At 59.7% G+C, this 49,520-nt stretch carries 54 protein-coding genes, 2 tRNA genes and 1 pseudogene; 26 read left to right on the forward strand and 31 right to left on the reverse strand.

Annotation, left to right across the window (positions count from 1 at the left end):
• Window positions 1–40 precede the first annotated feature (40 nt).
• Window positions 41–529, forward strand: coding sequence for a hypothetical protein (locus C9E81_RS22700; RefSeq protein ID WP_147457603.1), 489 nt, complete (start codon window positions 41–43; stop codon window positions 527–529).
• A gap of 763 nt (window positions 530–1,292) precedes the next feature.
• Window positions 1,293–1,793, forward strand: a complete 501-nt coding sequence (locus C9E81_RS14720) for a GFA family protein (protein WP_122113110.1) — start codon at window positions 1,293–1,295, stop codon at window positions 1,791–1,793.
• A gap of 21 nt (window positions 1,794–1,814) precedes the next feature.
• Here the strand turns inward: C9E81_RS14720 and htpX are convergent, their stop codons facing one another.
• On the reverse strand, window positions 1,815–2,738 hold the full coding sequence (htpX, locus tag C9E81_RS14725; RefSeq protein WP_122113111.1) for a zinc metalloprotease HtpX: 924 nt from the start codon (window positions 2,736–2,738) through the stop codon (window positions 1,815–1,817).
• A 296-nt stretch (window positions 2,739–3,034) separates the two neighbouring features.
• Here htpX and C9E81_RS22925 point away from each other — a divergent pair, with 296 nt between their 5' ends.
• Window positions 3,035–3,208: a hypothetical protein gene (locus tag C9E81_RS22925; protein WP_166461924.1), complete on the forward strand. Its 174-nt coding sequence runs from the start codon at window positions 3,035–3,037 to the stop codon at window positions 3,206–3,208.
• Window positions 3,209–3,534: 326 nt separating this feature from the next.
• Here the strand turns inward: C9E81_RS22925 and C9E81_RS23130 are convergent, their stop codons facing one another.
• Both C9E81_RS23130 and C9E81_RS23135 read right to left on the reverse strand, forming a co-directional pair.
• Window positions 3,535–3,756, reverse strand: coding sequence for a hypothetical protein (locus C9E81_RS23130; protein ID WP_208021180.1), 222 nt, complete (start codon window positions 3,754–3,756; stop codon window positions 3,535–3,537).
• A 33-nt stretch (window positions 3,757–3,789) separates the two neighbouring features.
• Entirely contained in the window at window positions 3,790–4,692 is a 903-nt protein-coding gene (locus C9E81_RS23135; protein ID WP_481859701.1) for a DUF7986 domain-containing protein, read from the reverse strand.
• Here C9E81_RS23135 and C9E81_RS23140 point away from each other — a divergent pair.
• The 3 genes from C9E81_RS23140 (at window position 4,645) to C9E81_RS14740 (ending at window position 5,568) form a co-directional block, all read left to right on the forward strand.
• The gene (locus C9E81_RS23140) at window positions 4,645–4,887 is read left to right on the forward strand and encodes a hypothetical protein (protein ID WP_208021182.1); all 243 of its coding nucleotides are present in this window, start codon (window positions 4,645–4,647) and stop codon (window positions 4,885–4,887) included. The genes C9E81_RS23135 and C9E81_RS23140 overlap by 48 nt on opposite strands.
• A gap of 76 nt (window positions 4,888–4,963) precedes the next feature.
• Window positions 4,964–5,191: a type II toxin-antitoxin system VapB family antitoxin gene (locus tag C9E81_RS14735; RefSeq protein ID WP_208021183.1), complete on the forward strand. Its 228-nt coding sequence runs from the start codon at window positions 4,964–4,966 to the stop codon at window positions 5,189–5,191.
• A complete protein-coding gene (locus tag C9E81_RS14740) occupies window positions 5,188–5,568 on the forward strand; it encodes a type II toxin-antitoxin system VapC family toxin (protein ID WP_122113112.1) in 381 nt (126 codons plus the stop codon). The genes C9E81_RS14735 and C9E81_RS14740 overlap by 4 nt, the downstream gene beginning before the upstream one ends.
• Before the next feature lie 375 nt (window positions 5,569–5,943).
• On the opposite strand, the gene C9E81_RS14745 is transcribed toward C9E81_RS14740, so the two are convergent.
• On the reverse strand, window positions 5,944–6,507 hold the full coding sequence (locus C9E81_RS14745) for a hypothetical protein (RefSeq protein ID WP_122113113.1): 564 nt from the start codon (window positions 6,505–6,507) through the stop codon (window positions 5,944–5,946).
• 84 nt (window positions 6,508–6,591) lie between these two features.
• Complete coding sequence (locus C9E81_RS14750) at window positions 6,592–6,861, reverse strand: hypothetical protein (RefSeq protein WP_122113114.1); 270 nt, start codon at window positions 6,859–6,861, stop codon at window positions 6,592–6,594.
• A gap of 357 nt (window positions 6,862–7,218) precedes the next feature.
• Here C9E81_RS14750 and C9E81_RS14755 point away from each other — a divergent pair, with 357 nt between their 5' ends.
• The 5 genes from C9E81_RS14755 (at window position 7,219) to C9E81_RS14775 (ending at window position 13,354) form a co-directional block, all read left to right on the forward strand.
• Entirely contained in the window at window positions 7,219–8,181 is a 963-nt protein-coding gene (locus tag C9E81_RS14755) for an iron-siderophore ABC transporter substrate-binding protein (protein ID WP_243698676.1), read from the forward strand.
• Window positions 8,178–9,212, forward strand: a complete 1,035-nt coding sequence (locus tag C9E81_RS14760) for a FecCD family ABC transporter permease (protein ID WP_122113116.1) — start codon at window positions 8,178–8,180, stop codon at window positions 9,210–9,212. The genes C9E81_RS14755 and C9E81_RS14760 overlap by 4 nt, the downstream gene beginning before the upstream one ends.
• Window positions 9,209–10,249 carry a FecCD family ABC transporter permease gene (locus C9E81_RS14765; RefSeq protein ID WP_122113117.1) on the forward strand — a complete coding sequence of 347 codons (1,041 nt, stop codon included), beginning with the start codon at window positions 9,209–9,211 and terminating at the stop codon, window positions 10,247–10,249. Before C9E81_RS14760 ends, C9E81_RS14765 begins: the two co-directional genes overlap by 4 nt.
• Entirely contained in the window at window positions 10,246–11,064 is an 819-nt protein-coding gene (locus C9E81_RS14770) for an ABC transporter ATP-binding protein (protein WP_122113118.1), read from the forward strand. The genes C9E81_RS14765 and C9E81_RS14770 overlap by 4 nt, the downstream gene beginning before the upstream one ends.
• 130 nt (window positions 11,065–11,194) lie before the next feature.
• On the forward strand, window positions 11,195–13,354 hold the full coding sequence (locus tag C9E81_RS14775; RefSeq protein WP_122113119.1) for a TonB-dependent siderophore receptor: 2,160 nt from the start codon (window positions 11,195–11,197) through the stop codon (window positions 13,352–13,354).
• Window positions 13,355–13,554: 200 nt separating this feature from the next.
• Here the strand turns inward: C9E81_RS14775 and C9E81_RS14780 are convergent, their stop codons facing one another.
• On the reverse strand, window positions 13,555–13,818 hold the full coding sequence (locus tag C9E81_RS14780) for a hypothetical protein (RefSeq protein WP_122113120.1): 264 nt from the start codon (window positions 13,816–13,818) through the stop codon (window positions 13,555–13,557).
• 280 nt (window positions 13,819–14,098) lie between these two features.
• Between C9E81_RS14780 and C9E81_RS14785 the strand changes: the two genes are divergently transcribed.
• Window positions 14,099–14,944 (forward strand): isocitrate lyase/PEP mutase family protein, encoded by an 846-nt coding sequence (locus tag C9E81_RS14785; RefSeq protein ID WP_208021184.1) that lies wholly within the window; start codon window positions 14,099–14,101, stop codon window positions 14,942–14,944.
• 219 nt (window positions 14,945–15,163) lie between these two features.
• Here C9E81_RS14785 and C9E81_RS14790 read toward each other — a convergent pair whose 3' ends face one another.
• Window positions 15,164–16,123 carry an aldo/keto reductase gene (locus C9E81_RS14790; protein ID WP_122113121.1) on the reverse strand — a complete coding sequence of 320 codons (960 nt, stop codon included), beginning with the start codon at window positions 16,121–16,123 and terminating at the stop codon, window positions 15,164–15,166.
• 447 nt (window positions 16,124–16,570) lie between these two features.
• Here C9E81_RS14790 and cynS point away from each other — a divergent pair, with 447 nt between their 5' ends.
• Entirely contained in the window at window positions 16,571–17,035 is a 465-nt protein-coding gene (gene cynS, locus C9E81_RS14795) for a cyanase (protein ID WP_122113122.1), read from the forward strand.
• 39 nt (window positions 17,036–17,074) lie between these two features.
• Window positions 17,075–17,932 carry a formate/nitrite transporter family protein gene (locus C9E81_RS14800; RefSeq protein ID WP_122113123.1) on the forward strand — a complete coding sequence of 286 codons (858 nt, stop codon included), beginning with the start codon at window positions 17,075–17,077 and terminating at the stop codon, window positions 17,930–17,932.
• Window positions 17,933–18,508: 576 nt separating this feature from the next.
• On the opposite strand, the gene C9E81_RS14805 is transcribed toward C9E81_RS14800, so the two are convergent.
• On the reverse strand, window positions 18,509–18,823 hold the full coding sequence (locus C9E81_RS14805; RefSeq protein WP_122113124.1) for an EthD family reductase: 315 nt from the start codon (window positions 18,821–18,823) through the stop codon (window positions 18,509–18,511).
• 442 nt (window positions 18,824–19,265) lie between these two features.
• Between C9E81_RS14805 and C9E81_RS23330 the strand changes: the two genes are divergently transcribed.
• A complete protein-coding gene (locus C9E81_RS23330; protein ID WP_243698677.1) occupies window positions 19,266–19,616 on the forward strand; it encodes a DUF4336 domain-containing protein in 351 nt (116 codons plus the stop codon).
• A 305-nt stretch (window positions 19,617–19,921) separates the two neighbouring features.
• On the opposite strand, the gene C9E81_RS22930 is transcribed toward C9E81_RS23330, so the two are convergent.
• On the reverse strand, window positions 19,922–20,104 hold the full coding sequence (locus C9E81_RS22930) for a hypothetical protein (protein ID WP_122113125.1): 183 nt from the start codon (window positions 20,102–20,104) through the stop codon (window positions 19,922–19,924).
• A 181-nt stretch (window positions 20,105–20,285) separates the two neighbouring features.
• Here C9E81_RS22930 and C9E81_RS14820 point away from each other — a divergent pair, with 181 nt between their 5' ends.
• Window positions 20,286–20,900, forward strand: coding sequence for a glutathione S-transferase family protein (locus C9E81_RS14820; protein WP_243698667.1), 615 nt, complete (start codon window positions 20,286–20,288; stop codon window positions 20,898–20,900).
• Window positions 20,901–21,057: 157 nt separating this feature from the next.
• Here the strand turns inward: C9E81_RS14820 and C9E81_RS14825 are convergent, their stop codons facing one another.
• Entirely contained in the window at window positions 21,058–21,606 is a 549-nt protein-coding gene (locus C9E81_RS14825) for a GNAT family N-acetyltransferase (RefSeq protein ID WP_122113127.1), read from the reverse strand.
• Between the two features lie 155 nt (window positions 21,607–21,761).
• On the opposite strand from C9E81_RS14825, the gene C9E81_RS14830 reads away from it, so the two are divergent.
• A complete protein-coding gene (locus C9E81_RS14830) occupies window positions 21,762–22,220 on the forward strand; it encodes a GNAT family N-acetyltransferase (protein WP_122113128.1) in 459 nt (152 codons plus the stop codon).
• A 380-nt stretch (window positions 22,221–22,600) separates the two neighbouring features.
• On the opposite strand, the pseudogene C9E81_RS14835 reads toward C9E81_RS14830, so the two are convergent.
• From C9E81_RS14835 to C9E81_RS14845, 3 genes and pseudogenes are all read right to left on the reverse strand, one after another.
• Window positions 22,601–24,039 (reverse strand): annotated as a pseudogene (locus C9E81_RS14835) (IS1182 family transposase).
• A gap of 715 nt (window positions 24,040–24,754) precedes the next feature.
• The gene (locus C9E81_RS14840; RefSeq protein WP_122113129.1) at window positions 24,755–25,516 is read right to left on the reverse strand and encodes a restriction endonuclease subunit S domain-containing protein; all 762 of its coding nucleotides are present in this window, start codon (window positions 25,514–25,516) and stop codon (window positions 24,755–24,757) included.
• A gap of 91 nt (window positions 25,517–25,607) precedes the next feature.
• Window positions 25,608–26,300 carry a plasmid partitioning protein RepB C-terminal domain-containing protein gene (locus C9E81_RS14845; protein ID WP_243698669.1) on the reverse strand — a complete coding sequence of 231 codons (693 nt, stop codon included), beginning with the start codon at window positions 26,298–26,300 and terminating at the stop codon, window positions 25,608–25,610.
• 42 nt (window positions 26,301–26,342) lie between these two features.
• Here C9E81_RS14845 and C9E81_RS14850 point away from each other — a divergent pair, with 42 nt between their 5' ends.
• Together C9E81_RS14850 and C9E81_RS14855 are read left to right on the forward strand one after the other, a co-directional pair.
• Complete coding sequence (locus tag C9E81_RS14850) at window positions 26,343–27,071, forward strand: hypothetical protein (protein ID WP_166461910.1); 729 nt, start codon at window positions 26,343–26,345, stop codon at window positions 27,069–27,071.
• Window positions 27,071–27,778, forward strand: coding sequence for a DUF4357 domain-containing protein (locus tag C9E81_RS14855; RefSeq protein ID WP_243698670.1), 708 nt, complete (start codon window positions 27,071–27,073; stop codon window positions 27,776–27,778). Before C9E81_RS14850 ends, C9E81_RS14855 begins: the two co-directional genes overlap by 1 nt.
• 287 nt (window positions 27,779–28,065) lie before the next feature.
• Here C9E81_RS14855 and C9E81_RS14860 read toward each other — a convergent pair.
• From C9E81_RS14860 to phaC, 4 genes are all read right to left on the reverse strand, one after another.
• A tRNA-Ser gene (locus C9E81_RS14860) sits at window positions 28,066–28,155 on the reverse strand.
• Between the two features lie 39 nt (window positions 28,156–28,194).
• A complete protein-coding gene (phaR, locus tag C9E81_RS14865) occupies window positions 28,195–28,797 on the reverse strand; it encodes a polyhydroxyalkanoate synthesis repressor PhaR (protein ID WP_122113132.1) in 603 nt (200 codons plus the stop codon).
• Window positions 28,798–28,948: 151 nt separating this feature from the next.
• On the reverse strand, window positions 28,949–29,404 hold the full coding sequence (locus C9E81_RS14870; RefSeq protein WP_122113133.1) for a Phasin: 456 nt from the start codon (window positions 29,402–29,404) through the stop codon (window positions 28,949–28,951).
• Window positions 29,405–29,601: 197 nt separating this feature from the next.
• On the reverse strand, window positions 29,602–31,362 hold the full coding sequence (gene phaC / locus C9E81_RS14875; RefSeq protein WP_243698678.1) for a class I poly(R)-hydroxyalkanoic acid synthase: 1,761 nt from the start codon (window positions 31,360–31,362) through the stop codon (window positions 29,602–29,604).
• 512 nt (window positions 31,363–31,874) lie between these two features.
• Here phaC and phaZ point away from each other — a divergent pair.
• A complete protein-coding gene (gene phaZ, locus C9E81_RS14880; protein ID WP_243698671.1) occupies window positions 31,875–33,224 on the forward strand; it encodes a polyhydroxyalkanoate depolymerase in 1,350 nt (449 codons plus the stop codon).
• Between the two features lie 147 nt (window positions 33,225–33,371).
• Here the strand turns inward: phaZ and C9E81_RS14885 are convergent, their stop codons facing one another.
• From C9E81_RS14885 to C9E81_RS14935, 11 genes are all read right to left on the reverse strand, one after another.
• Window positions 33,372–33,809 (reverse strand): hypothetical protein, encoded by a 438-nt coding sequence (locus C9E81_RS14885; RefSeq protein ID WP_122113135.1) that lies wholly within the window; start codon window positions 33,807–33,809, stop codon window positions 33,372–33,374.
• 105 nt (window positions 33,810–33,914) lie between these two features.
• A complete protein-coding gene (locus C9E81_RS14890) occupies window positions 33,915–34,172 on the reverse strand; it encodes a YjhX family toxin (protein ID WP_122113136.1) in 258 nt (85 codons plus the stop codon).
• Between the two features lie 303 nt (window positions 34,173–34,475).
• Window positions 34,476–35,657 (reverse strand): endolytic transglycosylase MltG, encoded by a 1,182-nt coding sequence (mltG, locus tag C9E81_RS14895; RefSeq protein ID WP_208021193.1) that lies wholly within the window; start codon window positions 35,655–35,657, stop codon window positions 34,476–34,478.
• Window positions 35,657–36,919 (reverse strand): beta-ketoacyl-ACP synthase II, encoded by a 1,263-nt coding sequence (fabF, locus tag C9E81_RS14900; RefSeq protein ID WP_122113138.1) that lies wholly within the window; start codon window positions 36,917–36,919, stop codon window positions 35,657–35,659. The genes mltG and fabF overlap by 1 nt, the downstream gene beginning before the upstream one ends.
• Before the next feature lie 250 nt (window positions 36,920–37,169).
• Window positions 37,170–38,408, reverse strand: coding sequence for a Hint domain-containing protein (locus tag C9E81_RS14905; protein WP_122113139.1), 1,239 nt, complete (start codon window positions 38,406–38,408; stop codon window positions 37,170–37,172).
• Between the two features lie 314 nt (window positions 38,409–38,722).
• Complete coding sequence (locus C9E81_RS14910; protein ID WP_122113140.1) at window positions 38,723–39,736, reverse strand: adenosine kinase; 1,014 nt, start codon at window positions 39,734–39,736, stop codon at window positions 38,723–38,725.
• Window positions 39,733–40,395, reverse strand: a complete 663-nt coding sequence (gene nth, locus C9E81_RS14915) for an endonuclease III (RefSeq protein ID WP_122113141.1) — start codon at window positions 40,393–40,395, stop codon at window positions 39,733–39,735. Before nth ends, C9E81_RS14910 begins: the two co-directional genes overlap by 4 nt.
• Before the next feature lie 50 nt (window positions 40,396–40,445).
• The gene (locus tag C9E81_RS14920) at window positions 40,446–40,958 is read right to left on the reverse strand and encodes a GNAT family N-acetyltransferase (RefSeq protein ID WP_166461925.1); all 513 of its coding nucleotides are present in this window, start codon (window positions 40,956–40,958) and stop codon (window positions 40,446–40,448) included.
• 44 nt (window positions 40,959–41,002) lie between these two features.
• A complete protein-coding gene (locus C9E81_RS14925) occupies window positions 41,003–41,479 on the reverse strand; it encodes a DUF2948 family protein (RefSeq protein ID WP_122113143.1) in 477 nt (158 codons plus the stop codon).
• Between the two features lie 3 nt (window positions 41,480–41,482).
• Window positions 41,483–42,754 (reverse strand): UDP-N-acetylglucosamine 1-carboxyvinyltransferase, encoded by a 1,272-nt coding sequence (murA, locus tag C9E81_RS14930; protein WP_122113144.1) that lies wholly within the window; start codon window positions 42,752–42,754, stop codon window positions 41,483–41,485.
• Between the two features lies 1 nt (window position 42,755).
• Window positions 42,756–42,995 (reverse strand): hypothetical protein, encoded by a 240-nt coding sequence (locus C9E81_RS14935; protein WP_122113145.1) that lies wholly within the window; start codon window positions 42,993–42,995, stop codon window positions 42,756–42,758.
• Between the two features lie 131 nt (window positions 42,996–43,126).
• Between C9E81_RS14935 and C9E81_RS14940 the strand changes: the two genes are divergently transcribed.
• From C9E81_RS14940 to C9E81_RS14955, 4 genes are all read left to right on the forward strand, one after another.
• A tRNA-Thr gene (locus C9E81_RS14940) sits at window positions 43,127–43,201 on the forward strand.
• A gap of 199 nt (window positions 43,202–43,400) precedes the next feature.
• The gene (locus C9E81_RS14945) at window positions 43,401–43,592 is read left to right on the forward strand and encodes a hypothetical protein (RefSeq protein ID WP_122113146.1); all 192 of its coding nucleotides are present in this window, start codon (window positions 43,401–43,403) and stop codon (window positions 43,590–43,592) included.
• Between the two features lie 340 nt (window positions 43,593–43,932).
• Window positions 43,933–45,039 (forward strand): calcium-binding protein, encoded by a 1,107-nt coding sequence (locus tag C9E81_RS14950; protein ID WP_122113147.1) that lies wholly within the window; start codon window positions 43,933–43,935, stop codon window positions 45,037–45,039.
• A 297-nt stretch (window positions 45,040–45,336) separates the two neighbouring features.
• Window positions 45,337–45,585, forward strand: a complete 249-nt coding sequence (locus C9E81_RS14955) for a hypothetical protein (RefSeq protein WP_122113148.1) — start codon at window positions 45,337–45,339, stop codon at window positions 45,583–45,585.
• 226 nt (window positions 45,586–45,811) lie between these two features.
• Here C9E81_RS14955 and C9E81_RS14960 read toward each other — a convergent pair whose 3' ends face one another.
• Window positions 45,812–46,060 (reverse strand): hypothetical protein, encoded by a 249-nt coding sequence (locus C9E81_RS14960; protein ID WP_122113149.1) that lies wholly within the window; start codon window positions 46,058–46,060, stop codon window positions 45,812–45,814.
• Between the two features lie 460 nt (window positions 46,061–46,520).
• On the opposite strand from C9E81_RS14960, the gene C9E81_RS14965 reads away from it, so the two are divergent.
• The gene (locus tag C9E81_RS14965; protein ID WP_122113150.1) at window positions 46,521–47,921 is read left to right on the forward strand and encodes an HNH endonuclease family protein; all 1,401 of its coding nucleotides are present in this window, start codon (window positions 46,521–46,523) and stop codon (window positions 47,919–47,921) included.
• The gene (locus C9E81_RS14970) at window positions 47,918–48,193 is read left to right on the forward strand and encodes a bacteriocin immunity protein (RefSeq protein WP_122113151.1); all 276 of its coding nucleotides are present in this window, start codon (window positions 47,918–47,920) and stop codon (window positions 48,191–48,193) included. Before C9E81_RS14965 ends, C9E81_RS14970 begins: the two co-directional genes overlap by 4 nt.
• A gap of 71 nt (window positions 48,194–48,264) precedes the next feature.
• Here C9E81_RS14970 and C9E81_RS14975 read toward each other — a convergent pair whose 3' ends face one another.
• Window positions 48,265–48,477 (reverse strand): hypothetical protein, encoded by a 213-nt coding sequence (locus C9E81_RS14975; protein WP_122113152.1) that lies wholly within the window; start codon window positions 48,475–48,477, stop codon window positions 48,265–48,267.
• Window positions 48,478–49,021: 544 nt separating this feature from the next.
• Window positions 49,022–49,249, reverse strand: a complete 228-nt coding sequence (locus tag C9E81_RS23690; protein WP_425010648.1) for a glycoside hydrolase family protein — start codon at window positions 49,247–49,249, stop codon at window positions 49,022–49,024.
• Between the last annotated feature and the right edge of the window lie 271 nt (window positions 49,250–49,520).

Below are 49,520 nucleotides of genomic sequence, written 5' to 3' on the forward strand. Positions count from 1 at the left end.
CTAGGCAAAGCTGTCGAGGACGAGGTAGTTCGGGTAGGATATGAAACGATTTCCTCTCATCACTACGGCAAGGTTCTTTGCAAATGCGCTTCTTGGGCTTTTAGGACTCGCTATTTTTCTGTCGGCGGCAGAGGTCATCGGTGCGCAGGTCTTCGGCTATCCGCCCTTCACACGCCTTGTTTTGCATGATCTACCGTTTAGAGGCCAACGCTTTCATCCAGAGAAATGGGGCGAGGCTGGAAGCTGTAAGGGGCTCTCTGATTGGGAATGCGCTGAAAAGGAAGCCTCATGTCTCCGAGGCCCAATGGTGCGTGACTTGCTGCATAACTATCTCCAACCTAGGATCACCACCTACGAAAAGGTAGCGCAATTGCTGGGGGCGAAAGAATACGACGTTGACATCAGCGGTGGCAATTGCCCAGCCTATAGTTTGGGCATGTGCAGCGGTCTCGGTCTCGATTACGATTCTCTATATGTCTGCTTCGGTAAAGACAAAAAAATATCCAAGGTAGGCCACATTCAGCATTAGCAATGAACCCATCCCAATGCCCGCTGCATCCGCATCATTGCCGCCCAAGCTCTGCGTCAATCGTATGGCGAGGGCAACGATCCTTCAGCCCCAAAGCGGTCAATTGGCCTTGCTGATGGGATAGTCCAGCACCGTGCCCGTCAGTCGAGCGCCGCTCCATTCGAACAAAACAAGATGACATCGGCTTGGAGCGGTTCTGGCCGTGTATATTAAGCCGTCCGCTCCGTTCCCTCTAGCAAGATCGGCTACTTTCCATGTCGGTGCGGGAATGCCGCATGCCCTCTCCGGGAGCCATGGGACAGAGGCAAGAGCTGCATCCGCCCCCATGCTGCGCATTGTTCCTGATCTCTAAGGTCCAGCACCTTTGCGGCTTTGATCTCCAGTTCACAGATGACGCGTGGAGGATCGTCGGTGCGGACATAAGGCTTGATGGCATGCTCAACCCAATCAGGCTGCGACGAAACATACAGGGCTGGCTGGCCATCGTGATGAAACCGGCCCTCTGGACTGATCGCGGGTGCGAGGGCGTATTCTGCTCTCGCCCTCGGGACGATCCCGTAGAAGCGGCCATAAACTGTTCGAAAGTCCAATGTATGTCCCCTGCGAACCGATAAATCGCCCGTTGCTATTTGTTGCAAGAGCAAGCGTCAATGGCGGCTTCGTCCGATAACTCCCATGATGTCGTTCTTTCGGCAGGAGTGGTAAACTGCTTACGTCACGGTCGGCGTGAAAAGCCCAATCCCGCCTCTTGAAGGAGGAAGAAATGAAACGCATCGAGACAGAGGTGAGCGGCGGCTGCCAATGTGGTGCCGTGCGCTATCACGCAAGCGCAATGCTCGACAATTCGCATCTCTGCCATTGCCGCATGTGCCAGAAAGCCTCGGGCAACATCTTTGCCGCGCTTGTCGCCGCGCCCGATGAGGCACTCACCTGGACACGCGGCAAGCCGAGCGTCTGGAAGAGTTCGGAACTTGTCGAGCGTGGCTTCTGCGCCAGTTGCGGCACGCCATTATTCTTCCACCAGATCGAAAGCGGCCGCACCAACCTGATGATCGGTTCGCTTGACGACCCGCACGCCTTCCCGCCGCTCGCCAATATCTGCACCGAGAACATGGTGGCATGGTTCGATACGATCACGGGCATAGAAAATACCGGTGCAACGGAAGACAACGGGGTCGACTGGGCGGCGGCGATCAAGAAGAGCAACAACCAGCATCCCGATCACGATACCACCTCGTGGACAGTGAACGGGCGGGACGGCTGACCGAACCGCACAATGACGGGTTCAGGCCCAGGGTCCGGTTCGTCCGCCCTTTCGAGTATTGGGAATACGGCTGGTGGGCATGGGCTGGTCAGCAGCAACCGGGGCTTGTCGGCGCTGCCCTGCCATCGCGCGAAGAGCGGCTACGCGGTTCTCGGTCGCAGGATGGGTCGCGAAGAGATTGTCGCGCTTATGCGCGTGCAGCGGGTTGATGATGAACATATGCGCTGTCGCCGGGTTGCGCTCAGCCGCATGATTGTCGATCCGGGCTGCGCCTATGGCGATCTTTTCCAATGCCGAGGCCAGCCAGAGTGGCTGGCCGCAGATCTCGGCCCCGGCCTTGTCGGCGGCATATTCCCGTGTCCGGCTGATCGCCATCTGCACCAGCGCGGCGGCAAGCGGGGCGAGGAACATCATCAGGAGCGTGCCCACCAGCCCGAGCCGTTCCCGCGATCCGCCGAAAAAGAGCGCGAAGTTGGCCAGCATCGAGATCGCACCGGCGAAGGTGGCTGTGACGGTCATGATCGCGGTATCGTGGTTGCGGATGTGGGCCAATTCATGGGCAATGACACCGGCCAGTTCCTCGCGGGTCAGGCTGCGCATCAGGCCCGAAGTCACGGCTACCGCGGCATTGGCTGGGCTGCGCCCGGTGGCAAAGGCATTGGGCTGTGGCGTGTCGATCAGATAGACCTTGGGCTCGGGCAGGCCCGCGTTTCGTGCAAGTTCGGCGGTCAAGGCGTGAAGACCCATCCGATCGCCAGATGTTACCGGCTGGGCGTTATGCATGCGCAGGACCATGCGGTCCGAATTCCACCAAGTAAAAACGTTCATTGCCGCCGCGACCACGAGCGCGATGATCGCGCCGCCCGATCCACCGATCAGGTAACCCACACCCATGAAGAGTGCGGTCATCGCCGCCATAAGCATTGCCGTTTTTACATAGCCCATAGCTGTCTCCGGAGCTTCACCTTGAGGTAATGATAGGAATATGGAGCGGGTTCCAGCATGTGCAAGCACGTTCGCCAAGCTTTGGCGTGGCGAGAGTTACCAGCGCGGCAGCAGGTGCCTGTGACGGCAAGTTCCGGCTTCCGAGTCCTGCAACACCACGGAGCAAGTGCTTTCGCCTGTCTGCAAGGCGCACTGCAGGACTCATGGCAGCCAATTCTGCCTACCCGGTATTCGTTGAACGAATCAGCAAATGAAACTACCCTCAATCGCGTCATGACTACCGGAAGGATGACGAGATGAAACTCACAGCAGTAATTGCCGCAGCATTGGCATTTTCCGCGACCTCTGTCCTGGCCTGTCCTTACAGCAAGACCGATGCTCAGGCTTCCATGTCCACTGGAGATCAAAAACTCATCACCATAGCGCAAGATAGCACGCCAACCGATGCGAGGACCGTTGTCGCGGACTGATTGCGGTCCTCCTATTGGCTCAGATGTGAGGGCCTGACATTCGGCAAGGATTTGCGCCGCTTCAAGGTGATGCGGGCTGCAGCTGTATATTTTTAGCGATTAGACCTGCGATCTTCCCACGCCATCAAGAGCGGCAACAAGTGCCGCAAACGGCAAGTTGTGGTCTCTGAGCCTCCAAACCACCGATCAACCGCTTCCGCCTGTCTACGGGCTTATTGCCGGTTTCAGAGGCGAATGCGAGGCTGAGCGCTTCCCGACTTACCGTCGCTCCCCGGCGAGACCCAGTTCCTCCAGCTGAAATCGTATTCCGCCATCGGCGTTCCTGCCTAGCGGGCACTGCCGTTTTCCAGTTGCTTGAGCCAGCCGATCACGCGTTTTCTTCCAGATGCCGTTCGTGATACTTCCCGTGATGTCTGGTCACCAAGAGCCGGGACGGTTTGGTCCAGCAGATCCCGGTAATGCCGGTCCAGGTATTCGGCGATGATCTGACGGGCGATCTCCGGTGGAATTTCATCCCCGGGTTCCTCATGCGCGTCACGCTCAGCCATCATCTGCTCGACCGTCTGGATCGAGGTCAGCGGCTACCGCAGGAGCTTGCCCGCTGCCTTGGTGACAAGCGCGATACCCAATTCGGCCCGGTTTGCGGAATTGACCTCCAGGATCAGACGCTTGCCTTTCAGCTCCAGGGTGCCCAACACTGTCGCTCCAGCCATGTCGGTGATGAAGGTCAGGCCCTTCTTCCTGCCGCCCGTGGAGCGCTTGCGCTGCGGTGCCAGCCAGTTCCAGAATTTCTTTCCTTCCGGCGCGAAGGCCTTCACCTTGTTCAGCTTGGCGGCAATGTCTTTCTGCAGGACTCCTGCCGCCAATGGGAAGCACATCTCGTGGAACAGGATCGGATCACCGTCGCTGTTCAACATTTCCGGCGGTTCCGGATCGAGAGCCCGGTTCAGTTCCGTGAACAGCCAGGCCGCCGTGAAGATCGGCGCGCAGCGTCGCAGTTGCTCATGGCCCAGTTTCGGTTCAGCCTCACCTTGCAAACCGAGCGCATGTCGAATGCCATCGAACAGGAATTCCGATGCTTCCATGGAGAACGGCAATACGGCCCCGGACATTACGTGATGATCTTCGACGGGCACCACCCGCACGGCGATCCGGTCCCACTGTTTGAGCGTGCGCGTTGACGACTTCTCGCGCACGGTGACCGGCTCCCCGTCCATCAGCAGATTGCGCAGCACCATGCTTTCGCCGGGTTTGACATCGCTGACCTCGTGTAGGCTGATCGCTGCGTCACGCAATCCGGCTATATAGGCCCGGCTGACAGAGTCCTTCTTCCGGGCGGGAGGTTCGAGAAAGTGATCGATGACGGTCTTCCCATCGTCACCATATCGTCGGGATATGAAATCCTCGAAGCCGCAGCCCCAGAGTGTCCCTGACCAGTGGTCGCCCAGGATATCCGCGAAATCCTCGATCTCGAACTCCTCCATCGGCGGCAGGAGGTGCTCATCCAGCACATCCGCCAAGCGCACGCGCCAGAGATCGTCCTAGGTCACGAAGCGGATCAAGGGATCGAGGTCATGGCTGGCTTTCATGGGCTGCGATTCTTCCGTGCGGTGTTGCAAGCCGTGCCTAAACGAGAATCAGGAAACGCGCCAGAAATGTCGGTGAAGCCAGCACGCTGACGGTCAGCACATTGCTTTCGTGGTCCATGACAGCAAGGGCGCTCACTTGAATTGATGCTTCAGACGGCACATATTGATGCTGAAACTGATGCAGGATTTTGCCATGCGCACAACCGTAACCATTGACGATGACCTCTTCGAACGGGCAGTCGCGCTCTCAGATGCTGGCCTGGAGAAACCGTCGGACATCTTCAAGGAAGCCATGACCACCTTTGTCCGGGTCCAATCGGCACGGCGTCTTGCCGCATTGGGTGGGGCGGCACCCGACATGGCAGATATCCCGCGGCGGTCTGCCCCTGCATGAATATCCTGGTCGATACCTCGGTTTGGGTTCAGCATTTCAGACAACGCGATGATCACCTCGTCCAGCTTCTCGAAACGGACCGGGTCCTGATCCACCCGTTGATCGTGGCGGAGCTTGCCTGCGGAACCCCGCCTGAACCGCGTGAACGGACCCTGTCGAGCCTGAGGAATCTTCGCAAGTGCAATCAGGCAACGCTGGATGAGACGATGACCTTCATCGAACGGGAAAGACTGTTCGGTCGGGGATGCGGTCTGGTCGATCTTGTGTTGCTTGCTTCAACCCTGATCACAGAGGGAACGCGGCTCTGGACCCTGGACAAGCGCCTTGCTAGCTTGGCGAACCGTTTCAATGTCGGATATCCGGCAGAGCATTCCTGACGACAGAGCAACTTGCAGGATTTTTCCACCGTCCCGACGGGGGGTGATGCAGAGATTTCGCCATCGCCGAATCGAACGGCGTGGGGTCTGCGTGGATCGGCTGGCGCGGTGCCTAATAACTGTTCAAAGTGTTACCTCCCTTGCCTCAGTTCTCCTTACACACTCTCACCTGCTTCACATCCTCCCCTATACGCTCTCATGAGTTCCAGACACACCGGAAGCCCTTCTCTCAACCACTCACCGAACCAGAAGTAGCCAACGAAACCAGCCCGCACCTCTCACGATCCCCAAGGTGCCCGAGCGCGAGCGCGACCGTCTTGTTCAACGCCCCATACGCCACGAGATCACTGGCACTTCCCTTTCCGACACATGACGTCACTTCTTCCTTCCCGGTATCTTCAGGTTCCACTTCAACACTCGTGCCCCAGCTTTCTTACCCGCCTCTCTCTCGGCTTCCATCGCCATCAATCCAACGATCCCGGTTCTGGCGAACGTCTTCACGCGCCAAATCTTACGTTCCGCTTTCACGGCATCAAGCCCGCTCTTACTCTCCTCCATATCCACCGGGAATGTCGGCAGCTTGAACTGGAAATACTTCCCCTGAAGCGTGGTGAACTTGAAGTCACGCAAATCCGGCAGTCTGTCCAAGCCGAGGCTATGCAATTCAATCCCTTTCAGCGTCACCTCGATCCTGACCCGCTTCCGGTGATCCTCCGAGACATCCGCTGTCCCTGCTTTCCGATTCTGCGTGTCAATCAGCTTGTCCATCAACCGGATCATGACGTCGTCTTTCTGCGCCCCCAGAAGCTTTGCCCGTGCCAGGTCACTCTGATCGTCAGGATAAGCATCCACGCTGATTTCAGTCCCGGTGATCCTGGGTGGCTCTGTTATCCCGAAGGTCATCCCGAGCGCATCCGGCACCTGGAACACCGTTGCCAATGATGGCTCCTGCAACTTGATCGCGAACCTGTCGGTGACATTTCTATCCCCGGCGTCGACCGGCTTGACATATGGCTTCCTTCCCTAGATCTGCTCGATGACCGGCTGAACATGCTGATACTGGGTGCCCCGATCAAATTTCACCTCAAACTCGATCCAGTCGATGACGGCGCGGAAACGATAGCCATTGAGGTCGAGCCGCGGTGCGAGACAGAACTTCCCGGTGAACCGTCTCTGCCGTTTGTCAAGGAGCCGGGCTTCGAATTCGAGATTGTAGGGATCGCAGGTGACCTTCCGGAACGGCAGCTGGGCAGTAGCGATCATATTCGCGGAGGTGCGGGGCGTTCCGGTCAATCCGATTTCCTTTCGAACTCATGTTCCTGATGCGGCACGGTATAGGATGCGGTAGGTCTGTCGGACGAAAACCATCGCCTGGTCCTTGTCCCGGTGCCTGAAGAATCGCCATGGACGATCCGATACGTGATCCGCTCTGGCAACCGGCAATAAGCGTCTCAGAGGGGCAGTCGATTGAGGTCGACCCGAAACCTTTCCAGAACGCACAACGCCGGTCTACGGGGCGTAATGCCTACGAATTGCGGCAATCACGCACTTGACAACAAATATCCTCCGTGAAATGCCGACAAAAATCATTGGTTATTCGGCAGGAACATGATTGAGATAATCCCATCGGACTTCTCGCGAATGGCGGCGATGGTCGCTGTGATATTCTTGGCCGGTTCTTCATATGCGTTGAGCGGTGAAGACGAATTTCCCGTGACCATCGATCATGCCTTCGGTCAGACCGTCATCGAAACCCGTCCGGAACGAGTGGCAACGGTTGCCTGGGCCAATCACGAGGTGCCTCTGGCACTTGGCGTGGTGCCGGTCGGCTTCGCGGCAGCAGGGTTTGGAGATGAGGACGGTGATGGCTTGTTGCCTTGGGTAAAGGCCAGGCTGGACGAGTTGGATGCGGATACCCCGGCCCTGTTCGACGAGGGCGACGGCATCGATTTCGAAGCAGTCGCGGCGACTCAGCCCGATGTAATTCTCGCAGCCTATTCCGGGCTGAGCCAAAGCGATTACGATACGCTCAGCATGATCGCGCCGGTCGTGGCTTATCCCGACTCGCCATGGGCGACGGATTGGCGCGAAATGATCCGCATGAATGCGGCCGGTCTTGGCATGGCCAAAGAGGGGGAGGCGCTGATCGGCAGGTTGGAGGATGAAATCTCCGACGCAGCGGGCGAGTATCCCGAACTGACCGGCAAATCGGCAATGTTCATCACCCATCTGGACACGACCGATCTGAGCGTGATCCGGTTTTATTCCGCCAACGACGCGCGCGTGAAGTTCTTCCAGGAGCTCGGGCTGTCGCTTCCACAAAGCGTCCGGGACGCAACGAAAGAAGGCCAGTTCTCGGGCGAGGTCAGCGCCGAGTTGATCGACCGCTTCGAAGATGTCGACATCTTTGTTTCTTACGGCACGCAGGAATTGCTGGACCGGCTGAAGGCCGATCCGCTGGTGGCGCGGATGCCAGCCGTTGCCGATGGCGCGGTGGTCCTGCTTGGCAACGACGCGGTGGGCACAGGCGCCAACCCCACACCGCTGTCGATTTCCTGGGTGCTTGACGAATATGTCGCGATGCTGGCGGATGCCGCGCGCAAGAGCGAATGACCGATACCGGCTACCCTTCTCTGCGGATCGCCGGACGATACCGGCTGCGGCGCGCCGCGATACTTCTGATCCTTGTGGCCGCTGTTGCGATCCTGTGCCTGATGTCAGTTGCAACCGGCACGCGGGAGGTGGGCTGGAGTGATCTTTTGGCGGCGTTGCAGGGGCATAACGACGATGTCGGGCAGGCGGCGGTCGCGATGCGCATTCCTCGCACCCTGCTGGCGGCGATGGCGGGGGCAGCGCTTGGTCTTGCCGGAGCGATCATGCAAGGCGTAACGCGCAATCCGCTTGCAGATCCGGGTATCCTCGGGGTGAATAACGGAGCAGCCATGGCCGTGGTCATCGGCATCGCATGGTTCCAGATGAGTTCCGCTGCCAGCTATGTCTTGGTCGCAATCCTTGGGGCGGGCCTCACTTCCGTCTTTGTATATGCCATCGGCTCGCTCGGGCGCGGCGGGGCAACGCCGTTGAAGCTGGCATTGGCCGGGGCGGCAACCTCGGTAGCGTTCTCGTCCCTGACCATCGCGGTGGTGTTGCCACGCAACGATATCGCGGGCGGCGTAAGATCGTGGCAGATCGGCGGCGTCGGGGGTGCAACCTTCGACCGGATCGAGATGATCCTGCCGGCGATGCTGGTGGGCTTCCTGGTCGCCATGCTTTCTGCCCGGAAACTGAACCTGCTTGCCCTGGGTGACGAGGTTGCTGCGGGGCTGGGTGAAAAGGTCGCTCTGGCGCGCGGCGTGGCGGCACTCTCCGCGGTCATGTTGTGCGGAGCGGCAACGGCGGTTTGCGGTCCCATCGGTTTCGTCGGGCTGGTCGTGCCGCATATCTGCCGTCTCCTGTTCGGTGTCGATCACCGCTGGCTGTTGCCATGCTCGGCGCTCGGAGGGGCGGCACTGCTGATCCTGGCCGATGTGACCGGCCGCCTGATCGCCCGACCGAGCGAGTTGGATGTCGGGATTGTCACCGCTTTCGTCGGCGCGCCTTTCTTTATCTGGATCGTTCGTCGGCAGCGGGTGCGTGAACTGTGACCGATTCCGTCTCGCCCCTTGAAGCTCTCGTGACGGGTCGGCTCCGCCGGATACGGCGGCTCAGGTCGGTAATCCTGAGCTTGTTGGCCGCTGTAACCGCATTCTTTGCGCTGACCCTCATGCTGGGGCAAAGTTTCACTCCACCGGGCGATGTCCTCCAGGTCCTTCTGGGGCAGGATGTGCCCGGCGCAAGCTTCACCGTCGGGCAATTGCGGTTGCCGCGTGCGGTCATCTCGGTATTGGCGGGGATCTCCTTTGGATTGGGGGGTGTCGCCTTCCAGATCCTGCTGCGCAATCCCCTGGCCAGCCCCGACATCATCGGCGTCAGTGCCGGGGCCAGCGCAGCGGCGGTATTCGGGATCGTGTTCCTGTCACTCGACGGAGCCGCGGTTTCCGGGCTGGCCATCATCGCGGGACTGGGAGTGGCGCTGCTGATCTATGTCCTGTCCTTCAAGGGAGGCGTGTCCGGATCGAGGCTAATCCTTATCGGCATCGGCGTGTCGGCCATGATCGACAGTTTCATCGCCTATGCACTGGCACGCGCGCCCTCGTGGGATCTGCAAGAGGCCATGCGCTGGCTGAGCGGCAGTGTGAACGGCGCAAGACTGGAACAGGCGGCACCGCTGTTGATCTCGTTGCTGGTATTCGGCGGGTTGTTGCTCGGCCGCCGCCGCGACCTGGAGGCGCTGCGGATGGGCGATGATCTGGCCGCGGCACTGGGCGTGCGGGTTGGCCTTACGCGGTTGCTGGTGATCTTCAGTGCGGTCGGAATGATCGCGGTTGCGACCGCAACCACCGGTCCTATAGCATTTGTCGCGTTTCTGTCAGGGCCGATTGCCGCACGGATCGTCGGACCGAATGGCTCGATCCTGCTCCCTTCGGCGCTGGTCGGGGCGTCGCTGGTTCTGATCGGCGATTACATGGGCCAGTTCGTCCTTTCCAGCCGTTACCCCGTTGGTGTCGTGACGGGGGCATTGGGCGCGCCGTTCCTGATCTATCTCATCATTCGTGCGAACCGGACAGGAAGCTCGCTATGACCGTCGATCACCAGTTGCTTATCCGGGAACTTTCGGCAGGCTATGGCGACAGGCCGATCCTCGAGGGGCTGGATCTGGAGCTGATATCGGGCCGGATCACCGCTATCGTGGGCGCCAATGCCTGCGGAAAATCGACCCTGCTGCGGGTCATGTCGCGGCTTCTTTCTCCTTCTCAGGGCAGTGTGACGCTGGACGGCAAATCCATTCACCGCATGCCGACCCGCGACCTGGCGCGGATCATGGGCCTGCTGCCCCAGTCACCGATCGCTCCCGAGGGGATCACCGTCGCCGATCTTGTCAGCCGTGGTCGGCATCCCCATCACGGCCTGATCTCGCGCTGGAGCCGACAGGACGACGAGGCCGTGGCAGCTGCGCTGGAAGCCACGAAAATCACCGGGCTTGCCGATCGCACCGTGGACGAGCTGTCCGGCGGTCAAAGGCAGCGCGTCTGGATCGCGATGACGCTGGCCCAGCAAACCGACCTGCTCTTGCTTGACGAGCCGACGACCTTCCTGGACGTCGCGCATCAGGTCGAGCTTCTGGACCTGCTCTGCGATCTGAACGCACAGCGTGGCACAACCATCGCGATGGTCCTGCACGATCTTAATCTTGCTGCGCGCTATGCCGATCATCTGGTCGCAATGTCCGGGGGAAAGCTGCATGCGCAGGGCAGTCCGGCGACAGTACTGACCGAGGAGAATATCCGCCAGGTTTTCGGACTTGTCAGCCGGGTCACTATCGACCCGGTATCGGGCAGACCGATGATGCTTCCCATCGGGCGGCACAGGGTCTCGGCTTCTACGGCTGCCGAATAGTCGAGCGATACTGTCGCCTTTGTGCAACTTTAATCGCGTCCAAGCGTCGCGCCCGATGGCGGAGGTTGCATCCCGGAAACGTGATCGCTACTGCGGAACAAAATCCGATTAAAATAATAAGGTTTCGCTCATGGCTCCTCACGCTGCCGCCGGCAAAATTCGGCCTCGACTCCGCACCCTCCTGACCTGTTTCACCGCGCTGTCCACGGTGCCCTTCTGTGCCGCCGCACAAGATGCTTTGGCACAGAGCAGCGGCACGCGTATTTCGCCGGTCTTCCGACTTCCCGAGATCACGCTGGAGGCAACGGGTGTCGGGGGTGATGACGACGCGAATTCCATCGTCGCGCATGAATTGTGGGTCGGCGGCAAGGTTGCGACCAGCCTTCTGGATACCCCGGCCTCCGTTTCGGTGATCACGCAAAAGGAAATCGAACGCCGTGACGCGCAGACCGTGGAAGACGTGCTGCAATATTCCGCTGGCACCATCAGCGACTTCTACGGCACCGACGACCGCAACGATTATTTTCAGATCCGCGGTTTTCAGGCATCGACCTATCGCGACGGAATTACCCTGGGCTCGATGCGCGGCATCCGTGAAGAGCCGCTGGCCTATGAGCGGGTCGAGGTCATTCGCGGCGCCAACTCTACACTGTTCGGCATCGCAGATCCGGGTGGTTCGATCAATTTCGTGACCAAGCGCCCCCGCGCCGAGCGGTTCTCGGAGGTCTTTGCCACGGCCGGTTCCCATAACCGCAAGGAGGTCGGCTTCGATTTCGGCGATACGCTTACGCCGGGCTCCACCCTGTCCTATCGCTTTACCGGCAAGCTCCAGGACAGCGAACGGGAATACGATCATTCGCAGGACGACGAGAAGTTCCTGATGGGCGGCCTGACCTGGCAGCCGAGCGACGCCACCTCACTGAGCCTTGTCGCCGATTACCTGGAGCGCGAGGCGACACCGAACAGCGGCGGCTATCCGCGCCACGGCGACTATGACCGGGACCTGTTCCTGGGCGAACCGGATTTCAACTATCTGAATGTCGAGCGCAAATCAGTCAGCCTGATCGCCGAGCATGATTTCGGCGGCGGCCTGACTTTCCGTTCCAACCTGCGCTACAGCCGGACGGCGGACGATTACGGCTATGTCTATATAAGTGGAGACGACGGTGAGTTCCCCGTTCCGCGCGATTATATCGCCTCGGACAGCGAGGCCGACGAGATCACCGGCGATGCGATCCTGCAATATGACCGTAGCTTCGGGCAGGTCGACAGCAGCACCCTGGTGGGGATCGAATACCGCGACGTGTCCTCGGAACAGTCGTCCTACTTTGCCGGGGCAGCCCCGATAGATCCGCGCAACCCGGTTCATACCGGAGCCCCGGAAAGTCTCAGCCAATATCGGAATCTTCAGCGCGACAGCACAACGAAGGCCGTTTTCCTGCAACAGAACCTGTCCTTTAACGACAGGATCATCGCGACGCTAGGTGCCCGGCATGATTGGCTGGATATCCGTGAAAACGACCGGCTCAACGAGGTGATCTCCGAGGATGAATTCTCGGAAACCTCCATCCGCGGCGCCCTGACCTACAAGGTGACGGATGAGATTTCGACTTATGTGAGCTATGCCGAATCCGTGGCTCCTCCCTTGCTTGGAGTCGAGCCCGAGCGCGGCGAGCAATACGAAATCGGCGTCAAATACGAACCCGCCGGCACCAACGCGCTGATCAGTGCAGCGATCTACGATCTCAGCAAGACCAACATCACTGTCGTTGATCTTGATACGAACGAACGTTCGCTGGTCGGCAAAGTCCGCGTCCGTGGCTTGGATATCGAGGCCAAGGCGGAAATCCGGGATAATATCAGCCTGACGGCATCCTATTCATATGCGAGTTCCAAAGTGGTGCGTTCGAATCCGGTGCGCCGCATCGATGACGCCGGAAACCCCATACAAATCGATGTCGTCGGCAACGAGATGGAGACGGTTCCCAATCACATGGCCTCGCTCTGGCTGGACTATACGCTGCTAGGCGCGGGCAATCGCGGCGACATGACATTCGGCCTGGGCGCGCGTTACGTCGGCTCCTATTATTTTGCCACGACCAACGATACCGGCAAGAGCGACGCGACCATTCTTCTGGACGCCGCTTATAGCTACGACCTGTCGCAAGACACCGAATTGTCGGTCAACATCCACAATCTGCTGGACGAACAGCATGTGGTCGGCCGTGGTTCTGCGGATTATTACAATCCCGGCAGGTCGGTTTCGGCGACACTGCGGCATCGCTGGTAAGCGGGGCCCGCTTCGGCAGACGAAGCCGTCTGCCGAAGTCACATCACGACTCCGGATGGTAGGTCAATTGATTGAGCGATGTTGTCGATGATCAGCCGCAGCGCTTCGGCTGCCCTTCAGGATAGCCGGCAATAAACCTCCCAGAGAGGCAGTTCGCTTGAAGGCTACCAACAAACCCCTCCGTAACCCACAACGCCGCTCTACGGCGCGTAATGCCGGCGAAAACGGATCGTGTGATCGCCTTCTGTGGTCGTCAGGTTTGCGAACACCTCCAACCTGGCCGGCACGAAGCATAAGGTCTCGCCGCGATAGACGTGGATGATGGTTTCCGGGTGATGACCTTCGGCAAGCAACTGGCGGCAATAGTCAAGAAGCGACGGCTCGACCAGCAAATCAATCCTGATCGTCGGCTTCCCAACGGTGGTGGCGTTGATAATGGCGGGTATGGGTCTCGGGTGATTCAATTACGAACTCCTTGGCTGTGCAAGGGAAGGATTTCCGTGTTGCCATGTCCATTTAGCTTCCAACCTGAAGTGTGACGTATGGAATGCGGATTATTTGCCACTGCCGATGCGGTGCAGTATTGCGGCTACGGCAACACCAATATTCCAAGCGCAATGCCTCGGTCTGCGGCACTTTCGAAGGAATTCGGAAATGTCGCCAAGGTCCGTAATCAGGCGAATTTATGTTTCCTTTTTGTTCTTGTTCGCTATGATCCATGCATAAGCCGTCGTGGAGGTAGTCATGGTGGATCAGTGGGAAAAGTTTGAGCGCTTTAAATCCCTTCATGCCCAGAGTCAGGCATTTGTGATTCCGAATCCCTGGGACGCCGGATCAGCACGCCTGTTGGCGAGTCTGGGATTTGAGGCTCTCGCCACGACGAGCGCCGGGTTTGCGTTCTCGAAGGGCAAGCTCGATTCCTCTGGCTGCCTTGAACGGCGTGAAATCCTGGATAATGCAGCCGAGATTGTTGCTGCCACGGATCTACCGGTTTCGGCTGATCTGGAGGATGGCTTTGGTGCAGCGCCGGATATCTGTGCAGAAACAATCCGCCAGGCGTGCGAGGTCGGGCTGGTCGGCGGCTCAATCGAGGACGCGACGGGAGACCCCTTGAAACCCATCTATGATTTCTCCCACGCGGTTGAGCGCGTTCACGCTGCCGCCGAGGCAGCTGCTGGCTTGCCTTTTCTTTTGACGGCAAGGTCAGAAAACTTCCTCTGGGACAATCCTGATCTGGATGACACCATCAGGCGGCTTCGGGCGTTCTCTGATGCCGGGGCTCATGTCCTCTATGCACCGGGATTGCCCGATATCGATACGATCCGCACTGTCTGCACTGCCCTGGACAAGCCGGTGAACGTGGTCATGGGTTTGCGCGGGCCAAATTATTCCGTTGCCGAACTGTCGGATGCCGGCGTGCGTAGGGTAAGTGTCGGCGGCTCCTTCGCACGCGCGGCTCTTGGCGCGCTGATGCGAGCGGCTGAAGAAGTGAGAAACGTCGGCACTTTTGGTTATGCTGCAGATGCGCTTCCGGCGAAGATCATCAAGAATCTGATGACTTGGAAAAGCGTGACCAACGTGAGTGAATAAACCTGGTCCCGGTTGATACCGCCGATCAGAAACTCTGCCAAATTGCAGGCGGATGCACGGCTGCCCGCTTAGCATTCTGGGCAACGCCCACAGACTCGATTTCCGGGGCGCTGAGCGGGGGCAAGCTTTCGCCGGTGCATCAGACTTAACAATTGCTTACACGGGCTGTATGAGTCGCTGCGCGCATCCACGGGCATGCATACGCATCGCCGTGCGGCTTCAGCAATAACGTTCCACGAAAGCCATCTGTTGATCGCTATACCGGTCGCCATGGGCAAACCCGGCAGGAAGGATACGCTCGATCTCCGCGATATCCGTAGCGTCAAGATCCGCAACTTGCCAATCCCGCAGATGGTCCGCCGTCCGTGTGCCGGGGATCGGGATGATGTGTTCTCCCTGCGCCAGAACCCATGCCAGCGCCGCGCCCGGAACCGTCCAGCCCCGCTCGGCGCAAAGATCGCGGAAAGGCGCAATGACGGCGAGGTTCGCGGAGAAGTTCGGCTCGATGAAACGCGGGTTGGTATCCCGAAAGTCGATACCTTCGCGGAAATCCCGTTTCAGCGGCTCGCGCCCGAACATTCCCCGTGCCAGGGGAGAAAAGGCGACGAAGGCGGCGCCGAGCTCACGACATGTCTGGATCAGGCCAAGCTGAGGTAACCGCGTCCAGAGGGAAAACTCGCTCTGAACCGCGGTTACCGGATACTCGGCATGGGCGCGGCGCAAGGTCGATGGCGCGACCTCGGACAGACCATAGCCGCCGATCTTTCCCTCCTGCACCAGCTTCGACATCGTTCCGGCCAGATCCTCGATCGGGATCTCGGGTTGGCGGCGGTGGATGTAATAAAGCTCGACATGTTCGCGCTTGAGCCTGCGAAGCGATTCTTCAAGGCATTGGCGGATATAGGGCTCGTCATTGCGCACCGCGCGTGGCGGCCCATTGATGATGCCGCATTTCGTGGCGAGGTGCAGATCCCGGCGCCCCCATTTGCCGATGATCTGTTCCGACACGCCCAAGCCGTAGACATTTGCCGTGTCGAAATGACTGATGCCGGCGTCTGCCGCAGCATCAAGGCAGGATAGCGAGATCGCCTCATCTGTCGCACCAAACATCCCGCCAAAGCTCATCGCGCCAAAGCCGATGGTGCCGACATTGCGGTTGCCGATCAGTCTTTGTTTCATTCATGCCTCTCATGCCGCGATGCGGCATCGAAGCGCGGCGTATCCAGGCAGTCAAGCGAAAGCAGCCAATTTGCCACCGGCCGGCCGGCTCTCTGTTGCCTGCCGAGACCGCAGCGCATTGCTGTCCAACACTCCCATACGACTACACGCAGGCACTTCGACAAACAGCAGCACCGCCTCGCAAACAGCCCGAATCTTGGTCATTTCCCCGAATCTGTCGCTTAGCACTTGGGCTATTCGTGTAATGCCGCGCTGCAAAGACGCGATTGGCTTCATTGGACTTGCGCAGTGACGGACGGATGTAACGCTAATGTGTGCCGCAAGCCAGTATATCGGCACAAGGGTCAACAGGAACCGCGACGAGTTTGAACTGTAGGCTGCCTTGCCGATCCTGGCAGTAGGGCTGAGCAGGCGCGACAACCAGGCCAGAGCCGAAGGGAAGCAACGATGAACAAGATGATCATTAACGAACTGACCCGCGACGACCTGACAGCACTAATCCTGCGTGCCAAGAAGCATGCGGGATTGAGCTGGGCCGAGATTGCCGAGAGGATCGGCATGTCGCCGGTCTGGACCCATTCCGCCGCGACCGGCATGAATGCCTTTCCCGAGGACAAGGCCCGCGCCTTCGCCGAATTGCTGGGCCTGCCCGACAGCACCGTAGATCTGTTGGTCGAAAGCCCGCTCAAGCATTGGGACCAGACGGTGCCGACCGATCCCTGCATCTATCGCCTTTACGAGATCGTCGGGGTCTATGGCCCCACGATCAAGGCGATGATCAACGAGGAATTCGGCAATGGCATCATGTCGGCCATCGATTTCTCGATGCAGGTCGAGCGCGAGCCGAACGCAAAAGGCGACCGCGTCAAGGTCACCATGTCCGGCAAATATCTGGAATACGCGAACTGGTAGTGCCCGGCCTTTAGGGACGCCCAACAGGAAGGAAATACCATGTCTTACGTCACCCCGCCCGATTTCGCCCGGAAGATGATCGATGCCGGCGAGTCCAAGGTCTTCATGTCCACTAGGGATACCTTGATCCGCGCCTATATGGCCGGCGCAATCCTTGCGCTCGCGGCGGCTTTCGCCGTGACGGTCACCGTCAATACCGGAGAGCCGCTGATCGGGGCGTTGCTGTTCCCGGTCGGGTTCTGCATGCTGTATCTGCTGGGCTTCGATTTGCTGACCGGCGTGTTCACGCTGGTTCCGCTGGCGCTGCTGGACAAGCGCAGCGGGGTCACCATGAAGGGACTCTGGCGGAACTGGGGGCTGGTCTTCTGCGGCAACTTCGCGGGTGCCTTCACGGTCGCGGTCTTCATGGCGATCATCGTCACCTTCGGCTTTTCCGAGGCCCCGAACGCGGTCGGCGAGAAGATCGGCCATATCGGCGAGGGGCGCACGCTTGGCTATGCCGCCCATGGTGCTGCAGGTATGCTGACGCTGTTCGTGCGGGCGGTGATGTGCAACTGGATGGTTTCGACCGGCGTAGTCGCGGCAATGATGTCAACCAGCGTCTCGGGCAAGATCATGGCCATGTGGATGCCGATCCTGGTGTTCTTTTACATGGGGTTCGAGCATTCCATAGTGAACATGTTCCTGTTTCCGGCGGGGATCCTGCTGGGCGGACAATTCACCTGGCTGGATTACCTGTTCTGGAACGAGATCCCGACAGTGCTGGGCAACCTGGTCGGCGGGCTGACCTTTGTCGGCGCGATGATCTACGCGACGCATTACAAGACCTCTTCCCCCCGGACTCGTGATGCCGGCCTGCACCATGATGACAATGCTGCTACGGTGCCTGCCGAATAAACGCATGTCAGGTTTCGCACGCTCGGCACTCGGTTCACTCCAAGGAAAACCCGCAAAGCTGGTATGATCGGGACGGGCATAGAGCCATGAGGCGGGTCTGCCGGAGGCCCATTACAACTTGTCACCTCCGCTTTCTGGTTCGGTCGCCGTTCTGTGTAACTGCATATTTTTTCTGCATGACCCGTTCGGACTTGGCTTGGCAGCGCCCTGCTAGTTCTGGCCTTGGACGTAATATTAACGCGGTCATGGCGTAACAATTCGTCAAGCTGATCATGGAAAAGAATGGCATCGGCGTAACAAAACCGCATGTTGGAGAACCGCCAGAAATCTCGCCCAGAAGAGGTGTAGTATTACCGGCAACATTCGGAAACGGATCCACAAATTACAAGGCACCTTGCCGCCCAAAAGGCCATCAAATGTCACGCAAAACTGACGAGAACCGCGCTCATGAAAATTTTCTCGCGGTCAGTGCCCGATAGCAGGACAGCGATCCTCCACCCCCCGACATTGACTGGTGCGCCAGCACCATGCCAATCTCTGAAAGTTCAGCTGCAATACCTGACGCGTCGAAGCCCCCTACCCTCCAACGATCTCGCTGATCTGCACGATGGGCGCGATATCTGTATAGTTGGCGACGTCCGCGCGGATCTCCGCGCGATGGGGCCCTAACGCCTCCTGGAATATCTCCAGGGTCGGCGAGTAGACGTGGCAAGCCGCGACGAATTCCGGCGTGCTTCCAGGTTCGCCACCCGCAACACCCTTCTCGATCTCGTAGCGCAGGCAGGCATCACCGAGCCGTTCCTGGATCATTGGCATGTGGCGGGTGCGGTAGTAGTCGTGATCGAACCTGGAGCCGCCATCGGCCGGATAGTAGACGCTCATCTTGATCATGGCCGGACTCCTGCCTGAACGCTCCAAAGAACCAGGAGAGGTCCGGAGAAATGGGAACGTTTCTTCATTCAAACCATCTGTTCTGCATATGCGTAGTGAAGGCGAAAATTTCTGTCGCTCGAGAACGCTAACCCTAACCTTCCACAAAGCAAACCTAGTGCCACGGCATATGCGAGAGGGGCGGCGAAATCCCGCAACATGGGAACAATGACAGAACCAAGATCAATGAATCGTTTCTGCATTGGAACCGAATGACGCCTTCGACGGCACACCCCAACGAATACAGGCCAGTGGTTTGGACAGACCGGGCGCGACGATGTAACACTCCAACACACACGCCCAGATTTGGAGCGAGTTAGCAGTGATATCCTTTGGCTCCGAGTTTTGGCTCATTAATGGCCCCGTGGTAACCGGCGCAACGGGGTTCACGTTTCCAACGCGTATGGCTGTGGTTCGACTGCCGGGGGAAGGCGGATTATGGATTTGGTCTCCGGTAGCTTTGACCCAGGATGTTCGAGCCGCCGTCGATGCCCTTGGTCCCGTGCGCCATCTGATTGCCCCCAATAGCCTACACCACATGTTTCTCGCCGATTGGGCCGCTGCCTACCCTGATGCAAGGGTTCATGCCACAACCGGTCTGACACAGCAGATCGCAGGGACAGCGATACATTCGACCATGAACAATGAACCGGACCCGGCCTGGGCCGGGGTGATCGATCAGGTGGTCGTATCAGGAAACCGAATCACGACGGAAGTGGTGTTCTCCACCGGGCGTCGGCCACAGTGCTGGTGACGGATCTCGTGCAGCAGATCCCGCGAGACTGGTATCGCGGCTGGAGGGCCGTAGTCGCCCGGCTCGACCTGATGACCGCCCCCATACCGTCTGTGCTCCGAAAATTCCGTTTGGCAACCACGGACAGAGTCGCAGCGCGGGGTGTCATCGGGCGCGTTCTGGAATGGCCTGCCGAGCGCCTCGTGATGGCGCACGGCAAGCCACTACAGTCAGGCGGAAAAAAGGCACTATCGCAGGCTTTCGAGTGGTTGATGCGGTAGACCATGCCATCATGTGTCATGGAAAAGTTAGCCTGTTTTCCCAGGCTATAGCCCGATGATCCGGAATCCCGCCAAGACCATGAGGATTCCAATCACAACGATTGGCCAGATGGACATCTGCACGCCCACCCCGATAGCCAGCCCACCAAGCGCAAACAAGGCATAGCCAAACCCGGCCTCGATGAGAATGCGCATGCCTGCGGCAAGCCGTTTCAAGATAGCGGTCACGATCTCTCCCTTACCGGGCCGGGTTCAGTATCCTGCGGTCAATGCTGCCCTCTCGGGAATTGCCATGCAATCTTCTTGCGTTGATCGGCGCGATGCACCCAACCTTCGCAGTGTCGGTTCCGGGCGGCAATGTGCTATTCTCGGCTCACATTGTCGAGGAGAGACCGGAATGTCCGAACAGGTGACGATCTGGACCTATGATTGGGTTCCCGAGGGACCCCGGGGTTTCGTGCGCGACATGCGGCTGAGATGGGCGTGCGAGGAAGGCGGGCTTGCCTACTCCGTGCGAACAGTCCCCTTCAAGGACCGGGGGCCTGATCATTTGGCGCGTCAACCCTTTGGCCAGGTTCCATTCCTGAGCGATGGCGAAGTTGAAATATTCGAGAGCGGCGCGGGGCTGCTGCATCTCGCCCGGAAAAGCGAAAAACTCATGCCACGCGACCCTGTAGGAGAAGCTCAGACGTTGCAATGGGCGATCGCCGCGCTCAACTCGATCGAGATGGTTTCGGTCCCCTGGTGGTTTCTGGAAGTGACTGGCGCCGAAGAGAATAATCTGGCCGGCTGGCTGGAAAGCCGCCTCAACCACATGGAGAACGTCCTGAAGGAGCGGAAATGGTTGGCCGCCGACCGCTTTACTGTCGCAGACCTGTTGATGGCCGATGTTCTGCGGGTGGCAAGGGTTCGTTCGTTCGGGGATCGGCCGGCGACGGAGTCCTATGTGGCGCGGATCACGGAACGCCCCGCGTTCAAGAAGGCTCATGCCGGCCAAATGGCGCATTTCGCAAAGGCCGATTGAGGTTACTCATCACGCACGAGAACTGAAGTGGCAGCATGCAAACGAATGCGGAAACGGACCAGCGTAGCGAAGACAGCCATTCTGAGACCTCTCTGTCCGTATCAGTGTCATCCAGGTTGGGCCCCAATCGCATATGGGCGTTGACCGATCGGAGCCCTCACCGAACCTTGGAGTAGACGATGCAATCCCGAGGTTGACCCGAGATATTCGGATGCTGAGCATAACGGCGCAGGATGCCTTCGCGCGTCATTCCCGCTTTCTCCATGACGCGGGCAGATGCAAGGTTATCCACGTCGCAGAACGCTTCCGCCCTGAATACGTTGGGGTGCGATAAGGCATGGCCTACTAACCAGCGCATAACCTCCGAAGCGCACCCCTTACCCCAAGCTGAAGCTCGCAAGACATAACCATAGTTCACGCGATGTCCATTGAGCCGAGAATGGAACATGCCCATCAGATCACCGGGTTGTTGACGTTGGAATGCGACGACTGGAAATCCTTTATCCTGATCCCATTCGGATACTGCGAGTTTAAGGAAGGCTGCCGTATCAACCACATTCGCGTGCGGCTTCCATCTGAGAAACCGGGTAACCGTCGCGTCAGTCGCGTAGCTATGGAAAATTGTTTCCGCGTCATCCATTCTCACACGCCTGAGAATATAATGACGGGTCCCGAACTCATTGGGAAGGCGATAAGGTTCATTCATATGGATACCTTACCCGGTTGGCACAGCCCCACAACAGCCTGGATGTCCGCAACGCCCCGCATTGCCATCGGCCAAGCACGTGTTGCGTGGACAATATAGGAAACGAGCCCAAAGCCGCGGTTGCCTTGCACGGACGGCTAATTTAGCATGCTGTTATGTTTCAACGCGCCAATATTCGCCCGGCACAGGATGCGGATGTTAATCAGATCAGTGACCTGGTGCAGCGCACCATCCGTATAAGTAACGGAAGGGATTATTCTGCTGCAGTCATTGAGCGTGTGGCGAACAACTTTACGACTGGGATGGTTCACGAGTTCCTCCGGCAGAGGGCCGTTTTGGTAGCCCATGATGCTGAAAAAATCGTGGGCACGGCAGGTCTTCAGGGCGACGTGGTGCGAACAGTTTTCGTGCTTCCTGAAATGCAAGGGTTGGGCATCGGGCGCCAGCTCATGGACGCCATCGAAACCTTAGCAAATCGTGAAGGCGTGCCTATACTTCGTGTTCCCGCATCATTGACGGCCAGATCGTTTTACGCTCGCCTCGGATACGTTGAGATCAACGAAGTCCTCCACGGCGAAGAACGCACCATAGTCATGGAGAAGGTCCTCGGCTAGCTTGCGGACAGCGTCTGCTGCGTTGCCGTCCAGGCAGATACGATGTTGCGAATGGAAAAAATGACAGGTTGGAGACCTTAGCGGTCTCCTCTGCCTTCTGGTTCTTCCTTGGTCGTGCAATCCATGTTACTCGAATGTCTCGTCGTCAGGCTTCGTTTCCCATTCACACTCTGAAGCTGCACCAATGTAGTGCCAACGTCGGTAGAAAAGCTAGCATCGATGGTGGAAAACTGGCCTAGGCTGTGTGGAAACTTTTGCGGCCAGACCCGCGCGCGACGTTATCGGTTCAGAGGGAGTGTTTCGCTTGATCGGTCGTCTCCCGCCCGCCTGCGGGCCACGGAGAGGGTGCTGGATGCCTTCCCGCAGCGTTTTCTGCCTGTTCAGCCGGGAATAGCCGCCATCAGCCTGCGGATGCCGATAAGGGCGACCATGCGCTTGATGTTATAGGCCAACACGTTCAACGCCATTTCGGTCCTGACGCCTCGAAGGCGGCGCGTCAGGAAATGGGTGACCCCCATCCAGGCTTTGATCGTTCCGAAGGGATGCTCGACCGTACTTCGGCGCAGGGTCATGGGATCGGCGTCGCTGCGCAGGCGGTCGCGCATCTCGTCCACCAGATGCTCGTATTCCCAGCGGGTGATGCGGCGCTCCTTGCCCGTGGTGCAGCGCGACTGCACAGGGCAGTGCTGGCATTCATTGGTCCAGTATCGCCGGACCTTGAGCCCGTCTTCCTCGCGCGTGTAGCGATAGGTCAGCTCATCCCCTGTCGGGCAGATATAGACGTCGCGCGCGGCGTCATATTTGAAGTCGGCCTTCACATACATGCCCTTGCTGAGGTTCCCGGATGTTTCCGGGCGTGGCAGGGTCGCAGTGATACCAGCATCGTGGCAGGCGACGATCTCGGCGCCGCTGAAATAGCCCTTGTCGGCGAGGGCGTGCAGATCATCACGCCCAAGCGCCTCCTTGGCTGCAATCGCCATCGGGCTGAGCTGGTCCCGGTCGAACCCTTTGTTCGTGACGTCATGGGTGACGATGATGTGGGTTTCGGTATCCAGGCACATTGCGCATTGTAGCCCACCATGCCGCTGTTGCGCGCGCTGGTGGCCATGGCGCGGGCATCCGGGTCGGTCAGGGATATCTGGCCATCAGGGGCATCGGCCAGCGCCGTGTCCATCGCCTTGAGTTTCCCGATCTCCTGCTTCAGGCGCCCGTATCGCTGCGCCAGATGCGCAACCCTCTCGGTCCGCGCTTCGCCTTCTTCCTGCCGGTCGATGCGGACCATCTCGGTGATGTAGCGTTCGACGTCCGCTTCCAGATGCGCGAGGCGGCTGGCGATCTTGCCCTTGGTGAAGTTCTTGTCGCGGTTGTTAACCGCCTTGAATTTGCTGCCATCGATGGCCACGCAATCCCCCTTCAGCGTGCCGATACGGCGGCACAGCTCGACAAATTGCGCGCAGGTCTTGCGGATGGCCGCACTGTTCTCACGTCGGAAATCCGCGATGGTCTTGTGATCCGGCACCAGCCTGCTGGTCAGCCACATCACCTCGACATTGCGCCCCGCCTCGCGCTCCAGCCTTCGACTGGAGGGGATACGGTTGAGATAGCCGTAGATGAACAGCTTGAGCAGAACCGCAGGGTGATATCCGGGCCGCCCCGTGCGTGCAGGTGCTGAACGGGCGAACCCAAGGCCGGGCAGATCGAGTTCATCCACGAAGAGATCGACGACGCGCACGAGGTTGTCCTCGTCGATCCAGTCCTCCAGGCGATCCGGAAAAAGCGTGATCTGACCGCGATCAACCCCTTCAATGAAACCTGACATAAATGCACCCCCTGTATCATAGAAAACATACCACATCTTGGGGTTTCCACACAGCCTCGGCCGACAGCGGACATTCAAGCGGTGGCAACGAAAGTCCGTTTCGTCCCGCAACGCGAACCTACCTCTTCGAGATACTACGGCTTTTCCGGCCCCTGCGTAGATTGCCATGTATCACATAAATTAGATGACCTGTTATTACGAGTTGAGCAATCTTTCCATGAGGAGCGATATCCTCCCAACCCGTTAGGATGACATAAGTCGAGCCGGCAGAAAGCAGCAGAATTTCACCCCAGGCGATCGCCCGAGATACTGGGTGCTCTGCCCGCCGAAGCCAATCGATTCCTGAACCGATGGCTCCGAGCGTTCTTACAACAATATTCTCATCAGCCATCAAGTCCGCCAGAGCCAGTTCGCTGCTGCAGTGATGGTATCAAGAAGGGGAACGTCCGCAAAGTCCGCAGATCGACACGCAGAGTCCAGACCGGCCACTCATGTGCTGCGGATATAATGAAGCGCCTTCGCTTATGCAGAAGAACACCACGATCCCCGGTGACCTTCTACCTCCCTTCGTTTTTCGCGTGGGCGCTTCCGCATTTCGGCCATTCACCAGTGTCGCGACAACCTGTGCTTCTAGCAATACACCGCTGCGGACGGTGTTGAACGACGCCTGAGGGCTGCGAGGCGGTCCTGTGTCGCGCGTTCGCTGCGGGGGCGTTCAGGCATGGGCGGCCTCCGGTTCACATGTCTCTACTACTGAAACAGGCAGGCGCACCCGGCCGGTCAGCAGCGCCTGCATCATGGCTTGCTTGATGTCTCGGGTCTTTGCGAGCCTTGCCTCAAGGGCAGCAATTTCGGCTTCCATGTCCGACAGAACGCGGGCGATGACTCTCTGCTCGTCAGGCTCGGGAAGCGCGATCTCTGCGCTCGCGATGTGCTTACGATTTGTGGCGTAGACCTTCGTGCCTGCCGCCAGCCTACGAAGATGGGCGATGAACGCTGGGACGAACTGCAGGTACCCCTTGAAGCCATCGGCGAGCACCTGCTTGTCGAAGCGGGCCGCAATCGTGTGTTGCCCGGCTACGGCCTCGATACCGCTGGCGCCCTCGATCTCCAGTGATTTCCCCACGCCAAGGAGATCTTCGGAAGCGTCGACAAACACGACATCACCATCCTCGAGACGGGTCAGACGAGCAGCGGCGGCCGCCGAGAGGCGCGGCATTATCGCTTTGTTCACATCGAGACGGATCGATGACGAAACGTGGATGTCGCCGTAGTGGAGATAGCAAACCGGATCATTGACGGTGAGCTGTGCGCGCGAATGCACGCCGTTGCGTAGGAAGGAGACATGGTCGCCTAACCGCTTTACCTGCCAGGGATCCGTGAAGCCCGGCATTCGGGTCTCGCCGATGAGCAAGCGCTGCATCGCGCCAGTCCGCAGATCACGCTTCTTGGTAATGAGTCGGCGGATCGCCGCCATCCCCACCGCCGCGCTCGATCCGCCCCACAGTGCGGCGTCTCCCACGGTCCCCGCGCTTATCGGGTCCGGGTCCCCATCGGTCGTGCCTCGGCTATGCCGTGTCCGGCGGCAGGGTCGAGGTCATCTCGGCGATCGCCTGGAACTCGTCGAGGAATTCCGGACGGTGCTGCATCAGATAACGGACGACCCGCGCGTTCCCGAGCAGCTTCCCGAGGTAGCTCTTGATGACGGTCAGTTGCAGGTGATCCTGGCCGTAGGTCTCCTGGATCGAGGTGATCGACTCCTGCAGACGCGCGAGTTCGTTCTCCATCCGGGCCATCGCCTCCGGAGTGATGCCCTTGATGTGCTTAGGCTTCGAGCCTTCCGCGAGCTGCGTCTGTGGTGTGCCAGCCAGGATCGCCGAAGCATAGGCGACCGAGTAATTGTTAGCGTTGACCAGCAACTCGGCAGCCTCGATCTGGCGCAATGGTCTCATTTTCCGAAGGATCTCGAACACGGCCATCGGACAGGGCTTGTCCTTGAGGATGGCGACCGTCTCCTCGCTGATCCCGTCGAGCATGCGGACCTTGCGCCGAACGCTCTGGGGGTTGATATCCAGCGCCTTGGCGATCTTCTCTTCCGGGACACCGCGCTCGATGGCACGCAGAATCATCTTGTGCTCCTGGACCGGCGACAACCGGCTGATCCGCTTGTTGTAGGTGAAGGCCTCGTCGTCGGTGGAGATAAGACACTCGACCTTCTCGATGCCGAGGTCCTTGTTCGAGCCTTTGCTGCCATCGCGCAAGACCTCACCGAAGCCGGATACTCTGACGCCGACGCGGCCGCCTTGCAGAAGGAAGCGGAGTTCTACGGCGAGATCCGCTCCGCCATCAAGAAGCACTCGGGCGAGGAGCTCGACATCAAGCCTTACGAAGCGGATATGCGGCATCTGCTAAATACCTATGTCCAAGCCGACCCGGCGGCCGACTTGGGGGAGCTGGACCAGCTCCCGCTGACCGAGCTCATCATCGAGACGGGAATCCACGACGCAATTGCGCGAAAGCTCAACGAGAAGGGCAAGCTCACGAAGAATGCCATTGCCGAGGGGATCATCAACAACGTCCGCAAAACAATCATCCGGGACCAGCTCACCGATCCCCGATTCTACGATCACATGTCGAAGCTTTTGGACGATCTGATCAAGCAGAGCCGGGCAGACGCAGCCGCCTATGAGGAGTTCCTCCGCAAGGCGGAAGAGCTGGTTAAGAGGCTGGCTTCGAAGCAACCCGACGCGGGCGTTCCTTCAGCGCTGCATGGCAAACGGGAAGCGACGGTCGTCTTCAACAACCTCGCGTCGATATCGGCCTCTACATTCCAGTGCCCTGCAAATGACGATGACAAGGCCGCACTGGCCCTGCGGATCGATCTGGCCGTTAGGGAACGCGCACCCGCGGGGTGGAAGGGCGACCAGGCACGCGAGGCGCAGGTACTCAATGCTCTGTTTCCCATTCCCGACCGCGATCGCGATGCCACGTTGGCGCTGTTCGAGATCATCAAGAATCAGCCGGGTTACTGATGACGGAAACGATCCAGCTCGGCGACATAACCATCGCGATGACCCGCAAGGGTTTCTGGATCGATACTGTGATCCTCATCAGCAAGGACGAGAACCTGACCAAGAGCCACGCTCGCTATGTCGAGGCTTGCCTGATCCGCGGCGTTGGGAGCAATCCTCGCTGGACTATCCCCAACTCGCGGACACCGTCCGACGACGCCGGCAAGCTGCCTCTGCCCGAGCGCGCCGCGATGGAGGAGTTCGTGGATCAGACAAAAACGCTAGTTGGTGCGCTTGGTTGGGATCTGTTCCGTGAAATTCGCGGGCGAACGCCAGATCCGATGTTGGAGCGGGATCTGCCGAAGGCTAGCGCCCATGAGAGCCCCCGGTTTTTCTTTCGTGGCGAGGGGTTCACGGCTGATATGGAGATCGGGCCATCCGGGGACTTTGTCGTTGCAGCCGGATCGAAGGCGAGAGTTCGAACGACGCGAACAATTCCGAGAGGCACAGTTACCCTCAGGAACACCCTCATAGAGAAGGGCGTCCTTCGCGAAGAAGGTGATTTCCTCATCTTCACAAGCGACTACAGCTTCACGTCCGCATCTGCCGCAGCTGCGACCGTCATCGGCGCGAGCGCAAATGGCCGAATTCTCTGGAAGCTTCCCGATGGACGCACCTACGCGGACTGGGAGACGAGCCAAGACGTATCGAACGGGACTTCCAGCTGACATTCACCAGAGAATGGTCCAGGCGTTCGATTTCTGTTCCATAGCGGCGAATGCCACTGAAATCGAAGTGATTAGCTGTGCCAGTCAAAAATTGACGCATTTTCAGCCACTTGGATAGAATTCACTAAATCCGCGCAGGCAACAGGTCCGGAGAATATCGGCCCCGAGAGACCGCTTCGGGGCCTCGCGACGGCAGGGCCAGTGCTCAGCCCCTCCCGCATAACCCTCGAAAACAACGAGAAAATCCGGCCGGAACCGGATCGGGAGAACGCTTTCGCAGGGGCAAGTGGCGGAGCGAGAGGGATTCGAACCCTCGAGACGGTTCCCCGCCTACACACTTTCCAGGCGTGCGCCTTCGACCACTCGGCCACCGCTCCGTGAGCGGTGGTCTAGCCTGCGTGGCGGCGCTGTGCAAGTCAGAGCTTTGCAATCCGCTTCTGTAATTCCGCCAGTTGCCTGCGGATTTCCTCCATATCGCCGGCATCGCCGGCGCGGGTGCCTTTCCCCGAGGATTTGGATGCACCCGTTTCCTCTGCTCCCTCATCCGCCATACCGTCGGATTCGGGTCCGGAACTGCCCGGCCAACCGCCCATCATCGCACGCAGGAACATCTGCTGCTGGCGCTGCATCGCCTCGAAACCCGGGACGTTGCTCATCGGGTTGGGAATCGTCGCCATGTTTTCCATCAGCTTCGACTGGCTCTCCCGCAATATCTCGAAGCTTGCCGCGAGAAACTGCGGCACCACCGAGTTCGTGCTGGAGGCATAGCTGCGAACCAGATCCGTCAGCACGTCGATGGGCAAAACACTCTCGCCGCGGCTTTCATGCTCGGCGATGATCTGCAGAAGATATTGCCGGGTCAGATCGTCGCCCGACTTCAGATCGACGATCTTGACCTCGCGCCCGTCGCGGATAAAGGCGGCGATATCCTCGAGCGTGACGTAATCGCTGGTTTCGGTATTGTAGAGCCGTCTGCTGGCATAACGCTTGATCAGCAGCGGGGCAGATGTCGTGGCCATTGGGGCCCCTTCTCTTGATCCGTTTTCGCAATGATGGGTCCAGCGTCGCGAAAAGGCAAAGGAAAAAGGACAATATACCAACCGGCCAATAACGTCCGGACATGAAAAAGGGGCGGAAAACCGCCCCTTCACAGGATAACATGCCAGCCGATTACTTCGCGGCGGCAGCGGTGGCCTTCTTGACGGCGGCCTGAGTTTCGCGCGTGGCTTTTTCGGCGACTTTCTGAGTTTCCGCAGCAACATCCTTGCCGGCGGTCAGCATCAGGTCGACGGTGTCCATCTGCACTTTCTTGGCCACTTCGGCGAAGGAAGCCATGTGCTCGGCGGCGACTTCGGCCGAAGCCGAGGCGAAATCGGTGACCGCCTTGGCGTAATCCGAAGGCTCTTCCTTGGTCGCGGTCAGCTCACCCATGCGGGCGATCGTGTCCTTGGCCCACTGAGCCGAGATTTCTGTCGAACGCTCGGCAGCGCCCAAGGTGATCCTGGCCAGCTTTTCGTTCAGCGCGTTTTGCGACTTCACGGCCTCCTGGAAGGACGAGGTGTCGATGGGGAAGTTGGCCAGAATGTCCTGGAAGGTTTTCGAGAAATCGGGGGTTTTGGTCGCCATGTCGTTTACTCCGTTTTCAGCGCGATGTGAGAGGGAGGGAGGAGGAGATCCGTATCACCGCGCTATCAATTTATCGTGGCGTCAATATGAATGCTGCGACGCAGCATTTCAAGATTTTTTTCTGCAGTGCAGCAAAAATTTCATTTAACCCTATGCCAAATGCCGGGATGTCAATTTAATTCAAATACTCAAATGGGTTACAAGGCACGCTCATGGACGTAACTGCCCGGAGCGGGATCGCATTCCTCATCCGGATGGCGCGCGTCGATCATCCTGCCCGCCCTCGCAGCCAGCCATTCGCCCCAGGATGGCCACCAGCTTCCTTTGTGGAGAGTCGCTGATTCGCGCCATCCCTCGGCACCGTCGGCAAAGCCGGATTCGCCGGTATAATGACCATACTTGTCCCGGCCAGGCGGGTTCACGATGCCCGCGACATGCCCGGATTCCGACAGGATGAAGGTCTTCTCTCCCGATCCCATCTGCGCGACGCCGCGCCAGCAATCGGTCCATGGCGCGATATGATCGCCCTCGCAGGCAACCGAACAAAGCGGCACCTGCACATCGGCAAGCCGCAGCTTCTGGCCAAAAAGTTCGAACCCCTCCCCCGCGAAATCATTGGCCTGGCAGAGTCCGCGCAGATACTGCATCGCCATCTTGCCCGGCAGATTGGTGCTGTCGCCGTTCCAGAACAGCAGGTCGAAGGCCGGCGGGGTCTCACCCATCATGTAGCTGCGGATGGCTGGCCCCCAGACCAGGTCATTGGCGCGCAGAAAGCTCATCGTGCGCGACATCAGCGGCGCTTTCAGCAACCCGTGACGCCTGATTTCCTCTTCGATCCCGTCGACGAAATCATTCTGCAGGAAGGCCGTGAACTCGCCGTGATTCGAGAAATCCGTCAGCGTGGTAAACAAGGTGGCGCTGTTCACCCGGTCGTCACCGCGCCTGCTCAACAACGCCAGCGTCAGCGACAGGGTCGTGCCCGCGATGCAATAGCCCACCACGTTCAGCCTGCGCTGGTCGGTCAGGTCGCGCACCTTGTCCATCGCCTCCAGGTAGGCGGCGACATATTCCTCCATCCCGAACTCGGCATAGCTGGCATCGGGGTTTTTCCAGCTGACCACGAACAGCGTATGCCCCTGCCCTACCAGCCAGCGGATCAGGCTGTTCTGAGGCTTCAGGTCGAGGATGTAGAACTTGTTGATCCAGGGTGGAAAGATCAGCAAAGGTGTCTCATGCACCCTGTCGGTGGTCGGATTATACTGGATCAGCTCGTAAAGCGGCGTGCGATGCACCACCCTGCCCGCGGCGGTGCCGATATTCTCGCCCACCATGAAAGCTTCGCGATCAGCCAGCGAGACGATCATCTCGCCGCCATGCTGCTCGACATCGCGAACAAGGTTTTCCAGCCCCCTCACAAGGCTTTCGCCCTCGGTCTCGATGGCCTTTTCCAGCGCGTCCGGATTTGTTGCCAGGAAATTGGTGGGCGACATCATGTCCACGATCTGCTCGGTCAGCCAGTTCACCCGGCGGCGCGCGGTTTCATCCGGCAGTTCCAGCCCGTCGGCGGCACGCTTCATCGCATCGGCATTGATCAGATACTGCTTCCTGACAAAGCTGAAATAGGGATGGCTCTGCCACAGGGGGTTCCTGAAGCGCTTGTCGGCCGGTGGCCCCTCCTCCGGCGCGACCGGATGCCCCTTGGCCAGCGAAAACTGCGCATTGGCGTAATTTTTCAGCGTTTCACCCCAGAAATTCACCTGCTGCTCGATGATTCGGGTGGGCTGCTCGGTCAGGGTCCTCATCCATGCGTTCGCGGCGGTCACGTAGAGATCCGGCCCCGGTCCCTCGACTCCGGGATTATGCGGCTGCCGCTCGGACAGGGCCGCCATGAGCCGGCGGCTCAGCGTTTCGATCCGTTCGACATTTTCCGCCAGTTTCTGTGCCGAGGGAGCACTCATCGCGAGACCGGGAAAATCATGTCCGGCATCGGTGGCCTTCGTGCCCTGCCCGGCGGCCTCACTGGCGCGGGCCGAGGCCGCCTGCTCCAACCGGGTCTGCTCGCCCTTGGGTCTGGCCGCCGGCTTGGCGGTGCCGGATTCCGTTCGGGAGGTGCGGCTCGCCGATGTCGCGCTGGCGGATTTGCGGGAACGGGAGGGCTTTGCGGCGGTCTTTGTGGCCGGTTCTGACGTGGTGGAGGCTCTCGCGGGTTTCGCGGCGGTGCGGCGCTTCTGTTTCGATTCACTCTCCCCGGCCGCCTCCGTTTTCAAGGGGTCAGGCTTAACAGAAGTTACCCGTTGGGCAGCATTCGAATTAATCTTATTGCTTGCGCGCCTTGCCATGCCCCGGTTCCCCCCCTAATAACACTTTAATGATACGCGCAGAATTGGCACAGCGTAAAGTTGGGTTTTGTTCTTTCGGATATCCGCTTTGGGACTGTCCCGATTGCCGCGACGCAGCAAAGGTGGACGTTATGGCGATGAAGGGTTTCAAGGAAATCGTCTCCTACGACGCGATGGAAACGATTCGGAACACCAATGAATGGCTTGGTGCGACGGCACGCGCTTTCGCCTCCAATCCGATATTCGCTCTCAACCCGCATCCGGGCTTTCGGTTGATAAGTGCATGGGGGCATGTCACCGAACGCAGTTTTGCCCGCATGGTGGTCAAGCCCGATTGGGAAATCCCGCCCATCTCCGGTGAGGATGGAGAGGATCATATCGTCTATGTCGAGCCGGTTCTGGAACGCCCCTTCGGCGACCTGATCCATTTCCGCGTCGCCCGCCGCGAGCCACGGCCGCGCAAGGTGCTGCTGGTGGCGCCGATGTCCGGCCATTACGCGACCCTGCTGCGTTCGACCGTGACCTCGCTGCTGCCCGATTGCGAGGTCTATGTGACCGACTGGCACAATGCCCGCGACATCCCGGTCAGCAAAGGCAAGTTCGACATCGAGGATTACACCAATTACCTGGTCGACTTCATTCGTCATCTGGGCCCGGACACCAATGTCATCGCCGTCTGCCAACCTGCGCCCCTGGCGCTGGCCGCCACCGCCATCCTCGCCGAAGAGGATCCCACTGCCCAGCCCCGCAGCCTGACGCTGATCGGCGGCCCGGTCGATCCCGACGCGGCCGCGACCGATGTCACAGATTTCGGCAATCGCATGACCATGGGGGAACTCGAACATCTGGTGATCCAGTCCGTCGGCTTCAAATATCGTGGCGCGGGCCGCAAGGTCTATCCGGGCCTTGCGCAACTGGCGTCATTCATCGCGATGAATGCCGAGACCCATGCCGGGGCCTTCATCAACAAGATCTTCAACGAAGCACGCGGCACCGCCAGCGAAGGCGACAAGCATAATCGTTTCTATGACGAGTATCTCGCCGTCATGGACATGACCGCGGAATTCTACCTCTCCACGGTCGAGCGTATCTTCAAGAATCTGGAAATCGCCCAGAACCGCTTCGTGGTGAACGGCAAGCAAGTCGATATCGGCAAGATCACCGATGTGGCGATCATGACGGTCGAGGGTGCGAATGACGATATTTCAGCCCCCGGGCAATGCGTCGCCGCACTGGCTCTCTGCACCGGTGTCCCCGAGGCAAAGAAGGCCCAGCATCTGGAAGATGGGGCGGGTCATTACGGTATCTTTGCCGGAAAATCATGGCGGCTGAATATTCGCCCGTTGGTCCTCGATTTCATTGATGAACATTCGACCATGCCTGCGGAAACCCGCCGCAAGCGCCGCCGCAGCCGGAACGGCAAATCCTCCGATTGCGGCATAAATGACCCGGTCAGCGACAGCCGGAAGATCGCAGTCTGATCTGGTCTCCTGTTTCCCGTAACGCCGGACCCTGACTGTCGCCGGAAGGTGTTTCGAAGCAGTGACCCGCAAGCGGGACTGACGACCACGCTGGTATTTGGACGGGGGCAAATCATGCCCCCTTCCACCTGAGAGGCAAGGCTGATTTCACCCCTTCTTCTTGCCATCCGTCTTGCCGCGCGCTTCAGTCGCGGCGGCGATTGCATTGGCGGCCTCGTCCTGCATCTTCTGCGCGAAGGACACCATCTGCGCAGCATAAGCCTCTGCCCAATCAGCGAAATTCCCGCTCTTCATGGCTGCCGAGCGCATCTCTTCACCCTTTTTCTGCATGTTCTGGAATTGCTCTTCCCAGGCAGCCTGCATGGTCTCCCACTGCGCCCGCACATTCTCGCCCGCTTCCTCGAAATAGCCCTGCATCTGCCTGTTCAGCTCTTCCTGGCGCTGCATGGCGGCTTCCTGCCATTTGCGGGCGCTGGCCATCATATCGTCGCCCTGGGCGTTCATCTGCTCCTGCCATTCGCTGACCCGCGCTTCGAAAGAGCGGGCATTCTCGGCAAGGCTAGAAAACATGTCGGACAGTTTCATTACCATTCTCCCTGCGGGGCCACGGCCCGGCGCAACAGGCGCCATGACAAAGCCCGCCCCTCGCGTTTCAGCCTGCTGCGAGAGGCGAGGTTTGTCAAATATGGATCAGCGATTGTCCTGCTGCGCCCTGACATTGCGCCGCCCGAGTTCCGAGATCCGGTAAGCGCTGCCGGATCTCGACTCGATGAAACGCTTTCGCCTCAGCTTCCGCAACACGTCCAGCGTGCAGTTTGCAAGCACGAAACCCTCGCGCGTGAAACACTGCGCTTCGACGATCCGGCCGTTTGGTCCGCGCCGATAGGTAATGCGCCCACCCTGCGCCAACGCGTGCAGCACGCGCTGTTCATTTTTCGAGATATTCATGAAAGTAGCCTGTTTTCAAAACCACATATGCATCAGCACACCACAGACTCACTGCGGTTGCGGATGCCAACTATCGCCCTTTCATCCCAAGGCGATTGTGGTTTTACACAAGCTCCAACATCGACAATTCCCTGCGCTCAAGATTCCGAGCAACAAGCGGATTAGCACGCGCCTCGCCACGGATCAAGATTCGCCGAAGGGGCGGACCCAATGCCTCGCCCTCTCAAACTGCTCAAGCCATCCGCCTGGTCCGAGGTCGCGGACCAGCGAGGATTGTCTCATCCGCGCGAGGAACGCCGGGTTTCACCCCCCGCCTTGCACCGGCGTATCCGCCGCCTCACCCCTTTGCCGCTCGATCTCGCGCCAGCGGGCGACATTGGCGTTATGCTCGTCCAGCGTCTGCGCGAAGGCATGCCCGCCAGAGCCGTCGGCCACGAAGAACAGGTAGTCCGTTTGTGCCGGGTTCAGCGCGGCCCGGATCGCGGCACGGCCCGGATTGGCGATCGGCGTTGGCGGCAGCCCGTCGATGCGATAGGTGTTGTAAGGCGTGATCTGGTTCAGTTCGGACCGGCGCAACCCGCGGTCAAGCACCCCCTGCCCATCGGTGATGCCATAGATCACCGTCGGGTCGGTCTCCAGCCGCATGCCCTGCTCCAGCCGGTTGACAAAGACACTGGCAACCTGCGGGCGCTCCTCGGGGATCCCTGTCTCTTTTTCGACGATCGAAGCCATGATCAGCGCCTCTTGCGGAGTCTCGTAAGGCAGGCCGAAGGGACGCGCCTCCCATTCCTCGGCCAGAATCGCTGCCTGCCGTTCGGCCATCCGCGTCAGGATCGCGGCACGCTCCTCGCCTTTCTCGATCTCGTAGGTATCGGGGGCAAGGCTGCCTTCCTCTGGCATCTCGCCGATCTCGCCGATCAGGAAATCGGCGGCTTTCAATCCTTCGACCACCTGCCAGCTCGTCACTCCCTCGGCCATGGTCAGGCGCAACCGGACGTCCTTCTTGTCTTCTGCCGCTGCAATCGCCTCGGGTGCTTCCTCGACAGCCGGATTGTAACGCGCGCGTTCCTCGTAGACGCCGGTCTCGGGATTGATGTCCCGCAACAGCATGGTGTTTTCGCGCACCCCGATGCGCAGGATCACCTCTGTCCCGCAGGTCGAGGGTCCGCCCCTGGTGATCGTCCCGACGATGTCCTCCATGCTGGCGCGGGGCGGCATCAGATAGCTGCCGAAACGCAGATTGCGCGCCTGTTCCATGTAATCAGCACCGGCACGGAAGATATAAGCGTTGGATATCGCCCCCTGTTCGGCCAGTTGCTTGCTGACCGCGTTCAGGCTGGCCCCCGGCGCGATCTCGACGCATTGCGCGATCTCGCTCGGCCCCGGCCCGGTGAATTGCTGCTTCGCCCAGGCCACCGCCGCCGCAGCGGCGATCAGCAACACGACCAGCAGCGTGAAGAAATTCGAGGCGATATTGCGCCAGATCATCCATCAACCTTTCCCAGCACGAGACTGGCATTGGTACCGCCGAATCCGAAAGAATTCGACAAGGCCACGTTCACTTTGCGGCGAACGGCGGCATTGGCGGCAAGATCCAGCTTCGGCTGAACGGCCGGATTATCCAGGTTGATCGTAGGAGGGCAGATCTGGTCACGGATGGCCAGCACGCAGAAGATCGCCTCGACCGCGCCCGCCGCGCCCAGCAGATGGCCGATGCTCGACTTGGTCGAGGACATCACGGCATCTTTCGCGCTCTCCCCCATCAGCCGCTCTACCGCGGCAAGCTCGATCGTATCGGCCATGGTCGAGGTGCCATGCGCATTGATGTAATCGATCTGTTCCGGCCCGATCCCGGCGCTGCGCAACGCGTTTTGCATCGCCCGGTAACCGCCATCGCCATCCTCTGCGGGCGCGGTGATGTGATAGGCGTCGCCCGACAGCCCGTAGCCGATCACCTCGGCATAGATTTTCGCGCCGCGCGCCTTGGCGTGTTCATATTCCTCCAGAACGACGACCCCGGCGCCCTCACCCATAACGAAACCGTCGCGGTCCTCGTCATAGGGGCGGCTTGCGGCCTGCGGATCATCGGCGCGCTTGGTAGAAAGCGCCTTGCAGGCGTTGAAGCCCGCAATCCCGATCTCGCTGATCGGCGCCTCGGCGCCGCCTGCGATCATCACATCGGCATCGCCCAGCATGATCAGCCGCGACGCGTCGCCGATCGCATGAGCGCCGGTCGAGCATGCCGTAACCACGGCATGATTGGGCCCCTTGAAGCCGTAACGGATCGAGACCTGGCCCGAAATCAGGTTGATCAGTGCGCCGGGGATGAAAAAGGGCGATACCCGTCTCGGCCCGCGCTCCTTGATCAGCACCGCCGTCTCGGCGATCGAGGTCAATCCGCCGATCCCCGAGCCGATCATCACGCCGGTGCGGAGCCTTTCCTCTTCATCCTCGGGTTCCCACCCGGCATCCTTCACCGCCTGCTCTGCGGCGGCCATGCCGTAAAGGATGAAATCATCCACTTTTCGGCGATCCTTGGGCGCCATCCAGTCATCGGGGTTGAAGGTTCCGTCGCTACCGTCGCCGAACGGGATCTCGCAGGCATATTGCGTCGCCACATCCTTGGGATCGAAGCGCGTGATCGGTCCGGCCCCCGACTTGCCGGCCAAAAGCCGTTCCCATGTCGCCTCTACGCCCGAGGCGAGCGGCGTGACCATCCCCAGACCGGTGACAACAACCCTGCGCATGCGCGTATCCTTCAAGCAAATCCTCGTTCCGGACCTGATACACGGGCGCACGGAATCGCGCAACGCCGCTTGATGAACCCCATAGTTCGGAGGCCCCGCACGTCGGCGCCGGCAAGATATTTGAACAAAGAAGAAGGGACAAGAGCGATACAGGCCGGCCATCGCCTCGGAAACAACAGGCCCGCGCCCCGGCATCGCCGGGGCGCGGGCCTTGCAGGATATCGCGGGCAAGGCCCGAAAAGCGCCCGCTTTAACCTGCCGTCAGCAGCGGCAGGTTATTGCGCGCATGGCGCATCCCGATCCTGCGCCCCACCCTGCCGTTACCCAATAGGCGCGCGGATACGGGTACAGCCGCAGCTTCGCCACCATTGCGCAGTTCGGGAAACAGCGTGAAAATTTCCTTCCGCGCCGCCTCGCCCAGGGCCTTCAGTGCTTCAGAGCCGGTATAGAGGCTTTCGGTTTCGGCGCCATTCGCCATGACGACCTCATGCCGGTCGAACAAGATGTGGAAATATTCAACTCCGGCGACATCCGTGGCGATCTCGATACCGTCGATGTCCAGCAGATGCGTTGCCGCGACCAGAACCTCCATTGCCCCGAACATCCGCTGCGCGATCTTCGAACGCACCAGCACGCGATGCTGCGGGCTGACCAGAAGATCATGCGCCGGCCGGTTCTCACCCAATGCATTCCGGCGGATGCGAATCGGCAGCAGCTTGGGATTGCGCTGCAACTCCAGGCTCGACAACTCGCGCGATCCGATCCAGCGGATCGGCTGCATGCCATTGTCACTGGTCAGCACCATGTCCCCGACCCGAAGTTTCTCGATGGCCACCGCGCCGCGATCCGTTTCGATCAGCGTACCCCGGGCAAAGCAGGGGAAAGCCGCGCCACTATCCGAATCCATGATGGTCGATGCGAGAAGCGCACCCCTGCCACCGTTCAGCGGAAACTCCCCATCAGAGGAGGTATATCCCGCATCCAGACCAGTAGGCTGGCCATGCTCATCCATCGCGGTGCCAAGATTGTCCATGAAGTTCTGGTCGAATTCGATCAGCAACTCTTGGGAACCGCTCTGCGCAGGCTGCAGAACCGCGAATTTCCATGTCCCGGGGATATAGACCCGCTCTCCGTCCTCGAAGGTCACGAACATGTAATTCGTCCCCCCGCCAGCGGTGTAATAGGGGGCCTGGTTGCCCGTATCCTCGTACTTGATGTTCTGGGCCAGATATTCCGTGCCATCCACATAAACGGGCACGTTGTCATATTCGTGCGGCTCCTGTTCCCCTGTATTGTTATAGGGGTTGGCGGGATCGTTGGTATAGGGCAGCCGATTTTCCGTGCCAGCGGCATCGGCGGTGACTTCGACGGTCTCGCTTTCCCAATCGGCCCTGAATTTGAACGTGGCGTATTCCGTCGGGTAGGAAGAGCTGGGCGCGAGCTCACGATCAAACTCGGTCATGGTGAGCAGGAAGTGATTTCCGGGCATATAAGGCCTCTACTGTTTAAATCGGTCTCCATGAATCACCCCCCCGGAAACGGACGAGTGAGAAAATTCGGCATATGAAATACCAATCCGACGCAAAACAGAATCACGGTTAACAGTCAAGAGAAGGCAACTTCTGGTTGTATTAAATTTTTTTTTCACCTTAAAATTGACCTAAGTTGTTCGAAGCGTCACTGCGAAACGCCTGCGTGGAATCAGGGATCAATGGCCCAGCCGCCGGCCGCCCCCATCATGCAAATGCTCGATGGCGGATCTCTGCGAGGCCCAGATCGCTTGCTAAAAGAAGTATCCCGGCCTCAGATCAGCCCTTCCGACCGGAAATCCGCCCGGATGTCCCGCTCGGGCCGGGGACCGACATGGCTGATCACTTCGGCCGCAGCGATGCAGCCCATTCGTCCGGCGATCTCCAGCGGCGCGCCGCTGGCGAGCCCATAGATCAACCCGGCGGCAAACTGGTCCCCGGCCCCGGTAGCATCGACCGGCACCACCTTGTGCACCGGTGCAAGAACCCGCTCACCCGCGCGGATCAGGATCGCATCCTCGCCCGAGCGCGTGCAGATCACCGTGCCGCAATCCGCCACGGCCTGCTTCAGCGCGGCTTCGAGATCCTCGGTCTGATAAAGCGAAGTCCATTCGTGAACATTGCCGATGACATAATCCATCGGTCCCGCCACCAACCGCCGGAAATCCTCGCGGTGACGATCCACACAGAAAGGATCGGACAGGGCGATGCCCGCCAGCCCGCCGGCCTCGTGACAGCATTTCGCAGCCTTCAGGAATGCCTCTTTCCCCTTGGGCTTGTCGAAGAGATAACCTTCCAGGAACAGCCAGCCGGCGCCCTCGAACACTTCGGGCGAAACATGTTCGGGCCCCAACTCGGTCGATATGCCCAGATAGGTGTTCATCGACCGCTCGCCATCCGGCGTCACCAGGATGATGCTGCGCGAGGTCGGCAGGACATCGCCCCTGACCGGGGGGTTGACGAAACGTGTTCCCGCATTCTCAGTCTTTTCGGCATAAGTCCGGCCCAGGCTGTCATCGGCGACCCGCCCGATAAAGGCCGTGCGCAGTCCCATCGCCCCGATCCCGGCCAGCGTGTTTGCAACGGACCCACCCGGCACCAGCCGCGCCTGCGCCCGGCCCGGCCCGTGATCGTCAGCCTGCGCGGCCATCAGGAATTCTGATCTCTCGCGCTCGATCAGCTGCATGATGCCCTTCTCGACACCCAGTTCCCGAAGCCGGGCATCATCAGTGGGCGAGATCACGTCCATGACCGCATTGCCGATGCCGATCACATAAGGGGTGGTCATTGGGTCTTCTCCTCATAAGGGCACAGGTCGGCGATGGTGCAGACGCCACAGCGCGGGCGGCGTGCCTGGCAAATATAGCGGCCATGCAGGATCAGCCAGTGATGGGCATGGTTCTGGAAACGCACCGGCACGTTATCCTCGATCGCGCGCTCTACCGCGTCGACATCGCGGCCCGGAGCCACCCGCGTGCGGTTGCCGACCCGGAAGATATGCGTGTCCACCGCCTGCGACGGATGGCCAAAGGCGCAGTTCAGCACCACATTCGCGGTCTTGCGCCCTACCCCGGGCAGGCTCATCAGGGCGGCGCGGCTATCGGGCACCTCGCCGCCATACTCATCTACCAATATCTGCGACAAGGCGATGACGTTCCTGGCCTTTTGCCGGTAAAGCCCGATCGTCCTGATATGCGCGGTCACGCCCTCAAGCCCCAGTTCCAGCATCCTGGCGGGCGTATCAGCCACGGCGAACAACCCCTTGGTCGCCTTGTTCACCCCCACATCGGTCGCCTGCGCCGACAGCGCCACGGCCACGACCAGCGTATAGGGATTGGTGAATTCCAGCTCGGTTTCAGGATGCGGATTCGCCTCTGCCAGCCGAGAAAAGATCGCGACCTGATCGGCAAAGGGCAAGGCAGGGGGCAGGCGGCGTGATTGAACCATGACGCTGCGTGTTTTGACCCTACCCGCGCCGCAATGCAAGCTACCGATACCTAAAATCCGGAGGAAATCGTCTCGTTATCCAGCGGCAGGATCATCTCGACTTCCGGCTCACCCCGGCTGTTGGTCACGCCCGCTCGTCCGGTGCCGCGAAACCCGATGCGCCGATACAGCGCCTGTGCCGCCCGGTTCGCCGCCAGCACATGCAACCCGACCGACCCCATTCCCGCCATTGCCGCATCCCGCAGAACCGCCCGGATCGCCGCCTCGGCATAACCGCGCCCGCGCGCCTCGGGCCGGGCAAAGACCGACAGCAGCCAGCCGCGCCGCGCATCCCGTGGATCCAGTCCCGCCTGCCATGACGCCACTGCCAGCGCCCGACCGATCTGGTCGCCCGCCGCGAATGTCGGAACCGCTTCAAGCCGCGCCGCGAAATCCGTCAGCGGCCGGTCCCGCCATTCCGAAAAGGTCGCATCGAAAGCCTCGGGCGCATCGCGCAACGATGCCAGCCGGATATCGCGCCACTCGGCGGCGCGGCCGGTATCAAGACGCCAGACTTTCACCATGGCAGCTTCTTCTTTGCGATAAATACCTGGATCACCCGGCCAGATCACTCGGGATGCGACGGCGCCTTTCCCGACGGGGCAAGATAGGGCCGGGTCACATCCCGCAGATCGAGATTGATGCATTCGACCTCGGCCGCCAGCGTGCCGTCCCCGGCGAATTCCAGCGACAATCGCCCGGTGCCGTCCTCTCCCGGTTTCCAGCTCAGCGCCAGCAGTTCCAGCACCATGTCGCCATCGCGGTCGATCCCGTCGCTGCGCAGATCCAGCACGTCATTGACCACCAGAAGCGCCCTGACCCGTTCGAATCCCCGCCCCTCGGCCCGCGCCTGCTCGGCATCCTCCCAACGGAAACGGTTCAACAGCAGTGCAAGGCGCCGGGCCTGCGCGTCATAGCTGATCTCCGAGGCGGGCAGGATCGCGTCCTGCACCAGCGACGAGATTATCCGCAGATCGGCCTCGTCCTCGGCCTTCAACGCCATCGGGCGCGGATCGGCATCGGCAAAACGGGCGTCTTCCACCATTCCTCACTCCTCTTTCACGCGCTCGATATGGGCACCCACGCCGCGCAGCTTGCGCACGACATGTTCGTAACCACGATCGAGATGATAAACGCGGCTGATCGTGGTCTGGCCCTCTGCGGCCATTCCCGCAAGTATCAGACTGACCGAGGCGCGCAGATCCGTCGCCATGACCGGGGCGCCGCGCAATTCCTCGACCCCGGTGACCCTGGCCTGACCTCCATGCACCTCTATCTGCGCACCCATCCGGGTCAGTTCCGGGGCATGCATGAAACGGTTCTCGAAAATCGTCTCTTCCAGCGTGCTGGTCCCCTCGGCCAGGCACATGAGCGCCATGAATTGCGCCTGCAGATCGGTGGGAAAGCCCGGATAGGGCTCGGTCGTCACATCGACGGCCCGCACCCGGCCATTGCGGCGCGCGACCTTGAGCCCCCGCGGAGTTTCCTCGACGCTGATCCCGGCCTCGTCCAGCTTTTCGCAGAACGCCGCCAGCAGGTCGATCCGGCCGCCCAGCAACTCGACCTCGCCGCCGCACATGGCGGGGGCCAGCATATAGGTTCCCAACTCGATCCGGTCGGTCACCACCGGATGCGTCGCCCCGCCCAGTGAATCGACGCCCTGGACGGTGATCGTCTCCGTCCCCTCGCCCTCGATCTGCGCGCCCATGCGGCGCAGGCAACGTGCCAAATCAGCGATCTCCGGCTCGCGGGCGGCGTTTTTCAGCACGGTGGTGCCACGCGCCAGCGTTGCAGCCATCAGCGCGTTCTCGGTCGCGCCGACCGAGACCAGCGGAAATTCGACCACCGCACCCCGCAACCCGCCCGAGGGCGCCTTGGCATAGACATAGCCGTCGCGAAGGTCCAATTCGGCCCCCATCGCCTCAAGCGCCTTGAGATGCAGGTCCACCGGCCGCGCGCCGATCGCGCAGCCGCCGGGCAGCGAGACCTCGGCCCGCCCGTCCCGCGCCAGCATCGGCCCCAGCACGAGGATCGAGGCACGCATCTTGCGCACGATGTCATACTCGGCGCGATGACTGTCCAGCGCATGGCTGGAAAGCGACAGCACCTTGCCATCCTGCAGGCTGGCCACCTCGGCGCCGAGGCTTTGCAGCAGCACGGTCATGGTGCGGATATCCGACAACCGCGGCGCATTGGTCAGCGTCAGCGGCTGATCCGTCAAAAGCGTCGCGGGCATCAGCGTGAGGCAGGCATTCTTTGCCCCCGCGATCGGGATTTCCCCCTGCAGGGGACCGTTCCCCTGAACGATGATCTGGTCCATTCTAGCTGTCGTCTCCGCCTGTATCCTTGCCGCCGCCGGCTTCGTTGTTTCCGGCCTCGTTGTTTCCGGCCTCGTTGTTCCCGGTATCCGGCGCATTCCGATCCGAACGGGCCCGCGCCTGCGCCTTGCGGCGGGCCAGGTTGGCGCGCAATGCCGCGCGCAGCCTGTCCTCGCGGGAACCGGCCTCACCTTCGTTCCTGCCCTTGCCGGGCCTGCGCCTGTCTTTCGACCGATCTGCCATCCGATCCTGTTACCGCCCCCACGCGCGACAGTCCAGCGATGCCGTAACGATCCTTGCGGCAGGAAGCTCCGGGATTTTTGCGATGCCCCCCTTGCGCGAATGCTCGGCTTTGTCTAAACGCCCTGCACGGCGCTGCGGTAGCTCAGTGGTAGAGCACTCCCTTGGTAAGGGAGAGGTCGAGAGTTCAATCCTCTCTCGCAGCACCAGAAATTCTATATATTTCAGAGTCGTAACCAACAACATGAATTCTGCAAATCTTCTCGATGCAGAATTTTACGTGAACATATCGGCAGAAAACGGACGGCATCCGTACAAATCCGGTACAGTATGTTCTTGGTTCATTCACGTGTGGCAGCCTGTCGAAGGGACGTTGCAGTTTGCAGGAAGCTGAGACAATACCACCCCATGAAAACGACCCACGACGACAAGACGTTCACCTTGATCGGCCGGTATTGGTTGGTTTCCTATCCGATCGAAGAGCTGGGCGAGCAACGGGAATTTTATCGCCGCCAGCGAGAGAAGTTCCCAAAGCCCGGCACGAGCTGTGATGCCACGATCGCCGAGCTCGAAAAGCTGGCGGAAGAGATCGAAGCATAGAGGTTTCGGTTACCCGGCGCTCTCCAGGTCATCGCGCTGATAGAAGGGCTTCTATCCCTCTTCTACCCACTCTTCCTCGGCATGCCCCTGCCCATCATGCACGATAACCCGCACCGGGCCTTGGTCACTATCGCCCGATCCTTGGCGTTCTCGATCGCATCATCCCGGCCCCCAAAGGCCAGGTCGCCAGCTCCTGACGTCGATTCCCCCACTTCCCAAGCGGCGAGGAGAGCAACCTCCTGATCTCGGGGACAAAAAAACCTACCTGGAATTTGGGCATGCCGTATACTTAGGGTTCAACGCCCGAGATCACGCGAAACCCAAAATTTGTGAGGAAATCATGGCTGCAGATACGGTAATTCGCGGAACCTGGGGTTCCGATTCCATTGATGGCACCGCAGGCGCCGATCGCGTCTACGCTTATGACAATCCTGGGCAAGAATATGATATCGTAAATGGCCTTGCAGGCAACGACACCATTTACGGCGGCAGGGGCCATGACTCGCTGTTTGGGGGTGAGGGCGATGACCGGATCCACGGAGAAGCCAGACTTGACTATATCTACGGCGGCCTTGGTCATGATGCTTTGTACGGGGGCCACGGAACTGACCGGATATACGGCGGCGACGGAATGGATACCATTTCCGGCGGAGATTTTGGCGACGTCCTATATGGAAATGACGGAACTGATCTAATTCATGGCGGCCTCGGTAATGATCAAATATCGGGTGGTGCTGGGGCTGATACGCTGCTCGGAGGGGCGGGGGAAAACTGGCTTGACTATCAGGATAGCCCCATCGCAGTCACAATTGACCTGGCAAACGGGACTGCGTCTGGTGGTCACGCAGATGGGGACTTCTACTCCGGTTTTCATGGCGCCTTTACTAGCGAATGGGATGACCATCTAACCGGTGATCACAAATCAAATTCGTTTAACGGAATGAATGGAAACGACACAATATTTGGCAAATCCGGCGATGATTATTTGAATGGTGGACCTGGACAGGATCTATTAATTGGAGGAACCGGAAACGACCTCCTATGGGGACATTTGGGGGATGATGCAATACGCGGATCTGCGGGTGACGATGATATCGAAGGGTTTGCCGGAAATGACCGAATGGAGGGAGGAAACGGAGCAGATAGCCTTACAGGCGATGAGGGCAACGATACACTAACAGGTGGAGACGGGGCCGATATGTTTTTCTGGAATTACCGCTCGGATGACGCCTATTTAGACGACGATATAATTAATGACTTTGAGGTGGGTGTAGATACGATCATAATATCTGGAAGCAATTACTATGACATAACCCCTGATGACGTTACTTTTTCTGAAAATGAAAACGGCACACTGATTACTTTGACGCCAACTGGGGATACGTTTTTCGTATCGGGTGCTAGCGCCGATCAACTGAGTACGTTTGACGACATCGAGTTCTGGTAATAATCAATGCATCGAGCCCGGCCTAGCCGGCGATCGGCGAGAATGGTGCACGGTGAGGCGAACAGTTGAGCTCACCGCCTCACCCGTTTTCACCAAAGGGCATAACCCGGCGCGCCTTCACAGCGCGTCTGCTTCCGCCAACGCCTCTGACAGGCGATCTCGCCCGATGATCGCGTCCAACCGTTCCCGTAGCTTCGCCCAGGCCATCTGTTCTAACTGCGTCTACGTGGGACCGAGACGGCGGATCACCGCAGGCCGCTGGTCGGAAAGAGGATCGTCAATCCCCAGATCTCGCGATTGAGAGATCATACGCTGCCTGTGATCTTACTGCGCGAAGAGCAGATGGGAGGTATCGGCATGGAAGTGCTATCAAGGATTATCGCAGCGAACGGCAAGGAGGCTTGGTCGATCGTCTTCATCCCGGATGAATTGCACATCTACATCGGTCGTGCAGCTCGTGGCGCGATCCCTGACCCATTGGAAAGGGATACGGTCGCAGAATTCCTGGTGTGGTTGCCGAGAAACAAGCTGCACCGGAAAGCGTAATCCAACTTTATTGAAATGCTGAATGAATTTCTTCGAAGCGCTTCGTGATTCTCGATCCTGCGATGAGTAATTTTACACAAGCAATCGGACGCATAGAATTTCTGTTCAGCACGCACTTTATGACCGTTCAGGCATCGTAGCCCGGAAACTCGATGCCCGACGGCAGGGAGTTGCAAGCATTTGACCCCGCCGTCTGCCCCCAGTCATTGCGCACAGGGTTCCTTGATCAAATCCCCACTTCAAGGCCCGGAACAGGAATCTTGGTTCCGAAAACAGTCACCGTGGCATCGATGGTGACGGTGGCACTGTCTTGGTCGGAAGGTAAATCAACATCCGTGGCACCGCCAACAATTCCCGTTACGGTGTTCACGGCAGCGTCAACGACACCCGTCAGGGTATCTCCCAAGCCACCGCCTCCGACAGCGTCGAGTTCTGCATCGGTCAGGGAACGCATTTCGGTTGAGGTACTCTGCATGATTTATCTCCAGGATGGTTTGCTCAACAGTTCAATAACAGAAGGCATCCATGGAACCGGCTCAAGATCGGACATCGCTTTCGTCTGACACGGTTCTGATCACCGATCAGACCCATGGATTCTTCACAGCCATCGACTCTAAAATGCGTTAAATTAACCTCATCACGCGCCTCATGACTGACATGGGCGGGTACGAATGCTGATGTGATCGGCTGCCTATGCAGCCTGCTCAGCGCGACATCTCCGAAGCTGGAAGCGATGGCCGCACGGTGCCGGATGGGAATATGGGTGTCAAGTCAGGCATTTGTCTCATTTTGAGTATCCCGCTTACGGCCTTGCCTGTTTCCACCAATGGGGCAGAGCGGATCGCGTTTCATTCCCGCAATCACCTTGTCACCTGCCTGTCGTCTCCGCCGATTAGCCTGATCGCCGATCTACATGGCTTTCGGTGGAGGAAATCATGGCGGGCGATTCCGGTTCCGAGGCGGATGGCGCGGGTTCCGCCGGCAAGGGCGGCAGAAACGGGAGCGCTGACGCGACGGGCCGCGCAGCGGACAGCAAGAGTCTGGGCGAGGCCGGAGCGCGCACATCCGAGGCGATGGCCGGAGCCAATGTCCGCAGCAGCATGGCCGCGCATGCTCCCGGCGCGCTGCAGGGCGCGGCGGACACGCTGGATCCGAATGACGACCCCGATACCGTGGACCGGGCGATGAACGGGCTGGACAGTTTCAACGGCACGCCGGAGAGCCGCGCGGCGGCGGCCGATGCCGAAGCCGCCGCTCAGGTCAGGGCTACGCCTCTCGAAGATCCTGTCATGCAAAGAATGCGGGAGGATGTGGCCATACAGCTTGGCCAGGCGCAGGGGCGACAAGCTGCGGCGGGCGGTTGGATCAGCGACATGGCTGACGGTGTCGCGGAGGCGGTCGAAACCGGTTACGAGATGGCGGTTGCCGGGATCGAGGACGTGACCGGCCTGATCGCCAACGATTATGCTGCCAGGCAACGCGCCGATCTGCAAGCCCGCGCCGATGGGCTGGCGGCGGCAGCGCAGGAGGCCATCGACAACCCGGAGGCGCTGGCCAGGGCGCTGGCGGAATCCTACGAGACGCGCTTTGCCGCCGCCGATGCGCTGGAGCGGGCCTATCGCGACGGCTACGCGGATCTCTCGGTGTTGCAGGAATCCGCGCGGATGCGGGCGGAGGCGGAGGCCGAGCTTACCATCCTGGGCGTGGAAACTGCCGGGACCGTCATTGGTGCCGGTGCCATCGCCAAGGGATTGCGGGCACTGGATGTCGCGGAAGATCTCGCAGATAGCAATCTGGGGACGCTGATAGCGAACAGGGCTGCGCGGGACGGGGCGGTAAAAGCTGTCGCCGATGACCTCGCTACCGAGACGGCACCGGCCGGAAAGCTCACCGTCGCGGAAGTCAGGCAACGCATCGACACCAAGCTGGCGCGCAGGACACCGGGGATCGCGACCGGGACCGGAGTGCGCATCGATGGTGACTGGCTGCGCGAGAGCATCCGCACCGGCACGGGTGCGCCGATCCCCGACCGGATCGCTGCCAAGCTGGCGGGGCGGGACTTCAACACCTTTGATGACTTTCGGGAAAGCTTCTGGCAGGAGGTCGCAGCCGATGCGGAATTGGCGGTGCAGTTTGACGAGATCAAGAATCTTCCGCGTCTTCGCGCAGGTAAGCCACCGATTGCTCCAAGGCACGAACATCAGGGAAAAACCGTGTGGTTTGAACTCGATCATATTGAGCCGTTGTTTAAAGGCGGGCCGGTCTATGATATGGACAACCTGCAAGTTCTGACGCCACGCGCACATACTCGCAAGAGTGTCGAGGAAAGAAAATGACCGCGAAAGATTTACTTAGAAAACCTACACTTTCCGAGTATACGCGGGCTGAATTTTTGGCGCTCGTCGAACGTATCAGTGACCCCCATGCGGGGACCGATGAGGAAGATGGAGATTTTGTCAGCCACTTCAATGAAATAGTTCCTCATCCGTCCGGTAGTGATCTATTATTCTGGCCGGAGGAAGGTGCCGATAATTCATCTGAAGGCGTAGTTACCGAGATCGAGCGCTACTGCCGCGAAAACGGCCTGCCCAGTTTCAAGGATGCCTGACGGCAATAGCTTGCAGAACGAACCTCACCGCCGCACCCGATTCTACCAATAGGGCAGCACGCGGCGCGCCTTCACATTGCCCCCGCGCACTCCAGAGCCTCCGACAAGCGATCCCGCCCGGTGATGGCATCCAGCCGCTCCCGCAGCTTCGCCCGCGCCATCTGTTCCAGCTGTGCCTGCGACGGCCCCAGCCTGCGGATTGCGCCGGGCACCGACATACACACATAATCCACGATCTCGCCGATCGCCCGATCCGGAACGGCGACAGCCGGGGGTTTCTGCAACGTGTCGATCAGCAGTTCAGCACCGCTATGGAGAGCCCGGTGCAGCGCTTCGCGGTGCTTGGCTTCGATTTCGATCCGTCAGCGTTCGGGCAGACGGCGGAAGAACCATCCAAGCGCCCCGAGGATGAGCCATGTGGCATAGTCCACGATGATCGGTTGCAGGATGTTCTGGATGCTGTCGATGATGCTCATGATGTGATCTCCATGAAAAAAGCGGCCCCGATGGACCGCCTGTGTTGCGTTAATTTTGCCGTTGCCAGCTGCACGGGCCTCTGCTTACTTGCGCCTGCGTTATGATATTACGCCGCTGACGTGGCAGCCGGAGCTTCAGAGGTCACACATGACACGAGCGATTTTCTTTATCCTGACTGCTGCGTTGGCAGCATGTTCATCCTCAAACGGAAAAGTCACAGATCCTCGGGCCACAAACCTCGGAGAACTCCGGCTGTCCTGCAAACAGGGCAACCGTGCCGCCTGCAGGACGGTCGCGCAAAACGATGCGCTGCTCTGAACAAGCATTGTGAGCGGCGTGTAAACCCACCCATCACTCGCCATCGAGTGCAGATAAGCACAGGCGTTGTTCGGCGGTGCGGCGGTTCACGAGGCCCTGCACCACCTTTCCCCCTGCCCTGTTCCACCGCGGCAAGCCATGCTCAATCTCATTCGGGAGATTTCCGAAACCGTCCAACTCGCCAACAGGATCGCAAACGGATCTGGCAGCAACGGGCCTCGTTGGTCGGTCTTTATCACCAACCGCAGTTTCGTTGCCCAAGTATTCACCGGGTGTTCATGGTTCTGGCGCTCTGCGGCGTTCCCTTGCCCATCCCAGCCGAAATGGCGGCCGATACCGTCTGGACCATCGCCAGCGGCCTTACGGTGGCGTGGGCCGGGCTAGAACGGGCTAGGGTCCACCTGGGGCTTTGTTGCGCAAAAGGAGCTTTGGGTATAGTTCCCCTTTTCTTGGACAGACTTATCCTACGGCCATTGTCATGGGCGTGCCGAGAGCTGTGTAACGGTTCATGACGGCGCAGCGGATTTGTATC

The organism is Paracoccus alkanivorans, assembly GCF_003697785.1.
GTDB lineage: Bacteria > Pseudomonadota > Alphaproteobacteria > Rhodobacterales > Rhodobacteraceae > Paracoccus > Paracoccus alkanivorans.

Bases quoted from the DNA above. Each gene is read 5' to 3' on its own strand.
- C9E81_RS22700 (WP_147457603.1), top strand. From the start codon at position 41: ATGAAACGATTTCCTCTCATCACTACGGCAAGGTTCTTTGCAAATGCG.
- C9E81_RS14720 (WP_122113110.1), top strand. From the start codon at position 1,293: ATGAAACGCATCGAGACAGAGGTGAGCGGCGGCTGCCAATGTGGTGCC.
- htpX (WP_122113111.1), bottom strand. From the start codon at position 2,738: ATGGGCTATGTAAAAACGGCAATGCTTATGGCGGCGATGACCGCACTC.
- C9E81_RS22925 (WP_166461924.1), top strand. From the start codon at position 3,035: ATGAAACTCACAGCAGTAATTGCCGCAGCATTGGCATTTTCCGCGACC.
- C9E81_RS23130 (WP_208021180.1), bottom strand. From the start codon at position 3,756: ATGGCTGAGCGTGACGCGCATGAGGAACCCGGGGATGAAATTCCACCG.
- C9E81_RS23135 (WP_481859701.1), bottom strand. From the start codon at position 4,692: ATGGAGGAGTTCGAGATCGAGGATTTCGCGGATATCCTGGGCGACCAC.
- C9E81_RS14735 (WP_208021183.1), top strand. From the start codon at position 4,964: ATGCTGAAACTGATGCAGGATTTTGCCATGCGCACAACCGTAACCATT.
- C9E81_RS14740 (WP_122113112.1), top strand. From the start codon at position 5,188: ATGAATATCCTGGTCGATACCTCGGTTTGGGTTCAGCATTTCAGACAA.
- C9E81_RS14755 (WP_243698676.1), top strand. From the start codon at position 7,219: ATGGTCGCTGTGATATTCTTGGCCGGTTCTTCATATGCGTTGAGCGGT.
- C9E81_RS14760 (WP_122113116.1), top strand. From the start codon at position 8,178: ATGACCGATACCGGCTACCCTTCTCTGCGGATCGCCGGACGATACCGG.
- C9E81_RS14770 (WP_122113118.1), top strand. From the start codon at position 10,246: ATGACCGTCGATCACCAGTTGCTTATCCGGGAACTTTCGGCAGGCTAT.
- C9E81_RS14775 (WP_122113119.1), top strand. From the start codon at position 11,195: ATGGCTCCTCACGCTGCCGCCGGCAAAATTCGGCCTCGACTCCGCACC.
- C9E81_RS14785 (WP_208021184.1), top strand. From the start codon at position 14,099: ATGGTGGATCAGTGGGAAAAGTTTGAGCGCTTTAAATCCCTTCATGCC.
- C9E81_RS14790 (WP_122113121.1), bottom strand. From the start codon at position 16,123: ATGAAACAAAGACTGATCGGCAACCGCAATGTCGGCACCATCGGCTTT.
- cynS (WP_122113122.1), top strand. From the start codon at position 16,571: ATGAACAAGATGATCATTAACGAACTGACCCGCGACGACCTGACAGCA.
- C9E81_RS14800 (WP_122113123.1), top strand. From the start codon at position 17,075: ATGTCTTACGTCACCCCGCCCGATTTCGCCCGGAAGATGATCGATGCC.
- C9E81_RS14805 (WP_122113124.1), bottom strand. From the start codon at position 18,823: ATGATCAAGATGAGCGTCTACTATCCGGCCGATGGCGGCTCCAGGTTC.
- C9E81_RS23330 (WP_243698677.1), top strand. From the start codon at position 19,266: ATGGCTGTGGTTCGACTGCCGGGGGAAGGCGGATTATGGATTTGGTCT.
- C9E81_RS14825 (WP_122113127.1), bottom strand. From the start codon at position 21,606: ATGAATGAACCTTATCGCCTTCCCAATGAGTTCGGGACCCGTCATTAT.
- C9E81_RS14830 (WP_122113128.1), top strand. From the start codon at position 21,762: ATGTTTCAACGCGCCAATATTCGCCCGGCACAGGATGCGGATGTTAAT.
- C9E81_RS14840 (WP_122113129.1), bottom strand. From the start codon at position 25,516: ATGGCGGCGATCCGCCGACTCATTACCAAGAAGCGTGATCTGCGGACT.
- C9E81_RS14855 (WP_243698670.1), top strand. From the start codon at position 27,071: ATGACGGAAACGATCCAGCTCGGCGACATAACCATCGCGATGACCCGC.
- phaR (WP_122113132.1), bottom strand. From the start codon at position 28,797: ATGGCCACGACATCTGCCCCGCTGCTGATCAAGCGTTATGCCAGCAGA.
- C9E81_RS14870 (WP_122113133.1), bottom strand. From the start codon at position 29,404: ATGGCGACCAAAACCCCCGATTTCTCGAAAACCTTCCAGGACATTCTG.
- phaC (WP_243698678.1), bottom strand. From the start codon at position 31,362: ATGAGTGCTCCCTCGGCACAGAAACTGGCGGAAAATGTCGAACGGATC.
- phaZ (WP_243698671.1), top strand. From the start codon at position 31,875: ATGGCGATGAAGGGTTTCAAGGAAATCGTCTCCTACGACGCGATGGAA.
- C9E81_RS14885 (WP_122113135.1), bottom strand. From the start codon at position 33,809: ATGAAACTGTCCGACATGTTTTCTAGCCTTGCCGAGAATGCCCGCTCT.
- C9E81_RS14890 (WP_122113136.1), bottom strand. From the start codon at position 34,172: ATGAATATCTCGAAAAATGAACAGCGCGTGCTGCACGCGTTGGCGCAG.
- fabF (WP_122113138.1), bottom strand. From the start codon at position 36,919: ATGCGCAGGGTTGTTGTCACCGGTCTGGGGATGGTCACGCCGCTCGCC.
- C9E81_RS14905 (WP_122113139.1), bottom strand. From the start codon at position 38,408: ATGCCCGGAAATCACTTCCTGCTCACCATGACCGAGTTTGATCGTGAG.
- C9E81_RS14910 (WP_122113140.1), bottom strand. From the start codon at position 39,736: ATGACCACCCCTTATGTGATCGGCATCGGCAATGCGGTCATGGACGTG.
- nth (WP_122113141.1), bottom strand. From the start codon at position 40,395: ATGGTTCAATCACGCCGCCTGCCCCCTGCCTTGCCCTTTGCCGATCAG.
- C9E81_RS14920 (WP_166461925.1), bottom strand. From the start codon at position 40,958: ATGGTGAAAGTCTGGCGTCTTGATACCGGCCGCGCCGCCGAGTGGCGC.
- C9E81_RS14925 (WP_122113143.1), bottom strand. From the start codon at position 41,479: ATGGTGGAAGACGCCCGTTTTGCCGATGCCGATCCGCGCCCGATGGCG.
- murA (WP_122113144.1), bottom strand. From the start codon at position 42,754: ATGGACCAGATCATCGTTCAGGGGAACGGTCCCCTGCAGGGGGAAATC.
- C9E81_RS14935 (WP_122113145.1), bottom strand. From the start codon at position 42,995: ATGGCAGATCGGTCGAAAGACAGGCGCAGGCCCGGCAAGGGCAGGAAC.
- C9E81_RS14945 (WP_122113146.1), top strand. From the start codon at position 43,401: ATGAAAACGACCCACGACGACAAGACGTTCACCTTGATCGGCCGGTAT.
- C9E81_RS14950 (WP_122113147.1), top strand. From the start codon at position 43,933: ATGGCTGCAGATACGGTAATTCGCGGAACCTGGGGTTCCGATTCCATT.
- C9E81_RS14960 (WP_122113149.1), bottom strand. From the start codon at position 46,060: ATGCAGAGTACCTCAACCGAAATGCGTTCCCTGACCGATGCAGAACTC.
- C9E81_RS14965 (WP_122113150.1), top strand. From the start codon at position 46,521: ATGGCGGGCGATTCCGGTTCCGAGGCGGATGGCGCGGGTTCCGCCGGC.
- C9E81_RS14970 (WP_122113151.1), top strand. From the start codon at position 47,918: ATGACCGCGAAAGATTTACTTAGAAAACCTACACTTTCCGAGTATACG.